Here is a 57,671-nt window from a genome sequence, read left to right as displayed (position 1 = left end):
TTCTGAAAAGATCTTCCAGCAGACGTTCGCGTAAGTTATTGCGGGTAGATTGCAGAGCCTCTCCAGAGTGGTTAGCAATGAAACTTGCATTCAATAGGTTTTCCACCGGAACATCTGGTTTGGCAGTGAGTTTATTCTTTACACGGAAACGAACTAAACGAGCCAGGACATCTGCGCTGCGAGCCACCTCAAGAGCAAGTTTGCGATACTCTCCCTGTGCTTTTAGCTGGTTGAAATAAGTGAAGTAGTAGGGAATGTACCCCGCCATCATTTCATCAGCGCCCTGCCCGTCTAAAAGTACGGTCACGTGTTTAGAGGCTTCTTTCATCACACAGTATTGCGCGTAGGGGCCGGAAGAAATAATTGGTTCTTCCTGGGTGCGGATAAAGTCTACGAGGTCGGCTTTGAACTGGTCTGCATTCGGCAGAATCTTATGGGCTTTCACACCGTTATCGCAGCGTTCTAAAACAGCGTCTACGTAGCGTTCTTCGTCGTTTAGAGAACCGGGGAATACGGCTGAGAAAAGATTTTGTTCCTGCCCCACTGAAGCGGTTTCTTCCGCGTTAGTGCCCAGTAAGCGGTTAATGATTACGGCTACGGCAGATGAGTCTAATCCACCTGAAAGGGAAGTTCCTACCGGTACTTCCGCCTGTAAACGTTCTTTCACCGATTTAAAAAGCAGCTCACGGTATTGTGCGATGGCACTTTCATCGTAGGGGCGTTGGATTTTAGCGGCTTCGCGAAGTTCTTCAACGAAGTTTGTGTAGTTTGAGATCTTGATTCCCGCTGCGCTGATTACCGCCATTTCCCCTGGTAACAGCCGTTCGATTCCTTTGAAGAAAGTCTCCCGAGAGTCTTCGTGAATCCTAAAACGTAAGTAGCGGTAGAGGATTCGTTCATTTGCTTCAGCTTTAAACTGCGGTACAGCCAAAATAGATTTCAATTCTGAACCGAATACAAAACCTGCACCAATCTTTGCAAAGTAAAGCGGTTTAATCCCAAAATGGTCGCGACTTAAAGTGAGTTCAGCTTTTTCTTTATCCCAGATAGCTAATCCCCACATACCGTTGAGGCGGTCAAATACGGCACTTCCCCACTGGGCAAAACCTTTAAGAACTACTTCAGTGTCAGTTCCAGTGTGGAATTCGTATCCCAGAGCTTCTAGTTCTGCCTGTAACTGCTTGTAGTTATATACTTCGCCGTTATAAATAAGCGTAAACCGACCATCTGAAGTGGTCATAGGCTGGTCGCCATGAGAACGTCCCAAAATGGCTAGACGCTGATGCACTAAGCCTACTGGCCCGTCTAAACAGTCTCCGGAACTATCTGGACCACGGTGTGCTTGGCAGCGACTCATCTGTGCCAGTAAGTCTGGGGTGAAGTTTTCTTCGGTCCCGTAATATCCGGCGATCCCACACATGAGTTATCCTCTTTTCCTACAAAAATTCTGCTATTTTGAGTTTACTTTAGTAGGTTAGGTTTGGAAAACGCTACACCCGCTATTTTACCGATCGGGACGGTTAAGCCAGTCACCTTGAAAACTTCAGCCCTAACAAAAGTGGACACCACCAAAAGGTGGTGTCCACTTACGTTTAAGTAGTTAAGTTATAGCTTAGCCCTTGAAACGTGGGAATGCGCCTGCGCCAGCGTAAACTGCTGCAGTTTCCAGTTCTTCTTCAATCCGTAGTAGCTGGTTGTACTTAGCTACACGTTCGGAACGAGCTGGAGCACCAGTCTTAATCTGACCGGAGTTAGTTGCCACTGCCAAGTCAGCAATGGTGGTGTCTTCGGTTTCGCCGGAACGGTGAGAGGTCATGGAACGGAAGCCGGCGCGGTGTGCGTCTTCAACAGCGTCCAAAGTCTCGGTTAGAGAACCAATCTGGTTTACCTTAACCAGCAAAGCGTTAGCAGCATTTTCTTCAATGCCGCGACGTAGACGGGCTGGGTTGGTTACGAATAGGTCGTCACCAACTAGCTGTACGCGGTGTCCGATCTGACCGGTGAGGGCTTTCCAAGCGTCCCATTCATCTTCAGACAATGGGTCTTCGATGGAAACCAGTGGGTAGTCGGTGATTAGCTTCTCATAGTAATCAACCATGAATTCGGTGGGGCGTGCCTGGCCTTCAAACTGGTAAGCACCGTCCTTGAAGAATTCGGTAGAAGCAACGTCCAGTGCCAAAGCAATGTCAGATCCTGGCTTGAAACCAGCCTTTTCGATTGCTTCCATGATCAGATCCAAAGCAGCGGTGTTGGAATCTAGGTTTGGTGCGAAACCACCTTCGTCACCCAGACCGGTGGAAAGTCCACGTTCCTTAATAACAGCCTTCAGAGTGTGGTACACCTCAGCACCCCAACGCAGCGCGTCACGGAAGGTGTCTGCACCCAAAGGAGCAATCATGAATTCCTGAATATCCACGTTGGTGTCTGCGTGAGAACCACCGTTGAGGATGTTCATCATTGGAACAGGTAGTACGTGTGCGTTTGGTCCGCCCAAGTAACGGTAAAGTGGTAGGCCAGCGGAATCAGCTGCAGCCTTAGCTACTGCCAAAGAAACGCCCAGGATAGCGTTTGCGCCCAGCTTACCTTTGTTGTCAGTTCCGTCCAGAGAGATCATCAGTTCGTCGATGTGACGCTGGTCGGTAGCTTCTTCGTCAATCAGTTCTGGCTGGATTACGTTTACTACAGCATCAACTGCTTTTTCAACACCCTTACCCAGGTAACGATCCTTGTCACCATCACGAAGTTCCACAGCTTCAAATGCACCGGTAGATGCACCAGATGGAACAGCAGCACGGGAAACGGTGCCGTCTTCCAGCAGAACTTCAACTTCTACGGTAGGGTTGCCGCGGGAATCCAGAATCTCGCGTGCGCCAATGGCGTCAATACGTGCCACTTTATTCTCCTTATTTTAGTTTTGCGGCCAAATGACCACGTTTTATGAAAAGGCCAGCTGGCCCAATCTTTCTTGACTTATCGTCAAAAGTTCTATGGTTTAGTTTGCCCCTGCTTAGACTGAATATCTAAAACACCGGGGAAACTAGGAGGAAGCATAGTCCCTGCTTCTGAAACTGAGCCGAAACGCGGATTAATTTCAACCTTACGTTCCGCTTGAGTTTCTAAAAATAACTGCGAATAGGCTTGTTGCCCAAGCTTCTGATTAAGATTTTGCAGAACTGAATTAACGTAGAATGTTTCCACCGTAATATCTGAAAGTGGCCCAGTCCCCTCAGGGAGTCCTTTTTCCAACTCTGCTCGGACTTGCTCCATAGAAATGTCCACACCATTGAGTTCTGCCAATTCTTTTGCAGTTTCTAACCGAGACAGAAAATCAATAATCGTATTAGCCTGCACGGGATTACCAGCCACTAAAGAAGCTTCCTGAGCTGCTTGCGTAACCTCAACAGTACGATACTCTTTACCGTCCACAATCAGCGCTACACCCGGGTGAGCACTACAAGCACCCAAACCTAAGGCTAAAGCTCCCGCAGCCACTGTGGTAATCAAACGTTTTACATTCATAAACTTGCCTATCGGCATCCTTTCATGCAGCAACAAGATACATTTTACTATGCTTTAGCCCCTGGGCGGTAGCCCACCACCACCTTAAGTAGGTTATCTACCCAATCAATCAGATCCTGATCGACCAGTGGCTCACCTCCCAGTTTCGAAGTAGTTGGCAAAGGCACTAAAACCTTACGAATTGCGGGTTTCATAATACTTCCCGGGTAAAGGCGAAGCAGTCTAGCTGCCTGCACATCCCCTAAATCAACCGGCCCTAAACGCAAATATTTTCCCTGCGTAACAATCTCATGTACGCCTAAAGACCTAGCGTGCTCTTTCAAACCAGCAATCGCAAAAAGTAAAAGCACCGTCTCAGGGATAGCCCCATAACGGTCAGTTAATTCGGCGCGCACTTCCGCAGCGTCCTCGAAAGATTCCAAAGCCGCAATCTTCGCGTAAGTTTCCAACCGCAGTTCTTCCCCACGAATGTAACTTACCGGAATATGCCCATCGACCGGAATCTCCACCCGCACATCCGCACGAGTCCCCCGATACTCACCCTTAAAAGCCGCCACTGCGTCAGCCACCATGCGGATATACAGGTCAAAACCAACCCCCGCAATGTGACCAGACTGCTCCCCGCCCAACAGGTTCCCTGCCCCGCGGATTTCCAAATCCTTTTGCGCCACCGCAATTCCCGCGCCTAAATCCGTATTAGTCGCAATTGTCCGCAAACGTTCCAAGGCCGTCTCAGTCAGCGTCTTATTCGCCGGATAAAGGAAATAAGCATAACCTCTTTCACGACCGCGCCCCACGCGCCCACGTAACTGGTGTAACTGGGACAACCCCATCGCATCAGCCCGATCAACAATTAACGTATTCGCGTTAGAAATATCCAGGCCAGTCTCAACAATCGTAGTACAAACTAAAACGTCAAAATCCTGGTTCCAAAAATCAACAATCACTCTTTCCAACTGGTGTTCAGACAACTTCCCATGCGCTACTCTTACCCGCGCTTCCGGCACCAGTTCGGCAATGTGCGCCGCCACCTTATCAATATCTTCAACCCGATTATGAACGTAAAAGACCTGCCCATCGCGTAAAAGTTCCCGCTTAACCGCAGCCACTACCTGCTGATCAGTGTAAGCTCCCACAAAAGTAAGAATCGGATGACGATCTTCCGGCGGAGTTTGCAATACTGACATTTCCCGCAATCCCGTAACCGCCATTTCCAAAGTACGCGGAATCGGCGTAGCCGACATAGAAAGCACATCCACATCGTTACGTAACTGCTTTAACGCCTCTTTATGCTCCACCCCAAAACGCTGTTCCTCATCAATAATCACCAGCCCCAAGTTCTTAAAACGCACTGAGCCAGAAACCAGAGAATGAGTCCCAATCACCAGGTCAATACTCCCTTTCAAGAGCTTTTCCTTCACTTCTTCCGCTTCCTTCTTAGAGGAAAAACGGCTTAAAGAAGCAACTTCCACCGGAAACCCCGTGTACCGAGAAGTAAAAGTCTCATAATGCTGCTGCACTAATAAAGTAGTCGGCACTAACACCGCAACCTGCTTGCCATCTTGAATCGCTTTAAACGCAGCACGCACCGCAATCTCAGTTTTCCCATACCCCACGTCGCCGCACAGTAAACGATCCATCGGAGTCGGCTTTTCCATATCCGCCTTAACTTCCTCAATCGTCACCAGCTGATCAGGGGTTTCTACATATGGGAAAGCCTCCTCTAACTCTCTTTGCCAAGGAGTATCCGGACTGTAAGCAAATCCCTTAGCAGCCTGCCGAGCAGCATAAAGACGTACCAGTTCCCCCGCAATTTCTCTAACTGCCTTACGCGCATTTGCCTTAGTTTTCGCCCATTCAGCGCCCCCAATTTTAGAAAGCGAAGGCGAATCTGAACCACTATAACGCGAAACTTGTTCCAAAGAATCAATCGGCACATAAAGTAAATCAGCCGGCTGTCCGCGACGGGAAGACGCGTATTCAACCAGTAAATAATCTCGGGTCACTGCCTGTTTCCCGCTCCCAATCGTGCGGGTCACCATTTCCTTAAACTTCCCAATCCCATGGGTTTCGTGAACCACAAAATCGCCGGGACGTAAAGAAAGCGGATCAATTGCGCGTTTACGAGAACGAGCCGGAACTTTCCGCATTTCAGCAGTAGATGGCCCGCTGCGCCCCGTTAAATCCGTTTCGGTAATCACCGCAATTTTCAGTTCCGGCTGCACAAACCCCGGGCCGCTTTCCGCCGGCAGAATATCCACCACACCCCGCTGGAAATCAGCTGCCAGTTTCCCCACAATTCTGGCGGGCAAATCCGCTTCTGCGAAAAGTTCCTTAAATCGTTTAGCCGGCCCCGGCCCGTTCGTGGTGACAACCAGGCGCCAGTCCTGCTTCGCAAATTTCCGCAAATCCTTAATAGCCTGCGTTAAATCACCGCGATAGGGCTTTACATTGCGCCCTCCGACTTGGATTAAATGCTCTGCAGCAATCACCGTGGCATGCTGCTCCAACTGCTGACTGTCCAAGGCATCAGCAATTTCCGAGGGCGCCATTTGCGTCATCCGCACCCACGCCAACCGTTTTTGCGTAGCCAACTCACGCATTTCATCTAAAGTGGAAAAAGAAGCTTCTTGCGCTACCAAAGGAATTTTCCCACCCTCAGCGGCACTTTCCCAAGCGGCCGCCATGAACTCTTCCGTGGTGGCAACTAAATCTTCTGCACGGGCTTCAATCCGCTCAGGATCAACCAAAACCACGGAAGTTTCAGCAGGAAGCAAGTCGAAAATAGTCTCCATCTTTTCAACCAGCGCAGGGCTGAGCATTTCCATTCCCTCAACGGTGACTCCCGCAGAAATTAGCTCCAGCATCTCCCGCACACCCGGTAACACATTAGTTAGTTCCCGTGCCTTAGCTTTTACTTCCTCTGTCAAAAGCAGTTCTCTTGCCGGAGGCGCCCATAAACCGCCCTCGGCAACTTCAATCGTTCGCTGATCAGCCACCGAAAAATAGCGGATATCATCAACTTCATTACCGAATAGTTCAACTCGCAGTGGGTGCGCTTCGGTAGGAGGGAAAATATCAATCAACCCGCCACGCACCGCAAGCTCACCGCGCTGAGTCACCATCTCAACCCGAGAATACCCGTAAGAAACCAGTTTTTCCGCTAAAGTTGGCAGATCAACCACCGAACCCAGTTTCAAAGAAATCGGCTCAATCTCAGCTAATCCGCCAATAATTGGTTGGAGGAAAGCACGCAGTGGGGCAACCAGAATTCTAATCTCCCCATCTTTATCAGAGAGCTTTGCACTGGCGTGTTTCAGCCGCCGCATCACTGCAACTCGCCGTGCCATAGTGTCTTTTTGCGGGGAAAGCCGTTCATGCGGTAAAGTCTCCCAAGCAGGAAATAGCTCCACCCCACCCGTGTAACAGCGCAGCGCCTTAACTAACTGTTCAGCGTGCCTGCCCGTCGGAGTAACCACCAGCAGTGTTTTTAGTTCACCGCTGGCACGCGCCTGCGCTAAAACCGGAGGTTGCAAACCGGCTGGAACCACAATGGTTGCCCCCGCGTCAGTTTCACGCGGGGAAGCAGATTGGTCAAATTGGCCAGTTTCGTTAAGTAAATCAGCGCAATGTCTAATCCCCGTTTCCGCTGCCAAGTCACTTAACAAACCCTCAAGTTTCATGCGTTTCCTCTTTATATTCTTAAAATTTGGCAGTCAGTGGGCTCTAGCGAGTATGCAAATCTTGTTGGGCTTGAGCAAAACCGTTAGAAACTATCTGGGTGATTACCTCTACCGCTTCGTTAATAGTGATTTCTAAATCTACTCTACTTTTCGCGGGGAAATCAGACAGGACATAGTCCGCGGGATCCATCCGCCCCGGAGGGCGCCCCACACCGAAACGAAGCCGACAATAGTCTTTTGTCCCCAGGGCTTGAGAAATTGATTTCAAACCGTTGTGTCCGCCCTCGCCACCACCTTGTTTAAGGCGTAGCAGATGCTCGTCGATATCCATTTCGTCGTGGATTACCAGCAGATGCGCGGGATCAATCTTATAAAAATTCATTAACGCCGCAACTGGTTTCCCAGAAACATTCATGTAAGAGTCCAGGTAGGCTAAATGTACGGCCGGGCCGGGGCGTCCTCCCGGGAGCATTCCCAGCCGCACCGTAGCCACCTGAGCACCAGCCTTATGCCTACTGAAACTTGCTTTTTCTTGGGACGCGGCGGCTTGCACTACCATGTGCCCAACATTATGGCGGTTCCGCGCATATTTAGCACCGGGATTTCCCAGTCCCACAATTAGCCAGGTGGCGTTATCCATGAAAGTCTCCTTTAGTTCTTTTCAAGGATAGCAAAGTGGCTACACTGAAAATGAGGTCAGTTAATTAAAAAGCTGCCTCAGCTGGAAACGCCCGCAGGAAGTGTGGCTCATTAAAACCTGCCTGCGCAAACGCTTCAGTTACTGCCTGCGTCACCGCCGGAACATCCTTAGTATGCACCAAGGCAATTGCCGAACCACCGAATCCGCCGCCGGTCATCCGCGCCCCTAAAGCACCGGCTCCGCGAGCGGCCTCCACCATCGTATCTAACTCTGGGCAAGTTACCTCATAGTCCACGCGCAAGGACTCATGGGAAGCATTCATTAAAGCACCCAGCCGTTCCCAATCAAAATTACCTGTCTGTGCGCCCTCGGTAAGTAAGGAAGCGAACTCTTTCGTCCGCGCGATTTCAGTTACCACATGTCGAACCCGGGCTTGCTGCACCGCAGAAAGCTGCTGCCAGGCGGGTAATTCGTGGTAGCTGCCCGCCGGTAACTCGACCAGTAGCGCTACGCCCAGGATTGAAGCTGCCGTTTCACAGGCTTGCCGGCGGGCCGCGTACTGTCCGTCTACCAGGGCGTGCGGAGCGCGAGTATCTACCACCAGCAGTTCTAAATCAGCAGAATTTAAATCAAAAGGTAGGTGCTGTACGGTCTGGTCACGGCAATCTAAGAAGATAACGTGCCCTGCTTGACAGCGTAAAGACGCTGCCTGATCCATTCCGCCGGTGGGGGCTCCCGCAATCTGGTTTTCTGCCTGCACGCAAGCATTTACTAAAACGGCGCGCCCACTGTCGGTAGCTAAAAGTGCGCCACCTTGAAGCGTATCCCACGCGGCAGCTACCGCACATTCTAAAGCGGCGGAAGAAGAAAGCCCCGCTCCGAAAGGAACGCAGGAATCAACCGCAATATCCAATCCCATATAGGGGCCGTAGCCAGCTTGTTCTAACGCCCAGGCAACCCCCACTACGTAGGCGGGCCAGCCGGACACCGGATTTGCTGAATCAAAAGTATCTACCTGGTCTAAGGAAACTTCCCGAACTCCGGATTCCTGTGCAGAAATTAGGCGCACTAACCTATCGGTGCGGGGCGCAACCGCCACATAGGTGCGGTGCGGCAGTGCCATCGGCAGAGCGTACCCGCCGTTATAGTCGGTGTGTTCCCCGATTACGTTTACTCGTCCCGGCGCTGAATGTACTGCGGTGGGAGCGTATCCAAAAGTTTCGGTAAATAGGGTGGTTACCTGGGTAGCGCCCTCGGTAAGAGAAAAAGCTTGCTTGAGTGTAACCATGATTTTACTTTCCGTAAACTTCGCGAAGCCGGTCGGCGATCTTTTCCGGGGTGGTGTCTGAAATCCAAGCTGCCATACCTGATTCTGACCCGGCCAGATACTTTAGTTTGCCGGGGGAACGCAAGATGGAGAAGAAGTCCAAGTGTAGTCGCAAGTCAGCGCGGTGCTCCCCTACCGGAGCTTGGTGCCAACCGGAAATATAGGGAAGGGGGATATTCTTTCCGTCTGCTTCGACGAAGAACTTATCGCCGGCAGCCAGCATTTTTAGGTAAATGCCAGCTAAATCGTCGCGTTCAGCCGGGGTTAATTCGTAGAGTGCCCCCACGTCCCGTTTCGGCATTAGTTGCATTTGGACTGGCCATTTTGCTGCTCCGGGTACAAACAGAACCCAGTGTTCAGTTTCGTCAATAATGCGCCTGCCTGAAGCCAGTTCAGCTTCCAACACGTCTTTTACCAAGTTCCGGCCCGTTTCGGCACGATAGGGGGTGGCTTGGGTGAGCATCATTTGGGTGCGGGGCGTGACATATGGGTAGGCGTAGATCTGCCCGTGCGGGTGATGGAGGGTGACGCCAATTTCTTTCCCGTGGTTTTCAAAACAATATACCTGTTTGATGCCGGGAAGTTGTTCTAATTCGTAGGTGCGGTCTGCCCAGGCTTCAATCACGGTGCGCATCCGCTTGTGCCCCATGTCCACCAGGTTTTCTTCCAATTTTGGTCCAAAGCAAATTACTTCGCAGCGTCCCGCGGCGGGGCGGGTTTCATAGAGGGGTAGCCCGTCCAGGTAGGTGACTTCATCTGTTTGTCCGGGAACGGTCATGAGGGAGGGGAAACGGTTTTCAAAAACTACTACGTCATAGTCCGTGTCTGGGATTTCTCCGTCTGAGAAAGCGGCTCCTGGGCGGGCGGGGGCGAAGGGATTGGCGTCTGCCGGGGGTAAGAAAGTGCGATTCATGCGGTGAGTTGCCATGGGAATCCACTCTCCGGTGAGTGGGTCGCGGCGCATGGTGGGGGCGGTGACTGGTTTAAGTTCACCGTCCACTTCGACGGGGGCAAAGCGGTCTCCCAGTGGACGAGGATCGTCTGTGCGACGAGTTTTCTGTCCGGTTACGTATTCTTCAGTGTCGTCAAAATAGAAGAGATCACGTCCGTCTGCTAGTTTAATGGCGGTTTTGCGCACCGACATTTTATTCCCTTTCTGTATTTGCCTAGCTTTACTGATAGTTTCTTAGGTTTACTTCTAGTGTAGAAAACTCTGCTTGACATTGTAGGCAAATTTGTCAGCTAACAAGGGTTAGTTTGCCTTTCTATCTGAACGTGTGAACAATAAAGAGGGTCAAGATTTTTCTGTGCGCCCGCTTTTTAATGTGGCGGGAGGAGCCTTTTGGAGCGCCGTTGGGAGGTGAGTTCCACAGTGTATGTACCTGCTTGTGCTGCCGATGAAGAGTTAATTGGAGTGGTTATCGCGGTTCCAGAACCGTGGATGAGCCTGCTAACTGAAGCGCGCGTACACCTGGGCGATGATCACGGGATCAACACGCCCGCGCATATTACTCTCCTACCTCCCACTGCGGTGCGTAAGGCTGACCGCGAGCGCCTGTTTGAACATTTGCAGACGGTTGCGCAACGCACTTCCCCATTCAAGATTTCCCTGCGGGGGACGGGTTCGTTCCGCCCGGTTTCTCCGGTAGTTTTCTTTAATATTTCCGAGGGCGCTGGGCAACTTACCGATTTGGAAGCGCGTATTCGCGCGGGGATCACCGATCAGGCCCGCCGGTTCGCATACCACCCGCACGTTACTTTAGTGCATGGGGTTTCTGAGGAACTGATGGATAGGGCGGAAGAGTTGGGTAAGAATTTTTACGCTGATTGGATTTGTGCGGGGTTCCGTCTGGATAAGGTTAGTCCCGATGGGGTGTACCAGTCGTTGGCGCTATTTAACTTCACTGAATAATTTTCTTCACTGGGTGGTTCTTTTCACTGAATAGTTTTAGCTGCGTCGCATTAGAAGATTACTAAATACTGCGGTATTGTCAGTCTTATGACTGAAACCCCTGATTCTAATGTGAAGCAGAACTATGCCGGCTCCGGCTCGGTTATTGATACAAACCCAGCGTGGCTCCCCTGGGAACCACGTTCCGCAGATCCCGTTCCCTTAGTTGGCCCCTCTATAAAAGAAGCGTTAGCCAAAGAGGGTTGGTTAGCTAAAATCATGGCCCTCTATGAGGTCTACGCCTATTCGCGGCTGGGGCGGGCACTGACGCGTTATTCCATGAAACGCGGGTATTTGCTAGCGGGCGGAATTTCTTACGTTTCGCTGTTTTCAATCACTGCGGCTTTAACTATCGGTTGGACAGTATTTGTCGCTATTTTGGGTGATAACCAGGTGCTCCGCGAATCTACTTTAAATACCATTGATAAGGCAATTCCGGGGTTGCTGGTAGTCCCGGGAAAATCAGGTGGTCTGCTTAATCTCGATACGTTAATTCTTAGTTCTTCAGTCAGCTTACCCAGTATTATCGCAGTGGTTTTGCTGGTTTTATCCGCGTCGCGTTTGATGAATGCGATAAAAACTTCCCTCTGGTCAATGTTCGGGATTGTTTATTTGCCGGAAAATCCCGTCACAGCGCAAGTTCGAGACTACGTGGGGTTCGTTCTTTTAGCTTTAAGTGTTTTAGTTACCGCAGTACTGGGGGTACTTACTACAGAACTGCTCTCCTCAGTACTTGATTTTCTTGGGATTTCAGGCAAGTCCTCCAGGTTCTTCTTTCGACTTTCTTCCCTTTTAGTTGCCTTCGCAGTAGATGCGGTTGTTTTTGCAATCATGGTGCGGAAAGTCGCAGGGATTAAAGTTCCTCGCTATGACCTTATCTGGGGTTGTGTGATGATGGGCGTTGTCTCTGGAGTAATTCGTTACCTGGGGACTCGCGCGGTGGGGAGCGCTAATACTCCTTTACTAGCTGCCGGTGCCACTGTAGTTACGATTATGCTCTGGGTTAACCTAGTGGCGCGTTTAGTGTTGATGATTGCAGCTTGGATGGCTAACCCGCCTTATCCGGGGGTAGCTAAGTCAGTTGGGCACATGCACGGAGACGCAGTTCCTAACTATGTGACGATGAGTGCGAAAAATACTCTAGATTGGCCACGCCACACGATGACGGGGGATTTAGATCGCGATCCGCGGCGTGACCCGGAAGCGTTTGAAACCGTGATTTCTTCCGCAGTGTGGGAGTCGCGGCGCGGTTTGCGTTTGCGTAAACAGATTGAATCGTTAGAAATTAAGATTGTTAAGCTGCGTCGCGACCTGTGGTCATTAGGTGAGCAACGCTTGCAAAAGTGAGGATAGAAAATGGCTTTTAGTTTAGTTTCGGTTAATGTTAATGGCATTCGTGCCGCTATGAAGCGCGATATGTCAAGCTACTTGGCGACGCAGCGCCCTGACGTACTGGCTTTGCAAGAAGTACGTGCTTCGGATGAGATTTTAGATTCACTTCTGGGTGAAGAATACCTGGCAGCAAATTATTCCTGTGAAGTTAAGGGACGCGCTGGAGTGGCCGTGTTGGTGCGTAAAGATTCGCACGTTAAGTTGGCAGATTCTCCAGTTCGTTTCGGTGCTCCCGAGGGCGGTGACGTAACGGCAGTAGATACCGGACGTTGGATTGAAGTTGATGTAGTGGACGGTTCCCGCACGGTCACCGTAGTGTCTGCCTACTTCCACTCAGGTGAGCTGGGCACTGTGAAAATGGAACAAAAGTACGCGCATTTAGATTTAATCGACGCGCGTATGGCGCAACTATTAGCCGCCGGACAAGACGCAGTAGTTGTGGGAGATTTGAATATTGTTCGTTCTGAAAAAGACATTAAGAACTGGAAGGGCAACCACAATAAGTCTGCTGGGGTAATGGATGATGAAATTGCCTACTTAGAAAAGTGGATGGGTGCTGGTTGGGTTGATATTTCCCGCGCTTTAGCTGGAGCTGACGCGCAGGGCCCCTACACCTGGTGGTCTTGGCGAGGGAAGGCTTTTGATAATGATGCAGGCTGGCGGATCGACTACCAGTTAGCTACCCCGGGGTTAGCTGCTTTGGCAACTGACTGCGTAGTAGATCGCGCTGACGCTTACGATAAGCGTTTTTCTGATCACGCTCCCCTACGGGTTTTCTACGCTTAAGGTGCAGCACTGATGGGTAAGCCAATTTTCTCTTTCCGCAAATTTGGAAAACACCTGAACTATTCGGTTGGCTTACTCTTCGGCTTATTTTTCATCACCTCCGCGATTATCCCGGTAGGTAAAGAGCTACACGCTTTCCTCTTTACCTACCTGCCGCTCCCCCCTTGGCAGCGCCCTGAGAATCTTCCCCTGCTAGAGAGTTTTCTGCAGTTTCAGCTGCCCGCTTACCCGCTGTTAGTTGCGGGGTTAGTTCCGATTTTAGAAGAAACGCTATTTAGCGCCCTCGGAGGCACCCTGCTGCTACGCAAAGTCCGCTTTTTCCGCGCTGGTGAAGCCATTGGGATCTTAGTTGCCCTGCGCTGCCTATACTATTTTCCAGTTGGCAGCATCGCTTTTTTCGCGGTGCCGGTGTGGGCACTTTTGCTGGCAATCTTTTATCAGCAAACTAAACTACTTTTCCCCATTTATATTGCCCACGTTTTTGTGAACTTCAGTATCTTTTATGCACCGGATCTTTTCCCTTGGTGGGGAACTCTTGTTAATCCACTACTTTTCTTAGGGGGTGCCCTGTGGACAGTTGTCCATTTCGCACCACCAGTTTCTTTCCTAACAGGGAAAAGAACTCGCGAACTTAACCTAACATCCCAGTGGGAAGACGGTTGGCTTTCTAAAACTCTGCTGGGAGTTTTAACAGTTTACTCGGCAATCGTCTTTGGCTTCTACCTATTTTCCTCAGTGTTCGCTTCTCTTACCGGTAGCTACTTTGAAACTTACCGCATGTTCACCGACCTGTTTTCAGTGTCGTTAGATAACGTGTTGGGAATTTTTAACTTCACTCTCTTACTTTGCACCGCCCTGTGGTGGCACTATCGGATTAACGGATTTAAGTTCCCTGATTTTCAAGCAATCACCCTGAATAGTCGCCTGCGGCGTAAGAACACGTTGTTTTTATGGTTAGCGGGGGTAACTGGTTTCATTGCCATCAGTAGGATTACTCAACAGGTGGTTTATGCTCCTGCCAGCAGATTCTTAGCATGGGTTCCGCTAGAGAAATGGCGTCCTTTGGAACCACCGATTGAAAGAGGGCTCTTCTCGAAACTTTGGGAATTGCCTTCCCCCTTGGCAGCGGGATTAAACGGGGCGATTGAAGAAATTTTCTTCACCGGTATTTTAGTTGCTTTTTTAGTGTTCCACCGGAAAATATCCCTGCCCTATCTGGCGGTACTGATCGTCATTTTAAGAGGTGCTTTCCACCTTTCCCAGGGGCTCCCCACATTTCTTTGGGTATCAATTTGGGCAGCTTTTGCGTTAGTTTTCTACTATCGAACTAAACTACTTTTACCTTTAGTTTTAGGGCATTTTCTTTATAATCTTTTGGCCACTGTGCCCGCCGGGGCAGAAACTTCCTGGCTTTCCCAAGCTACCTTTACCCTGTTTTTTCCTCTGCTGAGTTTCTTAGGGTTAGCTACTTTGATTCTGTGTATTCATATTCCTTGGCGGACACCGGCGAAACAAAACTATTAGCTTCTTAAAATGGGTTGGTGCCGGTATGTTTACCAGCACCAACCCAAATATAGATTTTACAAATGTTAAGCGTTTACAGTCGTTCAGCTGCTTCTACGACGTTTGCCAGTAAAAGTGCTCGTGTCATGGGGCCTACTCCTCCGGGGTTTGGCGAAGCCCAATCGGCGACTTCATCAACGCCCTCGGCAATATCCCCAGCCAGCACAAACCGGCCGTCTTGTTCCACGCGTGAAACACCCACGTCCAGGACAATCGCGCCGGGCTTCAACATATCGGCGGTGATAATTCCCGCCACCCCAGCAGCTGCCACCACCACGTCAGCGGCACGCACTTTCGCTGGTAAATCAATTGTCCCCGTGTGAGTTAAGGTGACGGTAGCATTCACTTGCCGGCGAGTTAGCAGTAGCCCAATCGAACGGCCCACAGTGGTGCCGCGCCCCACAACGCAAACGTCTTTTCCTGCAAGCGAGATGCCGTTACGTTCAATCAACTCAATCACCGCGCGCGGCGTACATGGCAAGGGAGAATCAATCGTTTCCGAAACTCGTAAAACTAACCGCCCTAAGTTCATTGGGTGTAAACCGTCTGCATCTTTTGCCGGGTCAATAGCTTCCAAAATCTTATTCGTATCCACGCCCTTTGGCAGGGGGAGCTGCACGATGTAGCCAGTGCAAGCAGGATCGTGATTTAACTGCTCAACTGCCGCTAAGATTTCAGCTTCGCTAGCTGTTTCTGGCAGGTCAATGCGGATCGATTCAATCCCCACTTCTGCACAGTCCCTATGTTTTCCTGCTACATAGGTAGCTGAACCAGGATCGTCACCAACCAGGATCGTTCCTAATCCGGGGATAATCCCTTTTTCTCGCAGGGCGGTTACTCGCTGGGCAAGTTCTGATTTAATCTGCGCGGCACAGGCTTTGCCATCTAATACTTTTGCTTGCCCCTTCCAACCGGCGCGCATCAGGCATCAGCTCCGCAACCACAGGTTGCTTCCGGATCTTCGGCCCCGCACTGCTGTACTGTTTCAGCGCCGATTAAGTTAATTTCTGGGTAGAGCGGGAACCGGTCAGTTAGAGCTTTCACGCGGGCACGTAAACCAACCGTATCAACTGCACCGGTGGCGCCTTGGACTAAAGCAGTTGCCAAAATATCAGCAACTTCAATGAACTCTGCTTTTCCAAATCCGCGGGTGGCCAGCGCCGGAGTACCAATCCGTAAACCGGAAGTTACCCGTGGGGGACGCGGATCAAAGGGGACGGCATTGCGGTTAATCGTGATGTTAATCGAATGGAGTAAGTCTTCTCCCTGCTGTCCATCTAGCTTAGAATCACGTAAATCAACCAGCACCAGGTGTACGTCAGTACCTCCGGTTACCAGGGAAATTCCGGCTTCTTTAACATCTGCTTGGCTGAGCCTTTCAGCGATGATTTGCGCGCCTTCTACGGTGCGACGCTGCCGGTCTTTAAACTCGTCGGTCATCGCAATTTTCATGGCTACGGCCTTAGCAGCGATTACGTGCATGAGTGGCCCACCCTGGTTACCGGGGAATACGCGTGAGTTGAGTTTTTTCCCTAACTCTACGTCGCGTGACAGAATCAAACCGGAACGAGGTCCGCCGATAGTCTTATGCACAGTTGTGGAAACTACGTCTGCAAATGGCACGGGGTTAGGGTGGATTCCGGCGGCTACCAGACCCGCGAAATGTGCCATATCTACCCACAGGTAGGCGCCCACTTCATCAGCGATTTCCCGGAAAGCTGCGAAATCTAAAACGCGTGGGTAAGCTGACCAGCCGGCGATAATAACTTTTGGTTTTACTTCGTGGGCGATGCGACGGACTTCGTCCATGTTAATCAGCATCGTTTCTGGATCAACCTCATAAAATGCTGCTTTGTAAAGGCGTCCGGAAAAGTTCAGGTGCATTCCGTGAGTAAGGTGTCCTCCGTGGGCAAGGGAAAGTCCTAAAATAGTGTCCCCGGGAGTGGCTAACGCGTCTAAAACTGCGGCGTTTGCTTGTGAACCGGCATGGGGCTGCACATTTGCGTAGGCGGCTGAGAAAACTTCTTTAGCTCGTTCAATGGCTAGGTTTTCAGCGATATCTACTACTTCACACCCGCCGTAGTAGCGTCGCCCCGGGTAACCTTCAGCGTATTTGTTGGTTAATACTGAGCCTTGGACTTCTAAAATTGCTGGGGGCACAAAGTTTTCCGAAGCGATCATTTCTAAGAAATCGCGTTGGCGCTGTAGTTCACCGTCCAATACGGAAGCAATTTCGGGATCAAGTTCAGCTAGTGACATGGAGTTTACAGATTTAGTCACGTTTTACCTCTTCTTTTGCCTGGCACGAAGGCTTATTTTACGTTTATCTCCGTGTTGGCTCGCTGACCCAGGCGGGCGGCCGGCGCGCCGATTTGTCGCTCCCCGGTGGTGTTCCACCTGCGCCAGTTACGACACTTTCAAAGATACCGTATTTGCTTCAGCTTCTGCAGGGGCAGAGTAAGTTTTTGCACTGGTATAGTAAGTCCATGACCGATTATGTTTCTAACTCTGCTTTAGAGAAGTTAATTCTTACTCTTTCTTGCCCGGATCGTCCGGGGATTGTTTATTCCGTGACTAAAGTTATCAGTGAAAATAGTGGCAATATCATTCAGTCACAGCAGTTTGGTGATCCCGATACGGGGTACTTTTTCATGCGCGTTGAGTTGGAGACTTCCCAACGCGCTGAAATTGAAGCTGGGATTGCGCAAGTAGTTTCTTCCTACGAGGGTCAGTATTTGATTGATGAGCTGGGGCGTCCGTTACGCACCATTATTATGGTGTCTAAAGAGGGGCATTGTTTAACGGATCTGCTGTACCGGCAGCGCTATCAGGATTTGGGGATTGAGGTTGTTGCCGTAGTTGGTAATCACCCTGATTTAGCTCCGGTTGCGCAGTTTTATGGGATTCCGTTCCTGTGTATTCCGGTGACGGCGGAAACTAAAGCGCAGGCTGAAGCTCAGCTGGTGGCGCTGGTGGAATCTGAAAGGGTGGAGCTGGTGATTTTGGCTCGTTATATGCAGATTCTTTCAGATAAACTGTGTGAGCGTTTAGCGGGGAATGTGATTAACATTCACCATTCTTTCCTGCCGTCTTTCAAGGGGGCGCGTCCTTATGCGCAGGCGCATACGCGGGGAGTTAAGTTGATTGGGGCAACTGCGCATTATGTGACTGCTGATTTAGATGAAGGTCCCATTATTGAGCAGGACGTTACCCGGGTGACGCATCGGGAGTCTACGAAAGATTTGGTGGCTCAGGGGCAGGATGTGGAACGGCGAGTTCTGGCGCAGGCAGTTAAGTGGCATGTGCAGCACCGCGTTTTACTTAACGGGCATCGCACGGTGGTGTTCAGTTAGCGGGTATTTTCCTTTATTTTCCTTTTCGAGGGCGTTATAAAGGGTATTTGTGAAGTAAACGTTTCAGCAGATAACTGTTACACGTGGGGTGCGGGGAATCAAAAGATTCCCCGCACCCCATCTTGTTGTGTCACTGTGTTTAGAATATTTGACTGTGTTTAGAATATTTCACTGTGTTTAGAATACTTCACTGTACTTTTGGTGTAGCACTGTGTTTTAGGTGTATTTTTAGCCTTTCACAGAGCCACTCATTAAGCCACCAACGAAGTACTTACCCAGCGCGATATATACCAGCAGCGTCGGTAGAGAAGCAATCAGCGCACCTGACATGGAAGCTCCATAGTCAGCCAAGATTGAACCACGAGCCAGGTTATTTAACGCCAGCATTACCGGCCCATTTTGGATTCCTCCGCCAAAGAAAAGGGCAAAGAGGAAGTCATTCCAAGCGGAAGTAAACTGCCAGATCAAAACCACCACGAAAGATGGAATGGAAATGGGGAGCACTACCTGGAAGTAGGTGCGGAGCATTCCAGCGCCATCTACGCGGGCAGCTTCAATGAGTTCATTTGGAACAGACTCATAGTAGTTGCGGAAAATTAAGGTGGTGATGGGAATACCGTAGACTACGTGTGCCAGGATCAGAGCGGGAATCCCCTGGGGGAAGTTCGTCGCTAGGATTAGCTTCAACATGGGAATCATAACCGCTTGGTAGGGAATAAACATACCAAAGAGGATCAGGGTGAAAACTACGTTTGCTCCGGGGAACCGCCAGCGGGAGAGAACAAAACCGTTAGCCGAACCTAAGAGAGCGGAGATGATTGATGAGGGAATCACCAAAAGCAGAGTCCGCCCAATGGGGGCTGCCAGTTCATCCCAGGCTTTACTCCAGTTAGAAAATTCCCAGGCTTGGGGAAAATACCAGGTGCGAGATGGGTCTGCGTCACCGGGGCCTTTGAATGAGGTGATTACCAGAACGTAGACGGGGATCAGCACTACGGCGAGCGAGAAAATCAAAATCGCATAGCGGATTGCAGTACCGGTGAGGGTGCCGCGCATAGCGGGATCATTTTTTAGGTTAGTTGCAGCGCTCATCGACGGGACTCCTTCGCATCGTAAATCAAGTATGGGATGACCATGATTGCCACGATTAGCAGGAGGATTGCGCCTACGGCTGCGGACATGGAGTAGTCGCCGTCTGTCATGTAGTTGAACATGTCAATGGCGGGGACTTTAGTGGCGTAAGTGCGTTGGTCGGTGATGGACATGATCAGGTCGAAAGACTTAAGTGACATATGTCCGATGATGATTACTGCAGAAAGGGCGATGGGGGCTAACTGTGGGAAGATTACGTGACGATATACCTGCCATTCGGTTGCCCCATCAACGCGAGCTGCTTCGCGTAGTTCTGCGGGGATTCCTCTGAATCCGGCAAGGAATAGGGCCATGACGTAACCGGCTAACTGCCAGATAGCGGGAATAGCAATGGCTAAAATACCGGTGGAGATATTTGCTGTCCACGTGTTTTGTAGGAATCCTAAACCAACCATTTGGAAGAGTCGGTTTAGACCAGCTGCGTTTTCATCTACTGCTGAGTTCAGTAACCATTTCCAAACTACACCTGAGGCAACGAAAGATACTGCCATGGGGAAGAGGAATATGGAACGGAAAACACCTTCACCTTTGATGGGTTTTTCCAGGATCCAAGCCCAAATGAAACCAATTACCAGCGTGCCTACTAAAAATACGGCGGTGAGCATTAAGAGGTTTTTTAAAGAGCGTATGAAGTCTGGATCGTTAAAGAGAGTTTGGTAGTTTTCAAAACCTACAAACTGACTGGGTTTTTTCCCAATCTGCTGTGCAACGGTATGGGAGTCCAAAAAGGACATATAGAAGTTGTAGCCAATTAGTCCGTATACGAATATTCCGATGAGAATTATTGAGGGACTGATTAAGAGTATAGGTGGCCCGTAACGGTGGAGCCATTGGGAAATAGTCATTTTGCGGACCTTTCCCCGAGTATGTTTCGCCATTGAAATCTCCTTTGGGGGGTGAGTGGCTGAGACGCTCGTGCCTCAGCCACTCACCTAATTTTTAGTTAAGCACAGGCTTACTTAGTTGCCTGGACAAGTTCAGCTTGGAACTGAGTTGCGTCTGAACCGCCCTCGACGAACTTGGCTACTGCATCTGAGATTGCGTTAGATTGCTTAACTGGAAGTGCTGCACCGTGAGCGATAGAAGAAACGATGGTATCTTTACCGAATGATTCCATAGCGCTTTGCTGGTACTTGGGGAACTTTGCGCGTTCTTCATCGCTTAGGTCAGCGCGTGCGGGGATAGAGCCTTTGGCTAGGTTAAAGGCGATCTGTCCTTCTTTAGAAGAGATGACATCTAACCAAGCACGGGTTCCACCTGGGTGGGCTGCACCTTTAGGTAGAGTGAAGGAGTCAGCTAGGAAGTCGAATGTCCCCTGGGTTCCTGGTACTGGGAAGTAAATGTAGTCAGTTCCATCTACCTTATTTTGTGCGTTAAATGCACCTACTGCCCAGTCGCCCATCACGTTGTAAGCGGCTTTACCATCGACTACAGGTTGCATCGCTGGTTCCCAGTCCTCAGTGTAAAGAGCTTTGTCGGTGAAGGTAAGGATCTTTTCAAAGTGCTTAATAGCTTTAGTGACCTCTTCGGAATCCCACTTGGTGGTGCCGTTAAATAAGCCGTTGTACTTTTCGGCTCCCAGGTCAGCTAGGAGGATAGTTTCGAATAGGTGCAGGCGGGTCCAAGCTACCCCGAGGGTTAGTGGGGTCTTCCCCTTTGCCTGGATCTTTTCCATATCCGCGATCCACGCGTCTAGGTCTTCTGGCTGCTTACTTGGGTCGATTCCAGCTTCTTTAAGGACTTCTGGGTTGGCCCAAACTACGTTTGCGCGGTGAATGTTTGAAGGAACTGAATAGATCTTTCCATCTGAAGTCAGCTGTTCAACTAGGGTTGCGGGGAATGCTTCCTTTAACTTAAGTTCATCGTAAAGACCGGATACGTCAAGGATCTGATCTGCATCAATGTAGTCAGTTAGTTCTGCCCCGGCGTGGGCTTGGAAAGTGTCTGGTGGTGAGCCAGCTGCCAGGTCAGCAGCTAGTTTCTGCTTTGCCTGTGAGCCACCTCCCCCGGCAATGGCTGCTTTAGTGAATTTGATGTCTGGGTATTTTTGTTTGAATACTTCACTTAAAGCATCAAACCCGACTTTTTCTGAACCTGCTTCCCACCAGGTGGTAATTACAACTTCGGAAGCGTCTCCTTCCCAGGCTTTTCCATTTGCACCTGTTGTAGAGTTGTTATCTGTTCCTGAAGTACCTCCGGTGGTACCTCCGCCACAGGCTGCTAGAACTAAAGCTGCGGCCGCGACGCCTGCAAACAACTTGAATTGACGCATTTGCATCCTCCTTCTGAAACAACATTGTTCCTATTTTTAAGACCTTTGTTAGGTCTCACCTTTTTATTCTGCCTGTTTTCAGGCGACCTGTCGACCGCTTTAAGTGGTCTAAACCACTCATTTCGATAACATTTTTATAAAGTGAGCTTATTTCTCTTATAAATAGCTAACTGGGTTAATTAAATAGGTGGTTGATATTCGATTGAATATCAACCACCTATTTTAGGAAATCTAATTATTTCACTTTACGAACCCAAGTTCGCGCACTGCACTGCGTTCTTCTTCCAATGCAGCAATGTTGTGGTCAATCCCTGCGCGAGTTGCTTCAGAAATTTCCAGACCCTGCACGATTTCCCATTCACCACCGTGAGAGACACAGGGGAAACCGTAAACCAGGCCTTCTGGAACTCCGTAAGACCCATCGGAAGCTACCCCGGCAGTTACCCACTGGCCTTCTGGAGTACCCTGTACCCAGTCGCGCATATGGTCAATTGCAGCGCCGGCTGCAGAAGCAGCTGAAGAAGCTCCCCGAGCTTCAATAATTGCTGCGCCGCGCTTAGCCACAGTTGGTACGAAGTAGGAAGAAAGCCATTCAGCATCAACCAGGTCCTTAGCTGGCTTACCAGCTACAGTTGCGTAGGATACGTCTGGGTACTGATCTGCAGAGTGGTTACCCCAAACAACCATGTTTTCAATGTCGGCTGCGGAAGCACCCACCTTGTGAGCCAGCTGAGAGATTGCACGGTTGTGGTCCAAACGCATCATCGCGGTGAAACGGGAAGCAGGTACGTCAGGAGCAGCTGCAGCTGCGATCAAAGCGTTAGTGTTTGCTGGGTTACCTACTACCAGGACGCGCACGTCGTCAGCAGCATTATCGTTAATAGCTTTACCCTGAGGGCCGAAAATACCGCCGTTTGCAGAAAGCAAGTCAGCGCGTTCCATACCGGCAGTACGAGGACGCGCGCCTACTAAGAAAGCAGCGTTAGTGCCAGCAAAAGCAGCATTCGCATCGTCGTAAATATCAATACCCTTCAACAGTGGGAAAGCACAGTCATCAAGTTCCATTGCGGTACCTTCAGCAGCTTTCAACGCTGGGGTGATTTCCAGCAGGTTCAGCTTAACTGGCACGTCTGGGCCAAATACTTGTCCAGAAGCAATGCGGAACAGCAAAGCGTAGCCAATATTGCCTGCTGCACCGGTGACGGTGACGATACGTGGTTCTGCCATGGTTTACTCCTTTGTGGCGATTAAAAGTGATGAATATGCGTTTTGCGTCAATGCGCACATACACTCTAAGATTACCTGTTTAATCTAGTTTTCGTGGGGACTTATTACCCGTTTATAAAGTCCCCACGAAAACTAACAGACACCTGAGGTTACTTAACGCGATTAGCTAAATAGAACTCAATCAAACCCTGCGTAGAGGGGTCTTGCTGTGCCAATACTTCACGGTCCCCTGCCACTGCTGGAGTTAGCTGGTTCGCCAACTGCTTCCCCAATTCCACACCCCATTGGTCGAAAGAATTAACGCCCCAGACAATCCCCTGCACAAAAGTAATATGCTCATAAAGGGCAATCAACTGTCCCAAAACAGCTGGAGTTAAAGCCGCCGCCATAATCGAAGTAGAAGGCTTATTACCAGCAAAAACGCGGGCTGGCACAATTTCTTCCGCCGTTCCTTCAGCACGCACTTCCTCTGCAGTTTTCCCAAAAGCTAAAGCCTTAGTCTGCGCGAAGAAATTCCCTAAGAACAGCTCATGCATATCATTTTCGCCATCTACAAAAGCCCAGGTTGGGTTAGCAAAAGCAATAAAGTCAGCCGGTACCAGGCGAGTCCCCTGATGGATCAGCTGATAGAAAGCGTGCTGCCCATTGGTTCCTGGTTCCCCCCAGAAGATCTCACCCGTCTGGTAATTAACAGCTTCACCAGCCCAGGTGACGGACTTACCGTTAGATTCCATAGTTAGCTGCTGCAAGTAGGCGGGGAAACGAGAAAGGAACTGCGCGTAAGGAAGTACCGCGTGGGTATGGGCATCTAAGAAATTCACGTACCACACGTTTAATAAGCCCATTAAAGCTGGGACATTTTCCTGCCACGGTAAAGTCCTAAAATGTTCATCTACCGTGTGGAAGCCAGCTAAAAACTCAGCGAAAACAGCTGGGCCTAAGACTACCGCTAAAGAAGTTCCCACCGCAGAATCAACTGAGTAGCGTCCCCCCACCCAGTTCCAAAAACCAAAAGCATTTACCGGGTCAATCCCAAAAGCAGCTACCTTATCTAAAGCAGTTGAAACTGCCACGAAGTGAGCTGCCACCGCATCGGCTTCACTGGCATCGCCCTCGAAAACTCCGCGCTGACGCAACCCATCTAACAACCACTGCCGGACTACGCGCGCATTAGTTAAAGTCTCTAAAGTCGTAAAAGTCTTAGAAGCAACAATCACTAAAGTGGTTTCAGGATCTAAATCTTTAGTTTTTTCCCCCGCGTCAGTGGGATCAATATTGGAAATATAGCGGGCGGTTAAACCAGGTTGCGCATAGGGTTTCAACGCTTCATAAACCATTACCGGCCCTAAATCAGAACCACCAATGCCGATATTAACAATCGTTTCAATCCGCTTCCCAGTGACCCCTTTCCACTGACCAGAACGCACCTTTTCAGCGAAAGCATAAACTTTTTCCAGTTCAGTGTGCACATCGGCAACTACTTCAACCCCGTCTACTACCAGTTCAGAGCCAGCCGGTTTACGCAACGCCGTATGCAAAACTGCGCGGTCTTCAGTGTTATTTATGTGCTCGCCCGCAAACATAGCGTCAATCCGCTCCCGCAAATTAACTTCATCTGCCAGCGCACACAAATCCGCCAAAATCTCATCAGTTAGCAAATTCTTAGACAAATCGACGTGTAAGTCCCCTAAAGTACGCGAATACTCGGAAGCTCGCTGCGGGTTTTGAGCGAACCAGGCGCGTAAGTTAGGAGTAAAGTTTGCTGCGGTTGTTTCCAAACGTTTCCAAGCGGAAGTTGCGGTAGGGTTTACTGGATTTACCATCTTATTCTTTCTACTTTTCAGTTACTAAAATACGGTTACTGATTCCGGAGCGTATATCGGCACATTTGCGGGAATAGAATCCGCAAACTCCATCGAAACAGTGGAAATAATCGGAGACAAAGAGAGCCACCACTGTTCAAATGGACGGCGGTTTTTAATATCTAAAACTTCCATCATGTGCTCCACCGGGTTAGAGTGCACTGCCGCGTCATTCATGCCCATGTAGCGGGCATCCTTCCCACCCCGTCCCAGGATTTCCTCCAGTTCCAAAATCGCTTCATACACCAGGTGGGTGGCAAGTAGGCGATCAAACGGCGTCGGCGCACCCCCCTGCTGCAAATGTCCGAGGGCGGAATGGCGCACGTCATACATTCCCTCACCCTCCGTTTCAAAAACGCGTGCTAAGAACTCACGGTTATAAACGTCATGAGCTTCCTCATTGCGAACTACCAAAAAGAGCTTACGCCCATGACCGAATGTTTCTTTCAAAGCAATCGCGTCATCATTGATAGCTGCCAAATCAACCGGCAGTTCATTTAAGTAGACTTTCTCAGCTCCCGAAGCAATCCCGGACATTAATGCCAGGTACCCACAGCGACGCCCCATCGTATCGGCTACGAAACAACGGTGTGAAGCGGCAGCGCTTTCCTTAATCCGATCAAGCGCCCACACCGCATTATTTAAAGCAGTATCAGCCCCAATCGACAGATCTGAACCGGGAAGATTATTATCAATCGTGGCAGGAACCAGCATAATCGGGATATTAAACGCCGGGTAACGGTCGCGTTCTTTCACCATCGAATAAACTGCTTCGTAGGCGTTTAACCCACCGATTACCAGCAGCGCATCAATCCGACTATTTTCAATCGCTCGCCCAATCGAATAAAACTCTTCAACCCGCGGAACCGCGCGACGCGTCCCCAGGGCCGCGCCCCCTTTAAAAGCCCAGCCTTCTACCGCAGCCCAAGAAAGTGGTTCAACATTTCCTTCCGCTAAACCACGGAAAGACCCCTGGACGCCCAACATTTCAATGCCCGCGTCCAAACCGATCCGCACGGCAGCGCGCGCTGCCGTATTCATTCCCGGAGCTAAACCTCCGGCATGTAAAATCGCGATTCGTTTAGCGCCCTCGGGAATAATGTCAGTCTGCGGAGGCTCTGAAAGAATCGAATTAATCCGCATCATTTTCGCGAAACTTGTCCCCCGCGCCTCAGTAGCTGCCGTGAAATTCTTTTCAGCAATCAACTTGCCCACCCGACGGGTAGCTGCCACTGCTTCCATCAGCGGAATCCGGGTTACGCGGTTGCGACGCACCCCTAAAATATTCGCCGGCTTTTGTGGGTCTGCCTGCAAAATCTCATGAGCAGCCGCATACCCTAACAAAGTTGGCATCCAACGGTCGTAAGCTGACGGAGTGCCACCGCGCTGCACGTGACCTAAAATCGTAATTCGCGGGGTAACTCCCAGCTCTTTTTCAATCACCGCAGCCACATCAGCACTGGTAATCCGATTGCCTTCAGCATCTAAAGCACCCTCAGCTACAATAACAATCGACTCACGCCTACCAGCTTCACGGCCTAAGCTGAGCTTAATAGCCATATCCTTTTCCCAACCCACCTGCGGGGGATTTTCCGGCGTGAAAACATAGTCAGCTCCACCTGCCACCGCAGCCATCAACGGCAGATAACCACAGTGGCGGCCCATCACTTCAATCACGAAAGTACGCTGGTGAGACGCAGCTGTGGCCGAAACATTATCAATCGCATCAACTATCCGGTGCAGGGCAGAGTCAGCGCCGATAGTCATATCAGTGCCCACCAGGTCATTATCAATTGAACCCACTAAGCCCACAATCACTAAAGTTGGGTGAGCGGCAGCTACTTCAGCAGTAATTTCCCCTTGCGCCAGAAGTTCTGCAACCAGTTCTGGCCATTCATTTTTAAACTCGTTAGTGCCAGTTAAAGACCCGTCACCGCCGATTACCACCAGGCGGTCAATCCCGTGCGCTAATAGGTTTTTACAGGCTTGCCGGCGGCCGTCTTTTTCTCTAAAAGCGGGGCAACGAGCAGTGCCGATAACAGTTCCGCCCTCGTTAAGAATCGAAGAAACATCATTCCAGCCCATTTGCTTAATGCGGTCCCCGCCATCAACGGCGCCCTGCCAGCCTTCCATCACCGCATAGGGGGTGGCTCCCAGTTTTAAGGCCGTCCGGATTACCGCCCGAACAGCTGCGTTCATACCTTGAGCATCGCCTCCAGAAGTGAGGATGCCTAGACGTTTTTCACCTGCGGTCATTTTTATTCTCCAGTTCGAGGGTTGTGTCGCTTCTATTATCCTCTGTTTAGCTATTTATATCCACGTTTTTCGGTTAATTCTTAACTGGAAAACTCTGCTAGCTGCGCCGCCTCAAACCCAAATACGGTCTGTTCTACCTGAGCTTTATCTCCGGCAACAAAAACCCATTCAGTATTTTTTGTGTGGCTGACTTTGCCAACTTTTTCACCGCTTGGTGAGTGGATACCTGTTTTCGCTCCCACGTAACGGGCGTGTTCAAACCCCAGGGCAACTACTTTTTCTTTTCCAATCCCCAGCAGCTGATCTTTCATTTGCGCTGCGGATATCCAAGATTCGTTGTTGTAGGAAATAATCAGTAAGTCAGCGCGGGCTCTGCTTAGTAAATCAAAAAAAGCTTCTTGCATGGTGCGCTTATAGTTGAATACGGATTTAGTTTCGGCTTCTTTTGCGTCCACCCGTTTACAAGCCACTCCGTAAACTTCCGGTTCGTCCCAGCGCACCAGAGTTTCCCAAATGTGATAGTTGGTGAAGTAGCGGTGCTGGTTGTAGGGGGGATCTAGATAGAGGATTCCTGTAGGGGCCAGTTCATCGATTAAGTGCATTGCGTCTCCGAGTTTTGCTTCCCCTGCCCCGGGAAGTAGTTTGGGAGTGCGCATTTCTAAATCGTTGTAAGATCGGGGAGCCCATTTTTTCAGGTAGGCCATTTGCACGCCGATAGTTGAGTCCACTCGGTCGGCTGCTTCCATCAGGCTGGTAAGTAGTAGCGGGTAAAGTGGGGTTCCTAAATACTGGTTTTCAATCTCGTTGCGGATCGCATCTATTCTGACGCCATTGTGGGGTTGAAAGAAACGAGATTTTTCGCAAAAGGTTTCTGTGAAGTAACCGGATTTTCCAGGAAGCTGATTTAAGTGGTTTAACGCTTCATTTAGTTCATTTGGATTAATTTGGGTTTCGTCTGTGGCCACGTAGGTTTGGGCTAATACGTGCGCGTAGGTAGCGATGTCGCAGGCGGTTGTGTGGAGACCTAAACGTTTGAATTCTTGGGCTACTCGAGTGGTTCCGGTGAAGAGGTCTACCGCGGTGGTCGCTTCAGATTGGCTGGCGAGTTTTCCTAAAATGGGGATAAAAACTCGCTTAGACCCAATGTATTTGAACACTTTGTTTCCTGCGCTCCTAGTGCTGGGTTAAGTTTAGACGGGTGAAGGTTGATCTAAAAATGGAATCGTCAAAATAAGCAAAAGCACGATTAAAACGATGAATGAAACATCGATAATCCAGTTTTTGGCTTTAAACCAAACCTCTTCTTGACTGAAGATCCGTCTGAAACCAACTATCAGAGCAAATCCTAAAAGTACCGCAACCCCGTAAAGTGGTTTAACAACTACAGCCAGGACAACGGCAGAAACGATGGTTAGTACCATTGCCGTCATAGAGAGCTTAATAGTTGTGCGGTTGCTGTTCACGATATTTATTTTAACGGTTCTTTTGAAAGAAACGTTAAATCTGCGCTCTGTAAAGTAAACCCAGCCTATCTGAGACAGGTTTATTTCAGTGGCTAAAGTGCCTATTTCCAGTGAAGTACATGGTGATCCCGGCAGCTTGTGCAGCGGCGATTACTTCTTCGTCGCGGATCGATCCGCCTGGTTGAACTACCGCTTTTACTCCCGCGTCTATCAAAATCTGCAGTCCATCTGCGAAAGGGAAGAATGCGTCCGAGGCCGCTACTGCCCCTTGGGCGCGTTGAGGGGGAGCAGTTTTTTCTACAGTTGCTTCGGTTTCATCGGCTGTTTTCACTTGTGTTTGTGCGGCATCGGCGGTGGCGCGTTCTCCGAGTGTGTTTGCTCTGGTTACTGCCAAAGTGCAGGAGTCTACGCGATTGACCTGTCCCATGCCGACGCCTACAGAGGCTCCGTCTTTAACGAGTAAAATCGCGTTAGAGCGAACAGCACGAACGGCTTTCCAAGCGAATTCAAGGTCTTTTAGGGTGGTTTCATCAGCGGCTTTTCCGGAGACTAAGGTCCAGTTTGCCGGGTTGTCTCCGCGGTCGGTTAGGGTGTCTGGTTCTTGAACTACCAGTCCTCCGGAGATTTGTTTGAATTCGGCAGTTTCTCTATGTGGGGGAACTACTTTTAATACCCGCAGATTCTTTTTAGTTGCGAGGATTTCAGCGGCGCCTGGTTCATAGTCGGGGGCGATGACTACTTCAGTGAAAATAGGGGCGATTTGTTTGGCGAGGGTGACGCTAACTGGACGGTTCACGGCGATTACGCCGCCAAAGGCTGAGACGGGATCGCACGCATGGGCTTTTAGATGTGCCTGGGCAATATCTGTTCCGATTGCGATTCCGCAGGGGTTCGCGTGTTTGATGATGGCGACGCAGGGTTCAGTATGATCGTAAGCGGCTCTTAAAGCAGCGTCTCCGTCAGTGTAGTTGTTGTAGCTCATTGCTTTTCCGGAAAGTTGCTGCGCATTAGCTATTCCGTTTGCCTCTGTTAGTTCACCGCCGAATCCAAGGGTTTTGGTGCGGTAAACAGCTCCTTTTTGCTGTGGGTTTTCACCATAGCGGAGGGTTTCTATTAGTTCCCACTGTCCGCCAACTACTGCGGGAGTTTGGGTGTTTTGTCCGGCGAACCAGCTGGCTACAGCCGCGTCGTAGGCGGCCGTGTGGGAGAAGGCTTGGGCTGCGAGTTGGAAACGGTGGCTGGCGGTAAATCCTCCGGCGCGGATTTCTTCGGCTATTTCACGGTAGGCTTGCGGATTAGTTACTACGGCTACGCAGGAGTGGTTTTTCGCTGCTGCGCGGATCATGGTTGGCCCACCAATGTCGATTTGTTCAATACATCCGGCGAAATCGGTTCCGGCCGCTACTGTAGCTGTGAAGGGGTAGAGATTTACCACTACCAGGTCAATGGGGGTTACGTTTAGTTCGTTTAGTTCTGCCAGATGGGTTGGTTTTGTGCAGTCTGCGAGGATTCCGGCGTGGATATGCGGGTGGAGTGTTTTCACCCGTCCTTCTAAGCATTCTGGGAAGCCGGTGACTTTTTCTACGGGAGTAACGGAGATTCCAGCAGCTGCGATTGTGGCTGCGGTGGATCCGGTGGAAAGAATTTCTACTCCGGCTTGGTCTAATACGGTGGCCAGTTCTTCCAGACCGGTTTTATCGTAAACAGAGATTAAGGCGCGACGGATGGGACGGCGGGTTTCAGTTGGGTGGCTCATCAGTACTCCGAGTGTTCAAGTTTTCCCGTATTTTGCTTAAGAAGCAGCTGGTATTTCAGCAAGGATGATCAGCGCCCAGGCGGGCGACGCTGGTCGGAGTAGTTTGTCGCTTCCCAATGGTTATTTCCATTTGCGCCAGTTGCGACATTTTTAGTTTAGTTAATTTCTACCCAGCGTCCGCGGGTTGTCCATCCCTTGACCATTAGTTTTTTCACGTATTCCACCAGTTGTGCGCGCTCGGCAACTTGGATACGTTCCAGCAGGGTTTCTAAGGTGTCGTCGCCGTGAATTGGGACTATAGTTTGGGCGATAATCCGGCCGGTATCGATTCCTGGATCAACGAAGAAAAGGGTGGCTCCGGTGTATTTTACGCCGTAGGCTAAGGCGTCGGCTGGCCCGTTTATTCCGGGGAAGGCCGGTAGGAGCGAGTTGTGGGTGTTGATTACTTTTCCGGCGAAGGCGCGGAGGAATTCGCTTCCCAGTAGTTTCAAGAAACCTGCTGAAATAATCAGGTCGGGGGCGTATTCTTTCACGAGGGCGGTCAGGGCACTGTCCCATTCGCTTCGCTGCGGGTAGTCTTTCACGGAGCAGACGAAGGTGGGGATATTTGCTTTATGGGCGCGTTCGCAACCGTAGGTATTTGCCCGGTCTGCGCCCACGGCAACGATTTCACATCCGTAGGCTGGGTCCTTACAAGCGTCGATTAACGCCTGTAGGTTGGTGCCTTTTCCAGATAGAAGAACTACCAGACGTTTAGGGGAGTTTTTCGTCATCTGTTTGTTTTATTCCTGTGGTTGGGGCTTCTTCTGCTGTTGTGGTGGATTCAGTTTCTGTTTCTGGTTCCGTTTCAGGTTCCAGCTCTGTTTCCGGTTCCGTTTCAGGTTCCAGCTCTGTTTCCGGTTCCGTTTCAGGTTCCAGCTCTGTTTCCGGTTCCGTTTCAGGTTCCAGCTCTGTTTCCGGTTCCGTTTCGGGTTCCAGCTCTGTTTCCGTTGTACCAGAGCTTGGGCTGGGTTTTTCTTCAGTTAGCTCTCCGCTTTGTAACAAAAGTAGCTCTGTTGTTTCCGCAATTTCTGAGTCTGTTAAAAGTTCGGCGGATTCGTTTTCTGCAAGGGAATCTTCTAACTGGGTTAAGTTAATTTCTTCTGACGAAACGGCAAGTAGTTTCAGTCTTTCTAAGGTGGTTTGGTGCAGTAAAACCATTACCAAAAATGAAGTTCCAGCCAGTTCAATGGTTAGATAGAGCCCAGCTGGAATCCAGTTTGGCCCCAGTAGACTAAGTCTCCCACTCCCATAAGTTCCCGAACTGGCCCACATTACAAAAAATAGGCAGGAAGCAAATAGGGGGAAGGACACTAAATAATTTTTTAGGATCTCAGTTAGGGAATATTCCCGCTGCATCCACGCTATGATTCCTCCAGCTAAAATCCCTAAAATAATGGGGAAGATTATCACCCAACTCCCCACCGGCGTTTGGGGAATGATTCCCAGTTCTGGAATAGCTGGGATCGGCATAATTATTGCTTGGCTCGGCGTTTGTAATGCGTCTGTTGCAGTATAAAATCCTGCGCCACTATACCAGGCGCCGGCAGTAGCTAGAATATTCGGTAAGAACAGCAGCTGGGCGAAAATAATCACTACTGTGTCTGCACTACTGGCGTTAAGCAGCTCATGAATGCCTACTACTCTTTGCCATCCCAAATAGTTGGCAATACCTACAGCTAAGGTAGTTCCAGTTAAGAGGGTAAGCCCCCAGACTTTTAAGTGTTTCACCGCCAGCTGGTAGGGTTGGATTATTTCCCATTTTGGTGGTCGTTCAGACCAACGTTGGAAAGTTATTAGCCAGGCAAATGCCGCCAGTAGCCAGATACCAAAAATAGTTGGAAGCAAGTTTACGTACTTAGCAAATGAAATCACCAGGAGCGTACTTAACAGGCTAAATCCCAGGGGAACTATCCCAGCTTGTAACCATGTTTTTGCCCCAGTATTTCTGGTTACCAATACCAAGGTGAGCAAAGTTAAACCGGTAATTAGTAGTGGGGTGAGTCTAAAACCTACTTCGCTTACTTGCGCCGGGGCGAAAAAGCCCAGGGCCCACAGTTCAAAGCTAATCTGGTTTACTGTATCCCAGTTTGTTTCTAATACCCAGCGGTTTGAAGCAGTGAAAATAAAAGCCGCTGCAGTTACCGCAAAGGCGGGTATTAAACTGACCATAACGGCAAGGACAGCTCCGAAAAGAAGTTTCCAATGCGTTTTCGTAATCTGCAAAATGATTACGGGCCGCTGTTTTTCTTCCAGTTCTTTAGCGCGTTTTTGCGCAGCTGCGCGGACGGCGGCAGAAGGAGTTCCCGTTTTTACGCGAGGTAATGTCTCTTTCTTATCGCCTTTGGGCACTGGGGCGATTGGTTCAGAAACTTCTTTTTCCGATGAGATTTCTTCAAAGGGCGCTCTAACAGTGTTTTCTTCTGGGGTTGCTGAAGAATCAGCTGTTGGAGCGGAAGTTTCATGTCCCAGTTGGGAGAGTGCTTCTGTGGGTGTGTTATCCGGATTTCTTTGCATTATCCAAACCGATGGTTCACCCCAGGGTGGCGATTACCTCGCGAACCAAGTTAGCGGTTTCAGTTGGGGTCTTTCCTACCTTAACACCTACTGCTTCTAAAGCGTCTTTCTTCGCTGCGGCGGTGCCTGAAGATCCCGAAACAATTGCGCCGGCATGCCCCATAGTTTTTCCTTCTGGAGCGGTGAAGCCAGCCACATAGCCAACTACTGGTTTCGTCACATGAGCAGCAATATATTCGGCGGCTCTTTCTTCTGCGTCTCCCCCGATTTCTCCGATCATCACGATTACGTCGGTTTCCGGATCAGCTTCAAAGGCGGCGAGGGCGTCAATGTGAATGGTCCCGATAACTGGATCTCCGCCGATACCAATACAAGTAGTGAATCCCAGATCGGCCAGCTCGTACATCATCTGGTAGGTAAGTGTCCCGGATTTAGAAACTAAACCAATTCTGCCCGGCCCAGTGATATCTGCGGGGGTAATCCCTACATTGGATTGTCCGGGGGAAATAATTCCGGGGCAGTTTGGGCCGATTAAGCGTACACCTGCGGCGGCGGCAGCTTGGCGGAATTCTACGGAGTCTTGGACGGGAACGCCCTCGGTAATCACTACAATTAGTTCTATTTTGGCGGCAACTGCTTCTAAAACCGCATCTTTGGTGAAGCGCGGGGGTACGAAAATCACCGAAATGTTTGCGCCGGTGGCTGCTTTTGCTTCCGCTACTGTCCCGTAAACGGGGACTTCATAGGTTCCGGCTCGCACCTGGTCGGCTAAAGGACCGTAGGGGGTGATTTCAAATTTCTGGATTTCACCGGCTTTGCGCGGGTTTACTCCGCCAACAATTTGAGTGCCTGAAGCAATCATTCGGGTAGTGTGTTTTGTGCCTTCTGCACCTGTCATACCTTGGACAATGACTTTGGAGTCGCGATTTAAAAAGATAGCCATGTTTTTCTCCCTATGCTCCCGCGGCCAGCTCAGCTGCTTTAGCTGCTGCCCCGTCCATGGTTTCAACCATTGTTACTAACGGATGATTTGCTTCTACCAGTATTTGGCGTCCTTCTGCTACTTTATTGCCGTCTAAACGAACCACAATCGGTTTAGTCGCATTTTCGCCAAGCAGTTCTAACGCGCCGATTACACCTTTGGCTACTTGGTCGCAGGCGGTGATTCCTCCAAAGACATTCACTAAGCAAGATTTAACCTGTTCGTCTCCAAGAATAATGTCTAACCCTTTTGCCATTATTTCGGCTGAGGCTCCCCCACCAATGTCCAGGAAGTTGGCGGGTCGTACTCCGTATTTTTCGCCGGCGTAGGCAACTACGTCAAGGGTGGACATGACCAGTCCGGCACCGTTTCCGATGATGCCTACTTCCCCGTTTAGACGCACGTAGTTTAGTCCCGCTGCTTTAGCTTTTGATTCTAAGGGATCTTCTGCGGTGAGGTCTTTTAGTTCAGCGTGTTCTGGGTGGCGGAAGATGGAGTTGTCGTCCAATGAGACTTTACCGTCCAGGGCAATGATGTCTCCGGTAGCAATTTTTACCAGGGGATTTACTTCCACTAAAGTTGCGTCTTCTTTTGCGTAAACTTCCCAGAGTTTCACTAAAACTGGGATGAGCTTTTCTTGTTCTGCGGTTTCAAATCCTGCTTGGGTGAGAATCTCTTTCGCTTTTGCTTCGTCTATCCCTACTGAAGCATCCAGGGGAACTTTAGCCAGGGCTTCTGGGCGTTCCTTAGCAAGCGTTTCAATGTCTACGCCACCTTCTTTTGAGCACATGGCCAGGTGGCAGCGGTTGGCGCGATCTAAAAGTATTGAGAAATAGTATTCTTCTGCGATGGTTGCGCCCTGGGCGATCATCACTTTCGCTACGGTGTGCCCTTTGATATCCATTCCGAGGATAGCGTCAGCGTGTTCTTTTGCTTCAGCGGGAGTTTTCGCCAGTTTAACGCCTCCGGCTTTACCTCGTCCCCCTACTTTTACTTGAGCTTTGACTACAACTACTGGGCTTGCGATAGTTTCAGCTGCTTGTTCTGCTGCTTCAGCAGTATTAACTACAATGCCTTTTAGGACGGGCACGCCATGAGCTTCAAAAAGGTCGCGGGCTTGGTATTCAAAGAGATCCACGCTGATTTCCTTCCGGTTCTTAAACGCTTCGGTTGCGTTTAATTGTTACAACTATTATGTTACAGCTTTTCTAGGGGTGCGTAGCGTAGCATGAGTCGCTTACCTTTCCCGTCGCCAAAATCAACATTTGCGACAGTTGATTTTCCGCTTCCTTCCATGCCGATTACGATGCCAGTTCCGTAGCTAGCGTGGCGTACTTTATCCCCGATTTTAAGGGAAATTCCCTCACTTTCCGAGGTCGCTTCAGCCGGCTGTTTTTGCTGCTGAGAGAGTTTTTGCGCGATTGATAAAGTTGCTTCAGATTTAAGCGTTTCCATCTCATATTCTGAAGCGCTGCGGGGGCCGCGGTAACTTAACCCACTTCCAAATGCGGGAGCAAAATCATCATCAGCTGAACCTGCCGCGTATCCTTCGGTGGCTGAGCTACTTTGCCGGTAGCTGGTGCCCCTGTTTCTAATTCCATTTCCGGCGCCATAACCACCACTGCGGTAGCGATCCATTTGTGTTTGCCCTCGGCGTATTTCTAATAGTTCGCTGGGAATGTCGTCTAAAAATCTTGAAGGTGGCAGATCTGTTGGGGTCCCCCAGGCAGATCGCACTGCAGCGCGCGATAGGTAGAGTTTTTTCCTAGCTCGAGTGATTGCCACATAAGCTAGGCGTCTTTCTTCGGCCAGTTCAGATACTTCCATTAAGGATCGTTGATGCGGGAAAGTGCCGTCTTCTAATCCGGTTACGAAAACTACGGGAAATTCTAACCCTTTAGCTGTATGCACTGTCATCAGGGTGATTTCTCCGGCATTTTCACTTTCTGAAGCTACCTGGTCGGCGTCTGCTACCAGGGCAACTCTTTCTAAAAAGTCGTGGAGTTGCCCAGTGGGGTTAGCTTTAGCAAAGTCGGTGGCAACAGAATGTAGTTCAGCCAGGTTTTCCACGCGGTTTAAATCCTGCGGGTCTTTAGATCGGCGTAGTTCTTCTAGGTATCCGGTAACATCTAAAATCTGATCCAGAACTTCTGCAATGGAATGCTCCTTGGCATACACTTGCATAGTTTCAATCGCTCCCCAAAAGGCGGCGATTGAGTTTAATGCTCGCGCAGTTAAGCCTGCCAGCGGAGCTGGATTTTCAATGAGGGCTTCCCGAATTTGCTGTTCCCAGGCGGCTGGGCTTACTTCAACGGTTTTTGCTTCCCCCTGGTCGCACCCTTTTTGGATCCACACTTGTCGTGCAGCTGCTCCGAAACTGATTCCTTCCATTTGCGCGTGGGCGGCCAATACTTGTTCGGCTTTGTCTCCGATTCCTCTGCGGGGGGTATTGATAATCCGCCGAATTGCCACTGCATCATCTGGGTTGGCAATAACTTGTAGGTAGGCTAAAGCGTCTTTGATTTCTTTGCGTTCGTAGAACTTTGTGCCGCCCACTACTCGATACGGAATCCCTGCTCTGACAAGTTGTTCTTCCAGGGCGCGTGACTGAGAGTTGGTGCGATAAAAGATCGCTATTTCTCCGTATTTGTATTCGCTTGGAGTTAAACGGCTGATTTCTTGAACCACTATTTTAGCTTCATCGTATTCTGATTCAGCTGCGTCATAGGCAATTAGTTCTCCAGCTCCAGAGGCTGTCCACAGAGCTTTAGCGCGGCGCCCATAGTTTTTTGAAATAACCGCATTGGCTGCTGACAGAATATTTTGAGTGGAACGGTAGTTTTGTTCCAGTACCACTGTGTGCGCATTTTGGAAATCTTTTTCAAATTCCTCAATATTGCGTATGGTGGCACCGCGGAAAGCGTAGATTGACTGGTCTGAGTCACCCACTACGGTTAGTTCTCCGGCGGGAAGGTCTGCGCCATTTCCAATTAATTCTCTGACCAGCACATATTGTGCGTGGTTGGTATCTTGATATTCATCTACCAGGATGTGGCGGAAACGCCGCCGGTAGTGTTCTGCCACCGCGGGATTGCTTTGGAGCAGTTGCACCACTTTCATAATTAGATCGTCAAAATCAACCGCATTTGCTTCGGTAAGTTGGCGTTGGTACTGCTGATACACCTGGGCTACCACTTTAGATACGGGATCGTTCGGGGCATTTTCTTGGTATTCTTGCCAGGTAATTAGCTCGTTTTTCAAGTCTGAAATGCGCGATCCTAGTAGTTTCAGCGTGAATCGTTTTGTGTCAATGTTCAGGTTCTTAGTTATTATTCCCAGGAGTTTTTGTGAGTCTGCTGCGTCGTAAATGGTGAAACTCGACCGCATTCCGGCTGCCTGATACTGTTCTCTAAGGATTCGCACGCAGGCGGAGTGAAAGGTAAATACCCACATTCGATTCGCGGTGGCACCCACCAGTTGATTTACCCGCTCTCGCATTTCTGCGGCTGCTTTATTCGTGAAGGTAATTGCTAATATTTCTCCGGCACGGGCCCGGCCGGTGCAGAGTAAATATGCAATCCGATGAGTCAGCACCCGAGTTTTTCCTGATCCTGCTCCGGCGATAATCAGCAGTGGGCTACCGGAGTGTGTAACCGCTTCTTGCTGCTGCGGATTAAGTCCCTGCAGCAGTTTGTCACAGTCAGCGTTCACTGAAAAATCACTGTTTTGGTGGGTTTTTTCAGCCTGCTGCTGATGGGGGGAAGTAACTATAAGTAGGTCTTCTACCGGGGGCAATCCAGGAAGAGCTACAGCGGGGTTATATGTACCTATTTGACTCACACTAATACCCTACCAGTATCGACAGACAGGCTTATATTTATAGTTTTGCGGGTGAGTTTTCTAAATCTAAAAACTCACCCGCAAAGCGTTTAGTTTAAGTCAGTTGCCCCTGCAGAGGCTTCTGGGGCAACTTCTCTAATGATTTCTTGGAGGGCTTCCCCGATTGGGTAAAGCGGTGAAGAGGCGCGCATCGCGAAGTAAACGGTACGCGACGGCCCGTTCTCACCAAATTCCGTAATGTGTAATCCGTCTGGATTCTGAATTGGGGGGATAACTGAGAGGCGGGGAAGTAGGGTAGCTCCATAACCGGATGCAACCATATTGCAGAGCACGGGGAAAGAGGACGCACGAAAATCCATTTGTTTCGCATGGGCAGTGCGGCAAATTTCTAGCGACTGAGTTGTTAGACAGTGTCCTTCATTTAAAACTAATAGTTCAGTAGACTGCAGGTCTTCAACTTTTAAGGGGCGCTCTAAGTTAGCCAGTGGGTGATCTTTAGTAGAACCGAATACAAAGTCTTCTTTGAAAAGTGGTTTTACTACCAGACGTTCGTCTTGCGGGATTTCCCCTAAAACTACCCCGTCCAGTTCTCCTTTAATGAGCATTTCTTGGAGGACTTCATTTTTATCTTCTACTAGCCGTACGGTGATATTTGGCAATTCTGTACGGATACGCCCCATAATGCGTGGCAATAGGTAGGGTCCCAGGGTTGTAAAGAGACCCAGGGTGAAGGTACCTGAGTGTGGGTCACGGGCACGCTCAGCGAAGTGTTGAATAGCTTCGGCTTTTTCAATGATGCCCCGAGCATAGTCTAAAATTTCTTGCCCAACTGGAGTTATGATGATTCCTTGGCTGGTGCGTTCAACTAAAGTAGCCCCGATTTTTTCTTCAAGTTTGCGGATTTGTGTTGAGAGAGTTGGCTGAGATACCCCGCAGCGTTGCGCAGCTTTGGTGAAGCTGCGTTCATCAACTAGGGTGATAAAGTAATGCAAGTCACGGATATTCATGGCTTCCTTACTGTGTGTGAATATGAATTTATTAGGTCAGTCTACTCATTTTGTAATCAGTCTACTCACACATATTAAACTAATGTGACAACTCATTGCCACATGTATGCTCATATTAAATTCCGCTGGCTTGCCCAATGTGTTAATTCATTTCGATTGGATAGTTGTAACTTTCTAAGTACGGCTGAAACGTGGGTTTCTATCGTTTTAATTGAGATGAATAGTTCTGCTGCCGCTTCCTTGTAGGTATATCCACGAGCTATCAAACGCATTACTTCTTGTTCGCGGGTAGAAAGAAGATCAAGTTCTTCATCGGTGACATTAGTTTGGGTACTTCCGAAAGCATCTAAAACAAAACCAGCTAAGCGGGGTGAGAAAGCTGCGTCACCGGCACCGACTCGTTCAATTGCTTGGATTAGTTCGGGGGTGGAAATAGTTTTGGTGACGTATCCGCGAGCGCCGGCGCGGATCACTGCAACTACGTCTTCGGCTGCGTCTGAAACGGAGAGTGCCAGAAAGCGGGTGGGGCTGTTTTTGCAGCGGGCAGCTACTTCTGCTCCGCCTCCGCCGGTTCCTCCTGGCATATGTACGTCTAAAAGGGCAACTTGGGGAGTGAGTTGTTGTACCAGGGAAATAGCGTTGTCTACGTCGGCTGCTTCTCCAACGATTTGGATTTGGGTGGGGTATTTTTCGAGTTCAAAGCGGATTCCTGCGCGTACCAGTGGGTGGTCGTCGATGATTACCACGGAAATTGGTTGTTCCGGCATGGTTATTTTCCTTCTTTTTCCGAGGGCGGAATGGTTAGGTGTATTTCGGTTCCTAGTTCGAGTTTACGGATTTTTGCGGTTCCGCCGGCTCTTTCCATTCGCCCGATAATTGAGTCTTTAACCCCGTGCCTGTCGGGGGCGATGTTTTCTAGGGTGAATCCGCAACCGTGGTCGCGTATGTAGATGTCGATTTGTCCGGGGCGTATTTCTGAGAATACTCGCACAGGTGGTTTTCCGTGTCTTACCGCATTTTTTGTGGCTTCGGCAGTGGCAGCAATGATGGTTAGTTCATTGGGGCCGGGGGTGGTGTCTCCCACGCAGACAGCTTCAACTTCTGTTCCGTAGCTGGTTTCAATTTCGCTAATAGTTTGTCTAAGTTGTTCAGAGAATGATTTTTGGGTGTCTTTAACTCCGGTGTAGAGCCAGGCTCTTAGTTCGCGTTCTTGTTGGATTGCGAGGCTTTTTACTTTCGCTGCGTCCATTGCGTTTGCTTTGATTAGCATGAGTGTTTGGAGTACGGAGTCATGTAGGTGGGCGGCTATGTCAGCTCGTTCTGTTTCGCGTACTCGTTCTAATTTTGCATTTTGGTATTCTTGGTTGGAATACATGAGGAATGGGGCCAGGGAAAGAGTTACCGAAGCTAGGATTGCTATACCTACGAAAAGGTTATTCACCCAGGGTTCATCTATTTGCACGGCGGCGGAGATTAAGAGGATCCCTCCGATTTGGAGTAAGAAGCCCAAAGTTAGGGGGGTGGCTACGGCGGGTTTTATCCAGCGGTTTAGATTTTGGGTTTGGGTCCAGATAATCAGTATTCCACTGGACAGAAGTGCGATGCCCAGATGCCAGTCAGAAAGTAGATACCAGCCGTTTAGATGCATTAGTCCGACTATGCTAACTAGTAAAAAAGGCGTTGCTAGCATTATCCCTTGGATGTAAGACGGGATTTGCCAGCCGGTGTTCACAATTTTTTGTTTTTGTGCCAGGCGTTCTTCATTATATTCGCGGTAATCGGTGGTGGGTTTTACTGTTGCCCAGAGCCAGACGTATAAGATAATTCCGGCACCAAAGAAGGCGAATAGGTTGATGAGTACGAAAAACCAGCGAATGTAGGCAACTTTTATATCCAGGTGGAGTGCTAAACCGGATGCTACTCCTGCTACATAGGGGGTAGGTCGGTAGGGGTCACCTGGACGGGTACGTTCTAAGGGGAGACGCTGGTTATTTGGTTGAAGTGTTTCTGCCACTTTTTAAGTCTGCCAGACTTTCTGTTCAATCCTCTATATTTTCTGCATATTTCAGGGTGCAATCAGGGGTTTCCCCGATAGCTGTCGGCTGTATTTTTATTGACAATAGAGGTATGAATACTTTTGATAATAATAATTCTGCGAATGGGCAGCCTCCTTTTGCTGGAGCTGTTCCTCCCGGTGGCTATGGTCCTCCCGGTGGCTATGGTCCTCCGCAAGCACCTTACAGAAAGCCACCTACGGCTAAGTTTTTTACTGAACTGCGGGCGCTGACTTGGCGACGTTCTCAAAACGGTTGGTTAGGGGGAATCGCCCTCGCTGTTGCTAAGAGATTCCAGTGGGATGTTGCGATTGTCCGCGGGATCTTTATCATCCTCTTACTGGTTTCTTTCCCAGTGGCTACTTTACTGTATATGCTCACCTGGGCGCTGTTGCCGGAAGAACATTCTGAGTCCATCGAGTTAGAGGAACTTTTAGCGTCGCGGTTTACCGGTTCGCAAGCACTTATTTTGCTGGGTACTATTGCGGCATTAACTTCTCGGGGTTTTCGATTTAACTTAGGTTTACTCGATCCTACCTTCGATAATGTCTTTTTTTCAGTTTCTCCGCTGACGATAGTTGCTCTGCTTATTGGGGTAATCATCTTTTTTGCCCATCGTAATAAATCAAACTCGAAAGGTGAAACTACCATGTATCCTTCATCTCCTAATGCCCCTCAACCTTTCGCAAATTTCGAAGCTGCAGCTCCCACTCCACCTGCTGCACAGAATCCACCTGTTTTTGAAGCTCCGCAGACTCCGCCTGCTCCACAGTTCACTGAAGCTACCCCTGTTGCTGAAGGTTCACTCCCCCCGGAGGCGTCGCCAAGGAATTGGGCTCCTCCGGCTGATTCGCTTCCCACATTTGTACCGGCTGCTCCGGAACTTCCGTTGCAGATTCCTGTCAATGGGTATGGAAACTACGCTTATCCGCCTGCGCATTCACCTAATATTCCGTCAGTTGCGCAGCCTCCGCTGTATTACCCGGGGGAAATGGCAGAGATAGGAGGCCGTTGGGGCAGAGGCCCTGGAGTTGCCGCCTTCCTGGGTCTGGCCGGGTTTAGCTTAGTTTCCCTAGCTTTCTTACTTTTAGCTAAGGAACTTAGTTTCCTCCCTCTTACCTCAGAGTTAGTTTTCTTAAACTTCCTTGGAATAGCTTTCATTTCCATGGGCTTAATGCTGGGTTATTTGGCTATTAAAGGTCGCCAAGGAACTTGGCTAACGGCTTTAAGTATTGTCGTTTTATTCCTACTCTCGCCCTTTATCTTAGGGTATGCCCCCTCGATTCATTACCCAATTCATTAAGGAAAGCTCTACCATGTCTACGCAAAATGATTTTTCACAAACCCCTGCTCCAGATGAACTTACTGACACAGTAGAACCTGCCGAAAGCGTTACTTCCAGCCCTACTGTTTCCGCATTTTCACCTGAAGCCACCGGAGAGACCCCTGTCAGCCCGGCCCCGTCGTTCGCTGAGACTAATGCCGATGTGCCGCCGGTAGGATCTGAAGCTCCCCTGGCTGGAACTGATACTTCTTTCCCCAGCGGCACTTATGATAGCGCTTCTTATTCCGCGGATTCAGTTGCCGGTTCTAAGGGAATTAACTTTGGTTTACTTGCCTGGGCTTTCATTGTCTTTGCGATCGGGGTTTTCATTATCGTACTTCCGTTCACGAATGGAATTGATCCGGTGGTGCTCGCGATTGTTTCTTCCGGAGCAATTGGTTTAGTTCTTTTAGTATTTGCTTTCGTCACTGCACTTAAAGAGCGTAAGCGCCGTTAATAATAACTGTGTTTTAGAAATGTCCGGTTAGTTATCTAAGGTAACTGACCGGACATTTTTTGCTAGGTTTTTCGGTTCAGTCCGCTTCGCGTCTGCAAATCAGGTATCCTTATATAGAAGAGTTTTGTGCTACAATGAAAGGAAGATTATGAAACTTGTTGTTGTCGGTGGTGTCGCCGCAGGTATGTCAGCAGCTGCCAGAGCACGCCGTTTAGATGAAAAAGCAGAAATTATCGTTTTCGAGGCCGGGCCATACGTGTCTTTCGCCAACTGTGGACTTCCCTACCACGTAGGTAAAGAAATCGCCGAACGCGATTCCCTTTTACTCCACACTCCCCAAACCCTAAAATCCCGCGCAAACTTAGATGTGCGAGTAAACTCAACTGTCACCAAAATTAACCGCGCAGAAAAAACTGTTTCCGTTTCCGGCCCAGACGGTGAATACACCGAAAGCTACGACAAACTAATCCTCGCTCCCGGAGCAGACGCAGTACTCCCCCCAGTTCCCGGCCTGGAACTACCCGTAGTTCACGGCCTGCGCACCATCCCCCAAATGGATGCTTTCCTTGCCGACCTGGCCGAACGCAAACCTACACACGTAACCGTCCTGGGCGCTGGATTCATCGGCTTAGAAGCAGTCGAAGCCCTGGTTCATCAAGGTTACACAGTTACCCTAGTTGAAGCAGCCCCCCAGGTAATGCCCCTCCTAGAACCAGATCTGGCAGTTGTTCTCCACCGTGAACTTCGCGAACACGGTGTAGACCTCCGCTTAGGGGTGCTGGCCCAGCGCGTTGAAGAAACCGCAAACGGTGCAATCGTACACCTCTCTGACGGTTCTACCGTAGAAACCGGTTTAATTCTCGCTTCCTTAGGGGTACGCCCTCGGTCAGAACTGGCTAAAGAAGCTGGACTGGAACTTTCTGAACGCGGCGCAGTGATTGTAGATGACAACCAAGTCACCTCTGACCCAGATATTTTAGCCGCCGGGGACGTAGTGCAAGTACGCTTCCACGACGGGCGACTTGCCCCCATCTTCCTAGCTGGCCCCGCCAACCGCCAAGGGCGCCGCGCCGCCGACCAGGCTTTAGGACACGCCACTATCGAGCAAAAACCCGTCCTCGGCACCGCAGTAGTCCGCGTTTTCGACGTAGTCGCCGCCGTAACCGGCGCTAACTCACGCGCTTTAGAAGGCAACACCGAATACACCACTGTGCGCGTACACGGCAGCCAGCATGCCGGCTACTACCCCGGTGCGAAACAAATCCACCTAACCGGCTTTTTCTCCCCCGATGGACACCTGCTCGGCGCCCAAGCAGTTGGCCCAGACGGAGCCGATAAACGCATCGACGTTTTAGCAACCGCCCTGCGCGCCGGAATGACCGCAGATGACTTAGCCGAACTGGAACTTTGCTACTCACCTCCAATCGGCTCCGCCAAAGACCTGGTAAATATGCTGGGCTTCACCGCCGGAAATATTCTATTCGACAACTGCCCCACCTGGGATTGGAAAGACATTCCTACAGTAATCGAAACCGATTTAGTGCTGGACGTGCGCAACCACGCAGAAGTAGATGGAAAGTTTAAGCTCCCCGAGTCTTTACTAATCCCTCTTCCAGAACTACGTGACCGGATTGAAGAAGTCCGCACCGCCGCAGCTGGACGCCGAGTCAGTGTTCACTGCCAGTCCGGTTTACGCTCTTACCTAGCGCAGCGGATTCTACAAGCCCACGGGATTGACTGCCAGAACTTCTCTGGTGGAGCAATCTCTTTACAGTTCGGTTTAGAAGTCCTTAATGCACAGAAAAAATAGTTTTACCACGCCCTTGGGAAAACCCTTTAAAAGGCACGTAAAACACCCTGCTTAATTGCAAATCCCAAAGACAAAAAAGGGGGGCTTGGCGGAAATACTTCCGCCAAGCCCCCATTAAAGTTATCCGACTTAACCTTTCACCCCGCCAGCTTCTACTCCGCGGAAGAACTGCTTTTGAGTGGAAACGAAAAGTAAAATAATCGGCATTAGCGCAATCATCGTACCCGCTGCCACCACCCGCGGATTATTACTCATCGTGGATTTCAAATACTCCATCCCCACCGTCAGCGTGTACTTTTCCGGATCGGATAAAACCACCAGGGGCCACAGGAAATCATCCCAAGCTTGAATGAAACTCATCAATGCCACTACTGAAGCCATTCCCTTAACATTAGGCCAAAGAATATGGCGGATTCGCTGCATAACTGAAGCACCATCAATCGCAGCCGCATCTAAAATCGACTGTGGCACGGCAGCTGCGGCGGTAGTCATCAATAGAACGTTAATCGCCGTGATTGCACCGGGTAAGAAAACACCCACTAAAGTATTTGCCAAGCCCATACTTTTCACCGTCAAATACTGTGAGGTAAGGGTAACTTCACCCGGAAGTAAAAGGGTTGAAAGAATCAGAATCATTAAGATAGCTTTGCCCTTAAACTGCATTTGAGCCAGCGCATAACCGGCAGCAGTAGCAAAAATGACGTTAGTGACAACGGTAGCTAAAGCCACTAAAAGCGAGTGCCACGCGTAGGAAACTACCGGAATAGTGCGGGTTACTTCCGCATAGTTTTCCAAAGTTGGTTCAGCCGGAATCAAGTTCGGAGGGAACATATAAATGTCCTCAAACGGGCCTTTAAGGGAAGTAGAAAGCTGCCAAATGAAGGGGCCTACAGTAATCACCATGACAAAGACCAGCAGAATATAGCGGAAAATTAGTCCCTGTAAGGTTGGTTTTGCGAAATCCGCTTCGCCGCGGCGGCGCCAGGGTCGGTTAATTTTCATTTCGTGGTTCCTTCCGCGATTAGTTTCCCATTTTTACGTTGGGCGCGGCGCTTCTTCCTGTTTTCGAGGGCGGTGCGGATCTGCTCTCCTTGATTAATCCAACCCACAATCAGTAGAGGCACAATGGTGAGGAAGAAAAGTACCACTGATACGGCGGAGGCGTAACCTAACCGCCCGTTTAAGCCTTTTCCGGTTTGTTGGATTAGCATTACCAGGGATTGGGCTTGCCCACCGGGTCCACCGGTTCCATTAGTGAGCACGTAGATTTCAGCGAAGATACGCATCGCGGCAACTGTAATCAGCGCAGAAATTAGCATCATGGCGGGACGTACCGCAGGAACAGTGACGTTCCAAAAACGCTGCCAGGTGTTGGCCCCGTCTAAAGCGGCAGCTTCGTGGAGTTCAGGGGAAACGTTAGTAAGTGCCGCTAGGTAAACTACCATGTAGTATCCCAGCCCTTTCCAAACGGTGAGAGAAATGGCGGATAAGAGAATTAGCCAACGATCGATGAGGAAAGTAATCGGTTCGTCAATCACACCGGTGAACATTAAAGATTCGTTGATGATGCCTTTAGTGTCGAAAATCCAGCTCCAAATAATCCCGACTACTACCACTGAAGCGATCACTGGGAAATAGTAGGTGGTGCGGAAAATCGAAATAGCGGGGATTTTCTTTTGTACTAAAAGAGCCAGAAAAAGAGGTAGGAAAGTTAGCAGAGGAACGCAAATGAGGACGTACACGAAACTGGTCGTCATCGCATAGGTGAAGCGTTCGTCTGCAAAAAGTTCTTGGAAGTTTTCCAGTCCCACCCAGTTTGGTTTCCGCAGGGGCCGGGCGTCTGTGAAGGCTAGGTAGACTGTGTTTAGAAATGGCCAGATTGCAAAGACTACTACCCACACAATCGCCGGAGCCAAAAGTATGTATGGCGTGTACCAGCGGTAGGATTTCATTTTCCGCCTCCTTTAACTAAAGCAGTAACTAAAGTTCTGTGATTAAAGCTCTTTTGGTTGGGAAGATTTGTGAGGGTGTGTGGTGCAGATGCCACCGCACACCCTCACAGGTTGATTACTTAGCGAGGTTCTTATTCGCGTAATCGACGGCCTTATCTAAGGCTTCCTGAATGGAAATTTCACCCTTAACAGCCAGAGCCATCTGCTGTTTGAGGTAGGTGTCCATGTCGTAGGTGAACTGGATGGGGTATTCAGGGGTTGCTTCATCCATTGCGGCGGCAGCTTTTTCAGTTGCCTGCTTTTGGAGTTCGGATTCAATTACTGAAGTGAAAGAATCTGGGTTTGCGTTTGCTTCCTTAGTTCCGGGGAAGAAACCTTGGGCGAGTTTAACGAATTCCACTTGGTTTTCAGTGTTGGTTAGGTACTTAGCGAAAGCTAAAGCAACTTCAGGATTCTTAGTATTCTTAGCTACTGAAATACCTTGAATGAACAAAGGTGGGTGTCCGATTCGTGGGGTTACTACAGTGTCAGCTACCAAAGTTGGAGCGTCTTTTGCCATGTCAGAAGCGAAACCAGCAGCGCCGGTAGTCCAAGCAGTTTTCCCTGAAAGGTACAGGGTCTTGTTCCCCAGGTAGTCGGCGTTCAACGCTTCGGCTGGCATAGCTCCGTCCTCGTAGGCTTTCTTGTAGCGTTCCACTACTTTTACAGCTTCTGGAGTGTTGAAAACGAACTTACCGTCCTTGTAGATTTCCACTCCGGCAGCTGAAAGAGTCCCGGTACGGGGTACGTCAGAAATCATCTTAATTTTCCCGTTTGTTTCTTTGGCTACTTTAGAAGCCATTTCGAATAGTTCATCCAAAGTGGTAGGAAGTTTGTCGATATCCACGCCGGCATCTTTAAGCATCTTTGTGTTGTACCAGTTGAGGTCAGTTCCCAAATACCAGGCGTACCCGTAGGTTCCTTCAATCTCTGGGTACTCGTAGGCTTTACTTGCCCCTTCGACATAGAGATCAAGAGTTTTCGCATCGGCTGCTTTCAGGTCCATCAGCTGATCTACCTGAGCCAGTTTGTAAGCGAATTCTGGAGGTAGGTTGATTACGTCTGGGAGTTCACCAGAGTTAGCTTGCTGGAGGATTTTATCTTCGTAGCCGTCACCGGGTTGGTCAATCCATTTGATTTTCACACCTGGGTTAGCGGTTTCAAAGTCTTTGATGAGTTTTTCAAAGTAGGGGGAGAATCGGTCACCTTTGAGTGACCAGGTTTGGAAGGTGATTTCCCCACTTAGACCTTTTACGTCGGAGCTAACTTCAGGTGTGGTGCCTGCGCCGCCACCGGTACATGCTGCCAAGCTTAATGCGGCTAGGCCTGCAATTACTGCAGATAGAACACGTTTGGTTCTCATTTGTTTTCCCTCCTTGGAAATTATTTATTTTGGTTAGTTGGAAGTCCCGTGGGGGTTACTCCCAGGTTGAAAGGAAAGTTTGCGTCGGCGCTTGCTTTCCGATTTTTTCTTCATATCCGCTTAAGTTCAGTTCGATAGCTTTCACGTCCCCTTGGAGGGCGTGCGCTACCCACTGATCAAAGAATGCGTGGGTGGCATCGGTTTGGCTACGCTGCCACTGCGGGGCGTTAAAGACCAGTTTTTCGCGTTCCACCGGCTCATATTCGGTGGCACTGTAGAGTTGGGTGGCTTCTTTGAAGGCTTCCCCGATGGGTTTGACTTTTCCGTCCTCGGAAATTAATCCCAAAGAATATTCTAAAACGGGGAAATCTGCCAAGTCTTGCGAAACGTCGTGGGAACACCACCAGGTGATGGCTTCTAAATGGGGGGAGACTCCCCCGCCGCCGGCTCCTAACAAGTTACCCACTGTTTCTAAAAGGAATTGGGGAGCGTCACTGGTTTCCACGTAGTTTATGGGACTGCCAATTTCTTGGAGCCACACGCCTCTACCCGGGGTGGGTGACCAGGCGGCTGCGAGTTCACACAGGTAGCGGGCAAAATGGGTTAGCTCTGGCGCACCTTTTCCAAAACGCGGGCCGATCCGCCCAAATACCCAGGAGTGAACGGTAGTTAAGTCACCGTATTCAACTGCTGCTGCGGGGGTGAAGGGGTGCGTGTCGTCAAACCAGAGGTCGTCGTCGTGGCAGTGCACGTGCGTCCCGGCGGGCCAAATTTCCTTGGCTTTCCCCAGTAGGGTTGCCAGCCATTGATTCGCTTCAGTTTTAGAAATCAAGTCGGCATCTGGGTGACGCAGGGCAGCGAACTGGATAAATTCGTTACCTACGGTCAGTCCCGTGGTGCCGGGAACGTCTTTCAGGGCTTTTCCGAGGGCGGTGAGTAACTGTAGTTGTCCATCCACCACCTGCGGGTCAGTGAAAAGGTTTCGCCGGTGCCAGGTGGAAACCCAGCTGGGGAGGAAATCAAATGAGGACAGGTGTCCTTGGAGGACATCTATTGAGGTATTCAAGCCGGCTTGATGAGCCAGTTCAGCAACTTTCACCACGTCATCGATTGCTTTTGTGCGGATCAGCGTGCGATTTGGTTGCAGGATCGGCCATAGGGGGAAGATACGCACATGGTCAGCGCCTATGCTGGCAATGGTTTGCATATCTTCAGCTACTTTAGCTGGATCAAAGTCCAGCCAGGAGTGGAACCAGTTTCCACGCGGTGTGTAGTTCACGCCAAATTTCACTTTGCACTTCCTTCGGTTGGGATTCGCAGGGTGATGATTTGGAAGGGACTTACTTCCAAGCTATAAGAACGCGATTCAGTTTGGGTTAGTTGTTTAGTTTCCACCGGCTGATAGCGCAGATCAGTTATGAGCGGCTGTTTCAACCGGGGGTGGAGTAGGGTTAAGGTGGCGTTTGCCGGGCCGCCGGTTGGCTCATAGGCGCGGATTATCACGTCACCGGATCCGTCAGGAGCTAAAGCCACTGATTCTGTAGTTAATCCTTCTAAGGTAAACAGTGGGGCAACTGGTTTGCCGGTTAGTTTACGCCGCCCCAAGTTAATGTCTTGCCCGGCAGCTACTGCATTTTCTACGCTGGCACCGGGAATCAGACGGAATTTCCAACTGTGGTTTCCCTGATCTTGGTGTGGGTCAGGGTAGACAGCAGTTTTTATTAAAGTAGCTCTAACCAGTGACCAGGTTCCGCGGTTTCCGCGAGCGTGGCGGGTAACGTCCCACCCGTAGGTGGCGTTATTGGCGATTGCTAGTGCAGCACCTGCGTTAGCTATCCGAATCCAGCGGTGTGCGCCGGCTTCAAACTTATAGGCGTCCCAAGAGGTATTTTCGTGGGTGTTGCGTTTGATGAAGCCCATTTGGGTTTCATATTCGGCTTGGTCGGTGTGAATATCAACGGGGAAGCCTAGTTTCAGGAGTTTTTCACTTTCCCACCAGCTTGCCTCTACTTGTAGGTCCAGGCCGGTTTCGCCGGGGGCAAGGCTCCAGGTTAGGTTGATTTCACTTTGCCCGTAGGTGGCGGTTGCTTTAACTATTGCTTGCCCGTCGGTGAGGGTGAGGGATTTTAGTTGGCGGGTTTCTACCGTAGTTTGGCTGCCGCGGTAGAAGGGGTCGATATCCCATGCGTCCCACATGTTAGGGAAGTCTTGGTGAACGTGTAGAACTCCGGCAGCTGCGTTTGCCGGTAGGTATTCGCGTCCGGTAGCTACTTCTACTAGGCTTTCACATTCACCTGCTTGGTTGAAGCGGGCGGTAATGATTCCGTTTGAGATTTCTCGGCGCTCGCGGTCGATGGTAACTGGCGTGGGGTTACTTACCGGATTTGTTGTTACCGAATTAGTTGTTACCGGGTGGGCTGGCTGGGTATTTTGGGTTGCTGCACCGCTGGTTGTGAGGGGCTCGGCGCTGATACTTAGAGGAGCGGCTGCGCCGAGGGAATATGAGCTGGCATTTGCGCTGAGAAGTTGGTCGCCACCGGCAGTTAATGCGGTTAAAGAAGCGTTTATGATTGCTTCGAGGCGTGCGGAAGTTTCTGCGTGGATTTCTTTTACTTCACGGTGTACCCAGGCGATTGAGGTGCCGGGGAGAATATCGTGGAATTGGCATAGTAAAAGGTTGCGCCATAGTTCGCGTAGTTCTGCTAAGGGGTAGTCTCTAACTCCGTTTAGGGCGGCCATAGTTGCCCATAGTTCAGCTTCACGCAGCAGAGCTTCGTTACGGCGGTTACCTTGTTTAGTGGCGATTTGTGAGGTGAGGGTTCCGCGGTGGAGTTCTAGGTATAGTTCCCCCACCCATACCGGCGGCTGGGGTTGGTCGGCAATGGCTTTGTCAAAGAAGTCTACGGGGCTTTCCATTTTTACTACTGGTGCGCCCTGTAGGTTACTGTAGCGGCTGATCCGTTCTATCATTTCCCGGGTGGGGCCGCCCCCGCCGTCTCCGTAGCCGAAGGGAAGTAGGGAGCAGTTGGCGCGTCCTTTATTCTTAAAGTTATTTACCGCGTGGTGTAGGTTGGCTCCGCTAATGTCTGATCCGTAGGTGTCTGCCGGGGGGAAGTGGGTGAAGATCCGCGATCCGTCGATTCCTTCCCAAAGTAGCGTGTGGTGAGGGAATACATTTACTTGGTTCCACGAGATTTTCTGGGTGAGGAAGCGTTCAATCCCTGCTTCACGAGCGATTTGTGGCAGTGCTGCAGAGTAGCCGAAAGAATCGGGGAGCCAGATTTCTTTACAGGTGTATCCCAGGTTTTCTTCTAGCCAGCTCATACCTTCGGTGAGTTGCCGGCAGAGGGCTTCTCCCCCAGGTAAAACTGCATCTGGCTCTACCCACATTCCGCCGACGGGGACAATACTGCCGTTTTCAACACAGGTTTTGATGCGGGTAAATAAGTTGGGGTCGTCTTGTTTTACCCATTCCAGGTGTTGTGCGGCGGGGAGGGCGAAGATTAGTCCGGTGCCGTCCTCGATAAGTCTTACTACGTTTGCCAGGGTGCGGATTACTTTGCGTCGGGTTTCGCGCAGTGGCCACAGCCAGGCGGTGTCGATGTGGGCGTGTCCCACGGCAGATAGTTGGTGGGCGCCGGGCAATGCGGGGGCAGTTAAAACCGGTTTGAGAATTTCTCTAGCTTTAGGCGCGGTAGCGGGGATCTGGTTTAGATCGAGGGCGTCTAAGGCGTCGTTTAGAGTGAAGAGGATCCGCCAGTGCCAGTCGGTAAAGTCTTTTTCTACAGCGATTAGTTCTCTTAAAACTGCAATATCTAATGCCAGGTGGTAGACGTCTGCGTGTTTAATACATAGGTCAGCGCTGCGGAAAGTGTAAAGGTCAGTTTGTGAAGCGGTGAGTTTGTCTCCGTCGTAGGTGACTTGGAATGGGGGGACGGCTAATAGCAGGGGGTTTGCGGCTGCTTCGATGTAGATTTCTTGTTGTTTAGTGTGGCGGTCTAAAGGGAGCCAGCGGTTTTTCGGGTTCAGTGCTTTAAGGGTTTCGCCGTTGGCGTCGCGGATCAGGGCTTCACATTGGAAGCCTACTGAGTGGTCTTCCCAGCCCAGGTCAAAGACTGCTTCCAGTTCATCGTTTTCTGACAGTTCCAGATTTGCTGGGGTTTCGAGGACGGTGCGGAACCAGGTGGTTTGCCACGGCGCTCCCCAGGTGGTGCCCAGGGTGAAAGGTGTGTAGGGCGCAGTTTTCGCTTCGTTGAAAGAGATGGGCTCGGCAATGATCCCGTTTTCTAGGGGGATCCGGTAGTGTTCCAGGGTAAGGGGAGCGATTTTTGTGTATTGGGCAGGCAAAATGCGCTCAACCAGGGTACGCTCTATGCGGCGTTCCAAGATATCTCTATTGTCATGCATTTTGACTCCTTCGTCTGTTACTTCCTCGATGAAGTATGTAATGAATAGTACTTACTAAAACGGTTTAGTAAACTATCTTTAGATTAAGATTTTATAACGTTTAAGGTGATTTTAATGAAGCGAGTCACAATCAAAGATATTGCGCGGGCAGCTAAAGTCTCCCCCACCGCAGTTTCTTTCGCACTCAACGACAAACCGGGAATATCCGCACAAACCCGCGAACGCATCCTTACAGTAGCCGCCTCAATGGGGTGGTCACCCAACCCCACAGCACGCGCTCTATCAGCATCCAAAACAAATACAATCGGCTTAGTTATCCCCCGCCCCAACACCTCCCACTTAGCCGAAAGATTCTACTTCAACTTCATTGTCGGCTTACAAACAACCCTGCACTCCAGCAACTATGAACTGCTCCTCCACCTGGCAGACTCTGTCGAAGATGAGTTAGAAACCTATCGCCTATGGTGGGCGCAGCGCAAAGTCGATGGCGTAGTAGTAGTTAACCCCCAGGAACAAGACCCACGCAGCAGCCTCTTAGAATCTTTAGAACTACCTGCCGTAGCCATCGGAGATTCCATGCCCGGAGCTTCTGCAGTACTGGCAAATGACGCCCAAATGATGGTTGAAATAGCTAAACATCTGGTCTCAAGAGAAGTTAGTTCCCTGGCGTACATCTGCGGAGCCGCCACCCGCCTACACGCTAAACGACGGATCACGTCCTTGCGTAACTTCGCAAAAACTGTGGTGCTCTCTGTAGAAATCGCTTCCAACACAGACTTCACCGAATATGCCGGATATACCGAAACTACGAAACTATTAGAAAAAGCAAACCCTCCGCAGGCGCTAATCTTTGAAAACGAAATCCTGGCACTCGGCGGCTTACAAGCCCTTTACGACAATGACCTTACCCCCGGGAAACAAATCCTCCTAGTTTCTTGCGAAGACTCACCCATATGTCGGGTAGTAAAACCCTCCATCTCCGCAATCAGTCGCAACCCCGCCACCTTAGGTGAACACGCCGCCCAAGTTCTAGTATCTGTCCTGGACGGACAACCACCCCACACCGTAAGCGAAGAAACTCCCAATGTGATTGTGCGGGACTCTTCTGCTAACAACTTAAACGGGACTAGCCACTAGCAAGCAAACTACGTGTCCTTCAAGGAATATATCTAAATCAGATTCCCGCGTAGCGAGCCAGTTCTTCTTCAATAATCGCCTCATCCAATTTCACAAAAACTGGTTTCGGTTTCTCAATCTTCGTTCCCACAACTACGTTGCGACGCTCCCACTTAGGGAACTGATAGTCGCCAGTAATAATTGGGTAAGCGCGGGCAGAACCATCTTCATTAGTAACATCCAAGTCCTCCACCTCAACGATAGACGGCATTGGAGCCAAGTCACCAGCACCCCCCATTACCAGGTCAATCGCATTAGCAGAGTGAGGTAAGAACGGGCTCATCATCGTATTCAAATCAGAAACCGCCTGCGCCAAAGTCCACAAAATCGTAGCTAAACGCTCTTCCTGCGCAGGATCCTTCAACTTAAAAGGCTCCGTATCAGCCACATACTTATTAGCTTCACCCACCAGCCGCATTACCGTAGCAATCGCCGCTTTCTGCCGATGAGAGCCGATCAGCTCACCGACCTCGGCAAATCCAGCTGCCAACTGATCCAACAGGGCCCGGTCAATCTCTGCCAACTCTCCCGGCTGAGGAATCTCCCCAAAACGCTTACTAATCATCGAAGCTGATCGGTTCACCAAGTTCCCCCAACCAGCTACCAGTTCCGAGTTAGTCCGGCGCACAAACTCAGCCCAAGTAAAGTCCGCATCAGAACTTTCCGGCCCAGCCGCCGAAATGAAGTAACGCAACGCATCCGGCTGGTAGCGAGACAGCATATCCCGCACATAAATCACAATCCCCCGCGAGGACGCAAACTTACGCCCTTCCATAGTGAGGAACTCTGAAGAAACCACTTCAGTCGGCAGATTCAAAGTACCGAAAGCGCCAGGCTCACCGCCCTTGTCTCCGCCCCCGTTGTAACCTAAGATTTCCGCCGGCCAAATCTGCGAATGGAAAACAATATTGTCTTTACCCATGAAGTAGTAGGACAAGGCTTCAGGATCATTCCACCACTTCCGCCATGCTTCAGGGTCACCACTACGACGCGCCCACTCAATCGAAGCTGACAGGTAGCCAACTACCGCGTCAAACCAAACATACAGGCGCTTAGACGGCTGATCCTCCCACCCGGGTACAGGAATCCCCCAGTCAATATCGCGAGTCATCGCCCGAGGGCGAATATCTTCCAAAAAGTTCTGCGAAAACTTAATCACATTCGGACGCCAAGTACCGGACTTTTCACGCTCATCTAACCAGTTAGACAAAGCCCCAGCCAACCCAGGTAAATCCAAGAAATAATGTTCAGTTTCAATAAACTTAGGGGTTTCCCCATTGATCCGCGAAACCGGGTTAATCAAGTCAGTCGGATCCAGTTGGTTCCCACAGTTATCACACTGGTCGCCGCGCGCTCCCCCATCTTTACAGATCGGGCAAGTTCCCTCAATATAACGGTCCGGTAAAGTCCGTCCAGTAGACGGCGAAATCGCTCCGTGAGTGGTCTGCACCAGCATGTAACCGTTATCTCGCACCACCTCAAACATTGCCTGCACCACCTGATAGTGGTTACCGGTAGTAGTCCGAGTGAAAAGGTCATAGGAAAGCCCCAGCTGCACCAGATCCTCAACAATCAGCCGGTTATTTTCATCAGCCAACTGCCGGGGAGTAATCCCCTTCCCATCGGCAGCTACCAAAATTGGGGTACCGTGTTCGTCAGTCCCAGAGACCATTAGCACGTCGTGTCCCTGCATTCGCATGTACCGTGAGAAAACATCAGAAGGTACGCCGAAACCGGCTACGTGTCCAATATGACGAGGGCCGTTCGCATACGGCCAAGCTACTGCAGATAAAATACGACTCATAGTTAATAGTTTATGCCTTTAAGTACGGGTTTCTCTACTTTATGCTCTTTTAGTTACTTTGCTGCCAAAGCCGCCTGATAAAGCTCATTCTTCCGCAAGCCCGTCGCCTCAGCTACCTGCGCCGCCGCATCTTTAAGGCGCATACCTTCTGCAGCTAACGCCTTCACCTGCGCCACATAGTCTGCCGGATCTTTACTAGACTTTTCTGCTCCGGCGATTACCAGGGTAATTTCACCGCGGATTTCGCCCTCGGTAAGATCTTTTAACTCACTCACCGTACCGCGTAAGATTTCCTCATAAGTCTTGGTCAGCTCACGACATAACACCGCTTTGCGGTCTGCTCCGAAAACTTCTTCTAAAACCCCGAAAGTTTCATGCACTCGCTTAGGGGAATCGAAAAAAATCATCGTGCGCGGCTCAGTTTTTAAAGCTGCGAAGAACTTTCTGCGGTCACTCTCTTTGCGGGGCACAAACCCGTCAAAGCAGAAGCGGTCTGAAGGCAGCCCCGAAACTGCCAGGGCAGTGAGCACAGCAGACGGCCCAGGTAGAGCAGAAACCTTTATTTGCGCGGCTGCTGCCTGCGAAGCCACCCGAAAACCCGGGTCGGAAACTGTGGGCATTCCCGCGTCTGAAACTACCATGACGCGCTGCCCAGCTGCTGCTGCTTCAAGGAGCTTTTTCGCGCGCTCATTCTCATTATGTTCATGCAGCGCAATGATTTTCGCAGTTGTTTTAATCCCTAAACGCCCGCATAAATTAAGTAGTTTCCGCGTGTCTTCTGCGCCGATTAAGTCGGCTTCTTGCAGGGCTTTGACCAGGCGTGGGGAGGCGTCAGCTGTGTCCCCAATCGGGGTGGCAGCTAGCAGAATACTCCCGGCTGGTTGCACGGTGGCTTTAGAAGCACTTTCTCGAGGGCGATTTGTTTCATCTTTCACGATTTCTATTGTCCCATACCTGGGCAAGCGCCTCGCCTGGTATTTGGTGAGTAGGGTGCCATTGCGAAGTGTGGGTCGGCGCGTGGAAAAACAACGCGCCGGAATGGGAGTTTGTGAATCGCTGTGTGAATGAGTGGGCGCGGAAATCAGCGCGCCGGAATCGGAGTTTGTGAATCGCTGTGTGAATGAGTGCGCTGGAATGGGAGAGCGGCATTAGTGGGAAAATTTTGGGGGGCACCGAAGCGCCCCCCAAAAGTAGAATTAATCTACGGAATAGCTATCCCAGATTAAATCTGATTACAAATAGCTACTTTGCTAAGTCTAAACTTACTCGTCGCCCAGCTTGGAGTCTAGGAAATCGCGTGCAGCTTCAATCTTGTCTGCAAACTTACCACCGGTAGCAGAATCAACAGCGCCAGCTACGGTATCTAAGATGCCATCAGTGTTTTCTTCAGAAGCCAATTCAGCTGCCTTTGAAGTAACAGTTTCCTTAATGTCACCAAGGTTTGCTTTGCTGTCAGAAACAACTGCGTCAAGGTCAACTTCCTGACCGGTAAGTTCAGAAATCTTTTCGGAAACAGTGTTCTTAATATCGTCGAGGTTCATTTTTATCTCCTTTCCTGAGATTGATTCCATCATATCGGCATCTCAAAGGGCGCGCATCTTATAGATGGTCGTATTTGTTAATTGGTTGCATTCACAATAGGTTTTTGTGTTATACACGCTCCCAGCTGGCAATCGGCCCGGGGATTAAATCAAACATCGGATGGAGTTCGGTTGCAACATCATCAACGAGGTAGTGAACCCAATCTGGTGTCCGTTCAGTTAGCTTTCTTAAAAGATGTTCGCGTTCATAAGCTACCTGCCCGTCGGTAACTGTAATGCGAATACTTGGGTCGCTCTCAATAATCCGAGAAGCATCGAAGTTATATCCGCGCCGAGTCGCCTCTTTTTGTACAGAACTTAAGTAAGTACCTACTGCAGCTAGAGGACGTTCGCAGCTTTGAAAGCGTTCAAGCTGTGGATGGCGAGTATAACCCTTAGTTCGTCCAGCAATAACTGCCTGCGCTAAAAGCGCTTCCCGCCAACAGGCAGTAAGCCCTTGCCTATCTAGGTATTTCGGATGAATCGACCAAAGCCGCATATAAAGCCCTCCCAACATTAGTAACGCATGTATCTTACCCTATTAACAGGAAATTAATGTGTGCTTGTGCTGTTTGTGGTGCTAAACCGTGCTAGTTGGGTTTATGGGAGTTTCTTTTAGGCAGGCATTGCTCACATACTGATCCTACGCACCTCATTATGCGTATGTTATTTGGGTTCCGCCCCCTGGCTGTGGTAATGCCCTCGCCTGGACGTGTTTGGCTTGCGGCTATGCACCTGTTGCGTGTGTTTTGTGCCCTGGTTGTGGATACGCACGTCATTATGCGTATGTTATTCGTGTTCACGCGCTCTGGCTGTGGGCGTGTGGCTGCAGTAACGCCCCCGCGTGTGCGTCTGGCTGCTATGTGCCCTCGTACCGCACGTGTGGGTTCACCTACCCGCGCCCCCTGGTGTGCGTGCCCTTGTGTGCCCCCCTGTTGTGTGTTGTGTGTTTTTGGGGGGGTATTGTTTTGGAGCACAAACACCATACCCGTTTGGGGTTTTGGTGTTTGTGCTCCAGTTTGTGTTTGGTTTGCGGCGGTGTCTTACTCTCCCACACCCTGGCGGGTGCAGTACCATCAGCGTGCTAAGGCTTAGCTTCCAGGTTCGGGATGGGGCTG

General features: G+C 50.1%; 43 protein-coding genes, 1 pseudogene and 2 riboswitches (1 of these 46 running past the window's edge). Of the genes and pseudogenes, 9 read left to right on the top strand and 35 right to left on the bottom strand.

The annotated features are described in order from the left end of the window. The 7 genes from asnB to galT all read right to left on the bottom strand — a co-directional run. On the bottom strand, nucleotides 1-1,420 hold the 5' portion of the coding sequence (gene asnB / locus NXS08_RS07000; RefSeq protein ID WP_259138862.1) for an asparagine synthase (glutamine-hydrolyzing). 1,286 nt of this gene lie to the left of the window's left edge; only the first 1,420 of its 2,706 coding nucleotides appear in the window; it begins with the start codon at nucleotides 1,418-1,420; the stop codon falls past the left edge of the window. Between the two features lie 192 nt (nucleotides 1,421-1,612). Next, complete coding sequence (eno, locus tag NXS08_RS06995) at nucleotides 1,613-2,893, bottom strand: phosphopyruvate hydratase (RefSeq protein WP_259138860.1); 1,281 nt, start codon at nucleotides 2,891-2,893, stop codon at nucleotides 1,613-1,615. 92 nt (nucleotides 2,894-2,985) lie between these two features. Then, on the bottom strand, nucleotides 2,986-3,519 hold the full coding sequence (locus NXS08_RS06990) for a hypothetical protein (protein WP_259138858.1): 534 nt from the start codon (nucleotides 3,517-3,519) through the stop codon (nucleotides 2,986-2,988). Nucleotides 3,520-3,566: 47 nt separating this feature from the next. Beyond that, nucleotides 3,567-7,202, bottom strand: coding sequence for a transcription-repair coupling factor (mfd, locus tag NXS08_RS06985; protein WP_259138855.1), 3,636 nt, complete (start codon nucleotides 7,200-7,202; stop codon nucleotides 3,567-3,569). Between the two features lie 43 nt (nucleotides 7,203-7,245). Beyond that, nucleotides 7,246-7,842 carry an aminoacyl-tRNA hydrolase gene (gene pth, locus NXS08_RS06980; protein ID WP_259138853.1) on the bottom strand — a complete coding sequence of 199 codons (597 nt, stop codon included), beginning with the start codon at nucleotides 7,840-7,842 and terminating at the stop codon, nucleotides 7,246-7,248. A gap of 64 nt (nucleotides 7,843-7,906) precedes the next feature. After that, the gene (gene galK / locus NXS08_RS06975) at nucleotides 7,907-9,130 is read right to left on the bottom strand and encodes a galactokinase (RefSeq protein ID WP_259138852.1); all 1,224 of its coding nucleotides are present in this window, start codon (nucleotides 9,128-9,130) and stop codon (nucleotides 7,907-7,909) included. A gap of 4 nt (nucleotides 9,131-9,134) precedes the next feature. Next, nucleotides 9,135-10,313: a galactose-1-phosphate uridylyltransferase gene (gene galT, locus NXS08_RS06970; RefSeq protein WP_259138851.1), complete on the bottom strand. Its 1,179-nt coding sequence runs from the start codon at nucleotides 10,311-10,313 to the stop codon at nucleotides 9,135-9,137. 198 nt (nucleotides 10,314-10,511) lie between these two features. Between galT and NXS08_RS06965 the strand changes: the two genes are divergently transcribed. The 4 genes from NXS08_RS06965 (at nucleotide 10,512) to NXS08_RS06950 (ending at nucleotide 14,822) form a co-directional block, all read left to right on the top strand. Then, nucleotides 10,512-11,081: a 2'-5' RNA ligase family protein gene (locus NXS08_RS06965; RefSeq protein WP_259138849.1), complete on the top strand. Its 570-nt coding sequence runs from the start codon at nucleotides 10,512-10,514 to the stop codon at nucleotides 11,079-11,081. A gap of 87 nt (nucleotides 11,082-11,168) precedes the next feature. Further along, complete coding sequence (locus NXS08_RS06960; protein WP_259138847.1) at nucleotides 11,169-12,467, top strand: YihY/virulence factor BrkB family protein; 1,299 nt, start codon at nucleotides 11,169-11,171, stop codon at nucleotides 12,465-12,467. 9 nt (nucleotides 12,468-12,476) lie between these two features. Further along, on the top strand, nucleotides 12,477-13,298 hold the full coding sequence (locus NXS08_RS06955) for an exodeoxyribonuclease III (protein WP_259138845.1): 822 nt from the start codon (nucleotides 12,477-12,479) through the stop codon (nucleotides 13,296-13,298). 12 nt (nucleotides 13,299-13,310) lie between these two features. Next, entirely contained in the window at nucleotides 13,311-14,822 is a 1,512-nt protein-coding gene (locus tag NXS08_RS06950) for a CPBP family intramembrane glutamic endopeptidase (protein WP_259138843.1), read from the top strand. A gap of 73 nt (nucleotides 14,823-14,895) precedes the next feature. Here NXS08_RS06950 and NXS08_RS06945 read toward each other — a convergent pair whose 3' ends face one another. Both NXS08_RS06945 and glyA read right to left on the bottom strand, forming a co-directional pair. Then, nucleotides 14,896-15,783 (bottom strand): bifunctional methylenetetrahydrofolate dehydrogenase/methenyltetrahydrofolate cyclohydrolase, encoded by an 888-nt coding sequence (locus tag NXS08_RS06945; protein WP_259138841.1) that lies wholly within the window; start codon nucleotides 15,781-15,783, stop codon nucleotides 14,896-14,898. 86 nt (nucleotides 15,784-15,869) lie between these two features. Next, nucleotides 15,870-17,120: pseudogene (gene glyA, locus NXS08_RS06940) on the bottom strand (serine hydroxymethyltransferase); the annotation flags it as partial. A gap of 79 nt (nucleotides 17,121-17,199) precedes the next feature. Next, nucleotides 17,200-17,281, bottom strand: a riboswitch (ZMP/ZTP riboswitch). 66 nt (nucleotides 17,282-17,347) lie between these two features. Between glyA and purU the strand changes: the two are divergent. After that, complete coding sequence (gene purU / locus NXS08_RS06935) at nucleotides 17,348-18,214, top strand: formyltetrahydrofolate deformylase (protein WP_259138839.1); 867 nt, start codon at nucleotides 17,348-17,350, stop codon at nucleotides 18,212-18,214. Nucleotides 18,215-18,442: 228 nt separating this feature from the next. Here the strand turns inward: purU and NXS08_RS06930 are convergent, their stop codons facing one another. The 17 genes from NXS08_RS06930 to NXS08_RS06850 all read right to left on the bottom strand — a co-directional run bounded on the left by NXS08_RS06930 (nucleotide 18,443) and on the right by NXS08_RS06850 (nucleotide 40,601). Then, a complete protein-coding gene (locus tag NXS08_RS06930) occupies nucleotides 18,443-19,270 on the bottom strand; it encodes a carbohydrate ABC transporter permease (RefSeq protein ID WP_259138936.1) in 828 nt (275 codons plus the stop codon). 32 nt (nucleotides 19,271-19,302) lie between these two features. Continuing rightward, nucleotides 19,303-20,244: a carbohydrate ABC transporter permease gene (locus NXS08_RS06925; protein ID WP_396232260.1), complete on the bottom strand. Its 942-nt coding sequence runs from the start codon at nucleotides 20,242-20,244 to the stop codon at nucleotides 19,303-19,305. 77 nt (nucleotides 20,245-20,321) lie between these two features. After that, nucleotides 20,322-21,638, bottom strand: coding sequence for an ABC transporter substrate-binding protein (locus NXS08_RS06920; protein WP_259138837.1), 1,317 nt, complete (start codon nucleotides 21,636-21,638; stop codon nucleotides 20,322-20,324). 240 nt (nucleotides 21,639-21,878) lie between these two features. Then, nucleotides 21,879-22,865 (bottom strand): malate dehydrogenase, encoded by a 987-nt coding sequence (locus tag NXS08_RS06915; RefSeq protein WP_259138834.1) that lies wholly within the window; start codon nucleotides 22,863-22,865, stop codon nucleotides 21,879-21,881. A 149-nt stretch (nucleotides 22,866-23,014) separates the two neighbouring features. Then, nucleotides 23,015-24,688 carry a glucose-6-phosphate isomerase gene (pgi, locus tag NXS08_RS06910; RefSeq protein WP_259138833.1) on the bottom strand — a complete coding sequence of 558 codons (1,674 nt, stop codon included), beginning with the start codon at nucleotides 24,686-24,688 and terminating at the stop codon, nucleotides 23,015-23,017. Between the two features lie 24 nt (nucleotides 24,689-24,712). Then, entirely contained in the window at nucleotides 24,713-26,983 is a 2,271-nt protein-coding gene (locus NXS08_RS06905; protein WP_259138831.1) for a 6-phosphofructokinase, read from the bottom strand. Between the two features lie 80 nt (nucleotides 26,984-27,063). Further along, nucleotides 27,064-28,140 carry a DNA adenine methylase gene (locus NXS08_RS06900; protein ID WP_259138829.1) on the bottom strand — a complete coding sequence of 359 codons (1,077 nt, stop codon included), beginning with the start codon at nucleotides 28,138-28,140 and terminating at the stop codon, nucleotides 27,064-27,066. Between the two features lie 33 nt (nucleotides 28,141-28,173). Then, nucleotides 28,174-28,446, bottom strand: a complete 273-nt coding sequence (locus NXS08_RS06895) for a hypothetical protein (RefSeq protein ID WP_259138827.1) — start codon at nucleotides 28,444-28,446, stop codon at nucleotides 28,174-28,176. An 85-nt stretch (nucleotides 28,447-28,531) separates the two neighbouring features. Next, nucleotides 28,532-30,202: a bifunctional phosphoribosylaminoimidazolecarboxamide formyltransferase/IMP cyclohydrolase gene (gene purH, locus NXS08_RS06890; RefSeq protein WP_259138825.1), complete on the bottom strand. Its 1,671-nt coding sequence runs from the start codon at nucleotides 30,200-30,202 to the stop codon at nucleotides 28,532-28,534. A gap of 66 nt (nucleotides 30,203-30,268) precedes the next feature. Then, nucleotides 30,269-30,355: riboswitch (ZMP/ZTP riboswitch) on the bottom strand. A gap of 2 nt (nucleotides 30,356-30,357) precedes the next feature. Beyond that, entirely contained in the window at nucleotides 30,358-30,975 is a 618-nt protein-coding gene (gene purN / locus NXS08_RS06885) for a phosphoribosylglycinamide formyltransferase (RefSeq protein WP_259138823.1), read from the bottom strand. Further along, nucleotides 30,956-32,758, bottom strand: a complete 1,803-nt coding sequence (locus NXS08_RS06880) for a DUF6350 family protein (protein ID WP_259138821.1) — start codon at nucleotides 32,756-32,758, stop codon at nucleotides 30,956-30,958. The genes purN and NXS08_RS06880 overlap by 20 nt, the downstream gene beginning before the upstream one ends. Before the next feature lie 16 nt (nucleotides 32,759-32,774). Beyond that, nucleotides 32,775-33,701: a succinate--CoA ligase subunit alpha gene (gene sucD, locus NXS08_RS06875; protein WP_259138819.1), complete on the bottom strand. Its 927-nt coding sequence runs from the start codon at nucleotides 33,699-33,701 to the stop codon at nucleotides 32,775-32,777. A gap of 10 nt (nucleotides 33,702-33,711) precedes the next feature. Further along, nucleotides 33,712-34,878: an ADP-forming succinate--CoA ligase subunit beta gene (gene sucC, locus NXS08_RS06870; RefSeq protein WP_259138817.1), complete on the bottom strand. Its 1,167-nt coding sequence runs from the start codon at nucleotides 34,876-34,878 to the stop codon at nucleotides 33,712-33,714. Between the two features lie 59 nt (nucleotides 34,879-34,937). Beyond that, nucleotides 34,938-37,580 (bottom strand): UvrD-helicase domain-containing protein, encoded by a 2,643-nt coding sequence (locus NXS08_RS06865; RefSeq protein WP_259138815.1) that lies wholly within the window; start codon nucleotides 37,578-37,580, stop codon nucleotides 34,938-34,940. An 89-nt stretch (nucleotides 37,581-37,669) separates the two neighbouring features. Beyond that, entirely contained in the window at nucleotides 37,670-38,587 is a 918-nt protein-coding gene (locus NXS08_RS06860; protein ID WP_259138813.1) for a LysR substrate-binding domain-containing protein, read from the bottom strand. A 110-nt stretch (nucleotides 38,588-38,697) separates the two neighbouring features. Further along, complete coding sequence (locus NXS08_RS06855; protein WP_259138811.1) at nucleotides 38,698-39,354, bottom strand: response regulator transcription factor; 657 nt, start codon at nucleotides 39,352-39,354, stop codon at nucleotides 38,698-38,700. A 2-nt stretch (nucleotides 39,355-39,356) separates the two neighbouring features. Further along, on the bottom strand, nucleotides 39,357-40,601 hold the full coding sequence (locus NXS08_RS06850; protein WP_259138809.1) for an ATP-binding protein: 1,245 nt from the start codon (nucleotides 40,599-40,601) through the stop codon (nucleotides 39,357-39,359). A gap of 113 nt (nucleotides 40,602-40,714) precedes the next feature. On the opposite strand from NXS08_RS06850, the gene NXS08_RS06845 reads away from it, so the two are divergent. From NXS08_RS06845 to NXS08_RS06835, 3 genes are all read left to right on the top strand, one after another. Beyond that, complete coding sequence (locus NXS08_RS06845) at nucleotides 40,715-41,944, top strand: PspC domain-containing protein (RefSeq protein ID WP_259138807.1); 1,230 nt, start codon at nucleotides 40,715-40,717, stop codon at nucleotides 41,942-41,944. 13 nt (nucleotides 41,945-41,957) lie between these two features. Beyond that, entirely contained in the window at nucleotides 41,958-42,422 is a 465-nt protein-coding gene (locus NXS08_RS06840; protein WP_259138804.1) for a hypothetical protein, read from the top strand. Between the two features lie 148 nt (nucleotides 42,423-42,570). Next, nucleotides 42,571-44,232, top strand: coding sequence for an FAD-dependent oxidoreductase (locus NXS08_RS06835; RefSeq protein ID WP_259138802.1), 1,662 nt, complete (start codon nucleotides 42,571-42,573; stop codon nucleotides 44,230-44,232). Nucleotides 44,233-44,361: 129 nt separating this feature from the next. Here NXS08_RS06835 and NXS08_RS06830 read toward each other — a convergent pair whose 3' ends face one another. The 5 genes from NXS08_RS06830 to NXS08_RS06810 all read right to left on the bottom strand — a co-directional run bounded on the left by NXS08_RS06830 (nucleotide 44,362) and on the right by NXS08_RS06810 (nucleotide 51,993). Continuing rightward, the gene (locus NXS08_RS06830) at nucleotides 44,362-45,234 is read right to left on the bottom strand and encodes a carbohydrate ABC transporter permease (RefSeq protein WP_259138800.1); all 873 of its coding nucleotides are present in this window, start codon (nucleotides 45,232-45,234) and stop codon (nucleotides 44,362-44,364) included. Further along, nucleotides 45,231-46,184 (bottom strand): carbohydrate ABC transporter permease, encoded by a 954-nt coding sequence (locus tag NXS08_RS06825; RefSeq protein WP_259138798.1) that lies wholly within the window; start codon nucleotides 46,182-46,184, stop codon nucleotides 45,231-45,233. The genes NXS08_RS06830 and NXS08_RS06825 overlap by 4 nt, the downstream gene beginning before the upstream one ends. A 115-nt stretch (nucleotides 46,185-46,299) precedes the next feature. Continuing rightward, on the bottom strand, nucleotides 46,300-47,586 hold the full coding sequence (locus NXS08_RS06820) for a sugar ABC transporter substrate-binding protein (RefSeq protein ID WP_259138796.1): 1,287 nt from the start codon (nucleotides 47,584-47,586) through the stop codon (nucleotides 46,300-46,302). A gap of 55 nt (nucleotides 47,587-47,641) precedes the next feature. Continuing rightward, complete coding sequence (locus tag NXS08_RS06815; protein ID WP_259138794.1) at nucleotides 47,642-48,877, bottom strand: hypothetical protein; 1,236 nt, start codon at nucleotides 48,875-48,877, stop codon at nucleotides 47,642-47,644. Continuing rightward, nucleotides 48,874-51,993 carry an alpha-mannosidase gene (locus NXS08_RS06810; RefSeq protein WP_259138792.1) on the bottom strand — a complete coding sequence of 1,040 codons (3,120 nt, stop codon included), beginning with the start codon at nucleotides 51,991-51,993 and terminating at the stop codon, nucleotides 48,874-48,876. Before NXS08_RS06810 ends, NXS08_RS06815 begins: the two co-directional genes overlap by 4 nt. Before the next feature lie 114 nt (nucleotides 51,994-52,107). Between NXS08_RS06810 and NXS08_RS06805 the strand changes: the two genes are divergently transcribed. Beyond that, the gene (locus tag NXS08_RS06805; protein ID WP_259138790.1) at nucleotides 52,108-53,130 is read left to right on the top strand and encodes a LacI family DNA-binding transcriptional regulator; all 1,023 of its coding nucleotides are present in this window, start codon (nucleotides 52,108-52,110) and stop codon (nucleotides 53,128-53,130) included. A gap of 37 nt (nucleotides 53,131-53,167) precedes the next feature. Here the strand turns inward: NXS08_RS06805 and metG are convergent, their stop codons facing one another. The 4 genes from metG to NXS08_RS06785 form a co-directional block, all read right to left on the bottom strand. Beyond that, nucleotides 53,168-54,973 (bottom strand): methionine--tRNA ligase, encoded by a 1,806-nt coding sequence (metG, locus tag NXS08_RS06800; RefSeq protein WP_259138788.1) that lies wholly within the window; start codon nucleotides 54,971-54,973, stop codon nucleotides 53,168-53,170. 53 nt (nucleotides 54,974-55,026) lie between these two features. Next, the gene (gene rsmI, locus NXS08_RS06795; protein ID WP_259138932.1) at nucleotides 55,027-55,917 is read right to left on the bottom strand and encodes a 16S rRNA (cytidine(1402)-2'-O)-methyltransferase; all 891 of its coding nucleotides are present in this window, start codon (nucleotides 55,915-55,917) and stop codon (nucleotides 55,027-55,029) included. Between the two features lie 318 nt (nucleotides 55,918-56,235). Beyond that, nucleotides 56,236-56,514: an antitoxin gene (locus NXS08_RS06790; protein ID WP_259138786.1), complete on the bottom strand. Its 279-nt coding sequence runs from the start codon at nucleotides 56,512-56,514 to the stop codon at nucleotides 56,236-56,238. 109 nt (nucleotides 56,515-56,623) lie between these two features. Continuing rightward, complete coding sequence (locus NXS08_RS06785) at nucleotides 56,624-57,052, bottom strand: pyrimidine dimer DNA glycosylase/endonuclease V (RefSeq protein ID WP_259138784.1); 429 nt, start codon at nucleotides 57,050-57,052, stop codon at nucleotides 56,624-56,626. Between the last annotated feature and the right edge of the window lie 619 nt (nucleotides 57,053-57,671).

Source organism: Gleimia sp. 6138-11-ORH1 (assembly GCF_024814355.1).
GTDB lineage: Bacteria > Actinomycetota > Actinomycetes > Actinomycetales > Actinomycetaceae > Gleimia.
Note: the sequence above shows the minus strand (reverse complement) of the source record. Positions and strands in the feature narration are given on the sequence as shown.

Excerpts from the sequence above, each read along its gene's own strand:
- NXS08_RS06930 (WP_259138936.1), bottom strand. The coding sequence starts at position 19,270 with ATGCGCGGCACCCTCACCGGTACTGCAATCCGCTATGCGATTTTGATT.
- mfd (WP_259138855.1), bottom strand. The coding sequence starts at position 7,202 with ATGAAACTTGAGGGTTTGTTAAGTGACTTGGCAGCGGAAACGGGGATT.
- galK (WP_259138852.1), bottom strand. The coding sequence starts at position 9,130 with ATGGTTACACTCAAGCAAGCTTTTTCTCTTACCGAGGGCGCTACCCAG.
- pgi (WP_259138833.1), bottom strand. The coding sequence starts at position 24,688 with ATGGTAAATCCAGTAAACCCTACCGCAACTTCCGCTTGGAAACGTTTG.
- NXS08_RS06805 (WP_259138790.1), top strand. The coding sequence starts at position 52,108 with ATGAAGCGAGTCACAATCAAAGATATTGCGCGGGCAGCTAAAGTCTCC.
- NXS08_RS06825 (WP_259138798.1), bottom strand. The coding sequence starts at position 46,184 with ATGAAATCCTACCGCTGGTACACGCCATACATACTTTTGGCTCCGGCG.
- NXS08_RS06960 (WP_259138847.1), top strand. The coding sequence starts at position 11,169 with ATGACTGAAACCCCTGATTCTAATGTGAAGCAGAACTATGCCGGCTCC.
- NXS08_RS06925 (WP_396232260.1), bottom strand. The coding sequence starts at position 20,244 with ATGGCGAAACATACTCGGGGAAAGGTCCGCAAAATGACTATTTCCCAA.
- purN (WP_259138823.1), bottom strand. The coding sequence starts at position 30,975 with ATGACGAAAAACTCCCCTAAACGTCTGGTAGTTCTTCTATCTGGAAAA.
- metG (WP_259138788.1), bottom strand. The coding sequence starts at position 54,973 with ATGAGTCGTATTTTATCTGCAGTAGCTTGGCCGTATGCGAACGGCCCT.
- NXS08_RS06835 (WP_259138802.1), top strand. The coding sequence starts at position 42,571 with ATGAAACTTGTTGTTGTCGGTGGTGTCGCCGCAGGTATGTCAGCAGCT.
- NXS08_RS06830 (WP_259138800.1), bottom strand. The coding sequence starts at position 45,234 with ATGAAAATTAACCGACCCTGGCGCCGCCGCGGCGAAGCGGATTTCGCA.
- purU (WP_259138839.1), top strand. The coding sequence starts at position 17,348 with ATGACCGATTATGTTTCTAACTCTGCTTTAGAGAAGTTAATTCTTACT.
- NXS08_RS06810 (WP_259138792.1), bottom strand. The coding sequence starts at position 51,993 with ATGCATGACAATAGAGATATCTTGGAACGCCGCATAGAGCGTACCCTG.
- sucD (WP_259138819.1), bottom strand. The coding sequence starts at position 33,701 with ATGGCTATCTTTTTAAATCGCGACTCCAAAGTCATTGTCCAAGGTATG.
- NXS08_RS06920 (WP_259138837.1), bottom strand. The coding sequence starts at position 21,638 with ATGCGTCAATTCAAGTTGTTTGCAGGCGTCGCGGCCGCAGCTTTAGTT.
- NXS08_RS06785 (WP_259138784.1), bottom strand. The coding sequence starts at position 57,052 with ATGCGGCTTTGGTCGATTCATCCGAAATACCTAGATAGGCAAGGGCTT.
- purH (WP_259138825.1), bottom strand. The coding sequence starts at position 30,202 with ATGAGCCACCCAACTGAAACCCGCCGTCCCATCCGTCGCGCCTTAATC.
- NXS08_RS06880 (WP_259138821.1), bottom strand. The coding sequence starts at position 32,758 with ATGCAAAGAAATCCGGATAACACACCCACAGAAGCACTCTCCCAACTG.
- NXS08_RS06855 (WP_259138811.1), bottom strand. The coding sequence starts at position 39,354 with ATGCCGGAACAACCAATTTCCGTGGTAATCATCGACGACCACCCACTG.
- galT (WP_259138851.1), bottom strand. The coding sequence starts at position 10,313 with ATGTCGGTGCGCAAAACCGCCATTAAACTAGCAGACGGACGTGATCTC.
- NXS08_RS06955 (WP_259138845.1), top strand. The coding sequence starts at position 12,477 with ATGGCTTTTAGTTTAGTTTCGGTTAATGTTAATGGCATTCGTGCCGCT.
- pth (WP_259138853.1), bottom strand. The coding sequence starts at position 7,842 with ATGGATAACGCCACCTGGCTAATTGTGGGACTGGGAAATCCCGGTGCT.
- NXS08_RS06820 (WP_259138796.1), bottom strand. The coding sequence starts at position 47,586 with ATGAGAACCAAACGTGTTCTATCTGCAGTAATTGCAGGCCTAGCCGCA.
- NXS08_RS06840 (WP_259138804.1), top strand. The coding sequence starts at position 41,958 with ATGTCTACGCAAAATGATTTTTCACAAACCCCTGCTCCAGATGAACTT.
- NXS08_RS06860 (WP_259138813.1), bottom strand. The coding sequence starts at position 38,587 with ATGAATATCCGTGACTTGCATTACTTTATCACCCTAGTTGATGAACGC.
- NXS08_RS06845 (WP_259138807.1), top strand. The coding sequence starts at position 40,715 with ATGAATACTTTTGATAATAATAATTCTGCGAATGGGCAGCCTCCTTTT.
- NXS08_RS06945 (WP_259138841.1), bottom strand. The coding sequence starts at position 15,783 with ATGCGCGCCGGTTGGAAGGGGCAAGCAAAAGTATTAGATGGCAAAGCC.
- NXS08_RS06905 (WP_259138831.1), bottom strand. The coding sequence starts at position 26,983 with ATGACCGCAGGTGAAAAACGTCTAGGCATCCTCACTTCTGGAGGCGAT.
- NXS08_RS06950 (WP_259138843.1), top strand. The coding sequence starts at position 13,311 with ATGGGTAAGCCAATTTTCTCTTTCCGCAAATTTGGAAAACACCTGAAC.
- NXS08_RS06990 (WP_259138858.1), bottom strand. The coding sequence starts at position 3,519 with ATGAATGTAAAACGTTTGATTACCACAGTGGCTGCGGGAGCTTTAGCC.
- NXS08_RS06915 (WP_259138834.1), bottom strand. The coding sequence starts at position 22,865 with ATGGCAGAACCACGTATCGTCACCGTCACCGGTGCAGCAGGCAATATT.
- NXS08_RS06790 (WP_259138786.1), bottom strand. The coding sequence starts at position 56,514 with ATGAACCTCGACGATATTAAGAACACTGTTTCCGAAAAGATTTCTGAA.